The organism is Vreelandella olivaria, from assembly GCF_023507745.1.
In the GTDB taxonomy this organism is placed as follows: Bacteria; Pseudomonadota; Gammaproteobacteria; order Pseudomonadales; family Halomonadaceae; genus Vreelandella; species Vreelandella olivaria_A.
This window is the reverse complement of record NZ_JALPZO010000110.1, coordinates 1-57,056: the sequence shown is the minus strand read 5'-3', so window position 1 is coordinate 57,056 and position 57,056 is coordinate 1. Positions and strand designations below refer to the sequence as shown.

Annotated in this window: 52 protein-coding genes (1 of these 52 running past the window's edge); 30 read left to right on the top strand and 22 right to left on the bottom strand. The window is 52.8% G+C overall.

Translation table 11 applies throughout. The features are described from left to right. Together HP566_RS09295 and HP566_RS09290 are read right to left on the bottom strand one after the other, a co-directional pair. Positions 1–544 carry the 5' portion of a methionine ABC transporter permease gene (locus tag HP566_RS09295; protein ID WP_249976980.1) on the bottom strand. 110 nt of this gene lie to the left of the window's left edge, so 544 of the gene's 654 nt are visible here — the first part of the coding sequence; it begins with the start codon at positions 542–544; its stop codon lies off the left edge, out of view. After that, positions 525–1,568: a methionine ABC transporter ATP-binding protein gene (locus HP566_RS09290; protein ID WP_249976979.1), complete on the bottom strand. Its 1,044-nt coding sequence runs from the start codon at positions 1,566–1,568 to the stop codon at positions 525–527. The genes HP566_RS09295 and HP566_RS09290 overlap by 20 nt, the downstream gene beginning before the upstream one ends. Before the next feature lie 466 nt (positions 1,569–2,034). Between HP566_RS09290 and HP566_RS09285 the strand changes: the two genes are divergently transcribed. From HP566_RS09285 to moaE, 10 genes are all read left to right on the top strand, one after another. Next, on the top strand, positions 2,035–2,661 hold the full coding sequence (locus tag HP566_RS09285) for a riboflavin synthase subunit alpha (protein ID WP_249976978.1): 627 nt from the start codon (positions 2,035–2,037) through the stop codon (positions 2,659–2,661). Positions 2,662–2,858: 197 nt separating this feature from the next. Beyond that, complete coding sequence (locus tag HP566_RS09280; RefSeq protein WP_249976977.1) at positions 2,859–4,157, top strand: NCS2 family permease; 1,299 nt, start codon at positions 2,859–2,861, stop codon at positions 4,155–4,157. 30 nt (positions 4,158–4,187) lie between these two features. Beyond that, on the top strand, positions 4,188–4,733 hold the full coding sequence (locus HP566_RS09275; RefSeq protein ID WP_249976976.1) for an adenine phosphoribosyltransferase: 546 nt from the start codon (positions 4,188–4,190) through the stop codon (positions 4,731–4,733). Positions 4,734–4,741: 8 nt separating this feature from the next. Continuing rightward, a complete protein-coding gene (gene gpt / locus HP566_RS09270) occupies positions 4,742–5,221 on the top strand; it encodes a xanthine phosphoribosyltransferase (RefSeq protein ID WP_249976975.1) in 480 nt (159 codons plus the stop codon). Between the two features lie 2 nt (positions 5,222–5,223). Next, on the top strand, positions 5,224–5,907 hold the full coding sequence (gene ung / locus HP566_RS09265) for a uracil-DNA glycosylase (RefSeq protein ID WP_249976974.1): 684 nt from the start codon (positions 5,224–5,226) through the stop codon (positions 5,905–5,907). Between the two features lie 99 nt (positions 5,908–6,006). Then, on the top strand, positions 6,007–6,636 hold the full coding sequence (gene upp / locus HP566_RS09260) for a uracil phosphoribosyltransferase (protein WP_249976973.1): 630 nt from the start codon (positions 6,007–6,009) through the stop codon (positions 6,634–6,636). Between the two features lie 91 nt (positions 6,637–6,727). After that, on the top strand, positions 6,728–7,957 hold the full coding sequence (locus HP566_RS09255) for a uracil-xanthine permease family protein (RefSeq protein ID WP_249976972.1): 1,230 nt from the start codon (positions 6,728–6,730) through the stop codon (positions 7,955–7,957). Positions 7,958–7,992: 35 nt separating this feature from the next. Continuing rightward, entirely contained in the window at positions 7,993–8,547 is a 555-nt protein-coding gene (gene mobB, locus HP566_RS09250) for a molybdopterin-guanine dinucleotide biosynthesis protein B (RefSeq protein WP_249976971.1), read from the top strand. A 12-nt stretch (positions 8,548–8,559) separates the two neighbouring features. Beyond that, positions 8,560–9,351 carry a cyclic pyranopterin monophosphate synthase MoaC gene (gene moaC, locus HP566_RS09245; protein ID WP_249976970.1) on the top strand — a complete coding sequence of 264 codons (792 nt, stop codon included), beginning with the start codon at positions 8,560–8,562 and terminating at the stop codon, positions 9,349–9,351. Positions 9,352–9,359: 8 nt separating this feature from the next. After that, positions 9,360–9,845 carry a molybdopterin synthase catalytic subunit MoaE gene (gene moaE, locus HP566_RS09240; protein WP_249976969.1) on the top strand — a complete coding sequence of 162 codons (486 nt, stop codon included), beginning with the start codon at positions 9,360–9,362 and terminating at the stop codon, positions 9,843–9,845. Here the strand turns inward: moaE and HP566_RS09235 are convergent. Then, positions 9,842–11,446, bottom strand: a complete 1,605-nt coding sequence (locus tag HP566_RS09235) for a ribonuclease J (protein WP_249976986.1) — start codon at positions 11,444–11,446, stop codon at positions 9,842–9,844. The genes moaE and HP566_RS09235 overlap by 4 nt on opposite strands. A 276-nt stretch (positions 11,447–11,722) precedes the next feature. On the opposite strand from HP566_RS09235, the gene purU reads away from it, so the two are divergent. Both purU and HP566_RS09225 read left to right on the top strand, forming a co-directional pair. Continuing rightward, positions 11,723–12,577, top strand: coding sequence for a formyltetrahydrofolate deformylase (purU, locus tag HP566_RS09230; protein ID WP_249976968.1), 855 nt, complete (start codon positions 11,723–11,725; stop codon positions 12,575–12,577). Positions 12,578–12,605: 28 nt separating this feature from the next. Further along, entirely contained in the window at positions 12,606–13,277 is a 672-nt protein-coding gene (locus HP566_RS09225; RefSeq protein WP_249976967.1) for an energy-coupling factor ABC transporter permease, read from the top strand. A gap of 17 nt (positions 13,278–13,294) precedes the next feature. On the opposite strand, the gene lexA is transcribed toward HP566_RS09225, so the two are convergent. Beyond that, on the bottom strand, positions 13,295–13,978 hold the full coding sequence (lexA, locus tag HP566_RS09220) for a transcriptional repressor LexA (protein WP_249976966.1): 684 nt from the start codon (positions 13,976–13,978) through the stop codon (positions 13,295–13,297). 275 nt (positions 13,979–14,253) lie between these two features. On the opposite strand from lexA, the gene HP566_RS09215 reads away from it, so the two are divergent. The 4 genes from HP566_RS09215 to HP566_RS09200 are packed head-to-tail and all read left to right on the top strand — an operon-like array spanning position 14,254 to position 17,151. After that, positions 14,254–14,931: a TetR/AcrR family transcriptional regulator gene (locus HP566_RS09215; RefSeq protein ID WP_249976965.1), complete on the top strand. Its 678-nt coding sequence runs from the start codon at positions 14,254–14,256 to the stop codon at positions 14,929–14,931. Continuing rightward, complete coding sequence (locus HP566_RS09210; RefSeq protein ID WP_249976964.1) at positions 14,909–15,472, top strand: L,D-transpeptidase; 564 nt, start codon at positions 14,909–14,911, stop codon at positions 15,470–15,472. Before HP566_RS09215 ends, HP566_RS09210 begins: the two co-directional genes overlap by 23 nt. A gap of 39 nt (positions 15,473–15,511) precedes the next feature. Then, positions 15,512–16,522 carry a beta-N-acetylhexosaminidase gene (nagZ, locus tag HP566_RS09205; protein WP_249976963.1) on the top strand — a complete coding sequence of 337 codons (1,011 nt, stop codon included), beginning with the start codon at positions 15,512–15,514 and terminating at the stop codon, positions 16,520–16,522. A 50-nt stretch (positions 16,523–16,572) separates the two neighbouring features. Further along, on the top strand, positions 16,573–17,151 hold the full coding sequence (locus HP566_RS09200; RefSeq protein ID WP_249976962.1) for a hypoxanthine-guanine phosphoribosyltransferase: 579 nt from the start codon (positions 16,573–16,575) through the stop codon (positions 17,149–17,151). A gap of 28 nt (positions 17,152–17,179) precedes the next feature. Here the strand turns inward: HP566_RS09200 and ppsR are convergent, their stop codons facing one another. Next, a complete protein-coding gene (gene ppsR, locus HP566_RS09195) occupies positions 17,180–18,013 on the bottom strand; it encodes a posphoenolpyruvate synthetase regulatory kinase/phosphorylase PpsR (RefSeq protein WP_249976961.1) in 834 nt (277 codons plus the stop codon). 253 nt (positions 18,014–18,266) lie between these two features. Between ppsR and ppsA the strand changes: the two genes are divergently transcribed. After that, the gene (ppsA, locus tag HP566_RS09190; RefSeq protein WP_249976960.1) at positions 18,267–20,651 is read left to right on the top strand and encodes a phosphoenolpyruvate synthase; all 2,385 of its coding nucleotides are present in this window, start codon (positions 18,267–18,269) and stop codon (positions 20,649–20,651) included. A gap of 147 nt (positions 20,652–20,798) precedes the next feature. After that, the gene (gene ggt, locus HP566_RS09185; RefSeq protein ID WP_249976959.1) at positions 20,799–22,589 is read left to right on the top strand and encodes a gamma-glutamyltransferase; all 1,791 of its coding nucleotides are present in this window, start codon (positions 20,799–20,801) and stop codon (positions 22,587–22,589) included. Positions 22,590–22,596: 7 nt separating this feature from the next. Here the strand turns inward: ggt and HP566_RS09180 are convergent, their stop codons facing one another. The 3 genes from HP566_RS09180 to acnB all read right to left on the bottom strand — a co-directional run bounded on the left by HP566_RS09180 (position 22,597) and on the right by acnB (position 27,797). Beyond that, a complete protein-coding gene (locus tag HP566_RS09180; protein ID WP_249976958.1) occupies positions 22,597–24,483 on the bottom strand; it encodes a glycerophosphodiester phosphodiesterase family protein in 1,887 nt (628 codons plus the stop codon). 68 nt (positions 24,484–24,551) lie between these two features. Further along, complete coding sequence (gene rraA / locus HP566_RS09175) at positions 24,552–25,046, bottom strand: ribonuclease E activity regulator RraA (RefSeq protein WP_249976957.1); 495 nt, start codon at positions 25,044–25,046, stop codon at positions 24,552–24,554. Positions 25,047–25,193: 147 nt separating this feature from the next. Then, a complete protein-coding gene (gene acnB / locus HP566_RS09170; protein ID WP_249976956.1) occupies positions 25,194–27,797 on the bottom strand; it encodes a bifunctional aconitate hydratase 2/2-methylisocitrate dehydratase in 2,604 nt (867 codons plus the stop codon). A gap of 519 nt (positions 27,798–28,316) precedes the next feature. Between acnB and HP566_RS09165 the strand changes: the two genes are divergently transcribed. Together HP566_RS09165 and HP566_RS09160 are read left to right on the top strand one after the other, a co-directional pair. Continuing rightward, positions 28,317–28,973, top strand: a complete 657-nt coding sequence (locus tag HP566_RS09165; RefSeq protein ID WP_249976955.1) for a tRNA-(ms[2]io[6]A)-hydroxylase — start codon at positions 28,317–28,319, stop codon at positions 28,971–28,973. A gap of 30 nt (positions 28,974–29,003) precedes the next feature. Then, positions 29,004–32,900, top strand: a complete 3,897-nt coding sequence (locus HP566_RS09160) for an AAA family ATPase (RefSeq protein ID WP_249976954.1) — start codon at positions 29,004–29,006, stop codon at positions 32,898–32,900. Between the two features lie 30 nt (positions 32,901–32,930). On the opposite strand, the gene HP566_RS09155 is transcribed toward HP566_RS09160, so the two are convergent. From HP566_RS09155 to queC, 4 genes are read right to left on the bottom strand one after another with little or no spacing between them, the layout of a single operon-like run. Beyond that, positions 32,931–33,212, bottom strand: coding sequence for a YkgJ family cysteine cluster protein (locus HP566_RS09155; protein ID WP_249976953.1), 282 nt, complete (start codon positions 33,210–33,212; stop codon positions 32,931–32,933). Continuing rightward, positions 33,209–34,042, bottom strand: a complete 834-nt coding sequence (locus HP566_RS09150; RefSeq protein WP_249976952.1) for a 6-carboxytetrahydropterin synthase — start codon at positions 34,040–34,042, stop codon at positions 33,209–33,211. The genes HP566_RS09155 and HP566_RS09150 overlap by 4 nt, the downstream gene beginning before the upstream one ends. Next, complete coding sequence (gene queE, locus HP566_RS09145; protein ID WP_249976951.1) at positions 34,043–34,687, bottom strand: 7-carboxy-7-deazaguanine synthase; 645 nt, start codon at positions 34,685–34,687, stop codon at positions 34,043–34,045. It abuts the gene before it with no gap. Next, positions 34,687–35,397, bottom strand: a complete 711-nt coding sequence (gene queC / locus HP566_RS09140; protein WP_249976950.1) for a 7-cyano-7-deazaguanine synthase QueC — start codon at positions 35,395–35,397, stop codon at positions 34,687–34,689. The genes queE and queC overlap by 1 nt, the downstream gene beginning before the upstream one ends. 206 nt (positions 35,398–35,603) lie before the next feature. On the opposite strand from queC, the gene HP566_RS09135 reads away from it, so the two are divergent. Together HP566_RS09135 and HP566_RS09130 are read left to right on the top strand one after the other, a co-directional pair. Then, positions 35,604–36,020: an SRPBCC family protein gene (locus HP566_RS09135; protein ID WP_249976949.1), complete on the top strand. Its 417-nt coding sequence runs from the start codon at positions 35,604–35,606 to the stop codon at positions 36,018–36,020. Next, positions 36,013–36,678, top strand: a complete 666-nt coding sequence (locus HP566_RS09130; protein WP_249976948.1) for a TVP38/TMEM64 family protein — start codon at positions 36,013–36,015, stop codon at positions 36,676–36,678. The genes HP566_RS09135 and HP566_RS09130 overlap by 8 nt, the downstream gene beginning before the upstream one ends. Positions 36,679–36,689: 11 nt before the next feature. Here the strand turns inward: HP566_RS09130 and HP566_RS09125 are convergent, their stop codons facing one another. The 9 genes from HP566_RS09125 to HP566_RS09085 form a co-directional block, all read right to left on the bottom strand. Further along, a complete protein-coding gene (locus HP566_RS09125; RefSeq protein WP_249976947.1) occupies positions 36,690–36,929 on the bottom strand; it encodes a DUF2789 domain-containing protein in 240 nt (79 codons plus the stop codon). A gap of 89 nt (positions 36,930–37,018) precedes the next feature. Then, positions 37,019–38,089 carry an asparaginase gene (locus tag HP566_RS09120; protein ID WP_249976946.1) on the bottom strand — a complete coding sequence of 357 codons (1,071 nt, stop codon included), beginning with the start codon at positions 38,087–38,089 and terminating at the stop codon, positions 37,019–37,021. A 45-nt stretch (positions 38,090–38,134) separates the two neighbouring features. Further along, positions 38,135–39,334: an MFS transporter gene (locus HP566_RS09115; RefSeq protein WP_249976985.1), complete on the bottom strand. Its 1,200-nt coding sequence runs from the start codon at positions 39,332–39,334 to the stop codon at positions 38,135–38,137. Between the two features lie 14 nt (positions 39,335–39,348). Continuing rightward, entirely contained in the window at positions 39,349–39,852 is a 504-nt protein-coding gene (locus tag HP566_RS09110; protein WP_249976945.1) for a hypothetical protein, read from the bottom strand. 77 nt (positions 39,853–39,929) lie between these two features. Further along, the gene (locus HP566_RS09105) at positions 39,930–41,186 is read right to left on the bottom strand and encodes a DEAD/DEAH box helicase (RefSeq protein ID WP_249976944.1); all 1,257 of its coding nucleotides are present in this window, start codon (positions 41,184–41,186) and stop codon (positions 39,930–39,932) included. Positions 41,187–41,451: 265 nt separating this feature from the next. Then, positions 41,452–41,919, bottom strand: a complete 468-nt coding sequence (locus HP566_RS09100) for a helix-hairpin-helix domain-containing protein (protein ID WP_249976943.1) — start codon at positions 41,917–41,919, stop codon at positions 41,452–41,454. Between the two features lie 87 nt (positions 41,920–42,006). Further along, positions 42,007–42,594: a PqiC family protein gene (locus HP566_RS09095; protein ID WP_249976942.1), complete on the bottom strand. Its 588-nt coding sequence runs from the start codon at positions 42,592–42,594 to the stop codon at positions 42,007–42,009. Positions 42,595–42,607: 13 nt separating this feature from the next. Next, positions 42,608–44,290 (bottom strand): intermembrane transport protein PqiB, encoded by a 1,683-nt coding sequence (gene pqiB, locus HP566_RS09090; protein ID WP_249976941.1) that lies wholly within the window; start codon positions 44,288–44,290, stop codon positions 42,608–42,610. Continuing rightward, positions 44,283–45,629 (bottom strand): paraquat-inducible protein A, encoded by a 1,347-nt coding sequence (locus HP566_RS09085; protein WP_249976984.1) that lies wholly within the window; start codon positions 45,627–45,629, stop codon positions 44,283–44,285. The genes pqiB and HP566_RS09085 overlap by 8 nt, the downstream gene beginning before the upstream one ends. A gap of 185 nt (positions 45,630–45,814) precedes the next feature. On the opposite strand from HP566_RS09085, the gene HP566_RS09080 reads away from it, so the two are divergent. The 6 genes from HP566_RS09080 (at position 45,815) to HP566_RS09055 (ending at position 53,828) form a co-directional block, all read left to right on the top strand. Beyond that, the gene (locus HP566_RS09080) at positions 45,815–46,789 is read left to right on the top strand and encodes a calcium/sodium antiporter (RefSeq protein ID WP_249976940.1); all 975 of its coding nucleotides are present in this window, start codon (positions 45,815–45,817) and stop codon (positions 46,787–46,789) included. A 200-nt stretch (positions 46,790–46,989) separates the two neighbouring features. Beyond that, on the top strand, positions 46,990–48,405 hold the full coding sequence (locus tag HP566_RS09075) for a cytochrome ubiquinol oxidase subunit I (protein WP_249976939.1): 1,416 nt from the start codon (positions 46,990–46,992) through the stop codon (positions 48,403–48,405). A gap of 2 nt (positions 48,406–48,407) precedes the next feature. After that, on the top strand, positions 48,408–49,409 hold the full coding sequence (gene cydB / locus HP566_RS09070; RefSeq protein WP_249976938.1) for a cytochrome d ubiquinol oxidase subunit II: 1,002 nt from the start codon (positions 48,408–48,410) through the stop codon (positions 49,407–49,409). 4 nt (positions 49,410–49,413) lie between these two features. Then, complete coding sequence (gene cydD / locus HP566_RS09065) at positions 49,414–51,090, top strand: thiol reductant ABC exporter subunit CydD (protein WP_425348181.1); 1,677 nt, start codon at positions 49,414–49,416, stop codon at positions 51,088–51,090. Then, the gene (cydC, locus tag HP566_RS09060) at positions 51,087–52,814 is read left to right on the top strand and encodes a thiol reductant ABC exporter subunit CydC (protein ID WP_249976937.1); all 1,728 of its coding nucleotides are present in this window, start codon (positions 51,087–51,089) and stop codon (positions 52,812–52,814) included. The genes cydD and cydC overlap by 4 nt, the downstream gene beginning before the upstream one ends. Before the next feature lie 21 nt (positions 52,815–52,835). Continuing rightward, entirely contained in the window at positions 52,836–53,828 is a 993-nt protein-coding gene (locus HP566_RS09055; protein WP_249976936.1) for an adenosine deaminase, read from the top strand. A gap of 87 nt (positions 53,829–53,915) precedes the next feature. Here the strand turns inward: HP566_RS09055 and HP566_RS09050 are convergent, their stop codons facing one another. Then, the gene (locus HP566_RS09050; RefSeq protein ID WP_249976935.1) at positions 53,916–54,905 is read right to left on the bottom strand and encodes a cytochrome-c peroxidase; all 990 of its coding nucleotides are present in this window, start codon (positions 54,903–54,905) and stop codon (positions 53,916–53,918) included. Between the two features lie 280 nt (positions 54,906–55,185). On the opposite strand from HP566_RS09050, the gene msrP reads away from it, so the two are divergent. Next, positions 55,186–56,154 carry a protein-methionine-sulfoxide reductase catalytic subunit MsrP gene (msrP, locus tag HP566_RS09045; RefSeq protein ID WP_249976934.1) on the top strand — a complete coding sequence of 323 codons (969 nt, stop codon included), beginning with the start codon at positions 55,186–55,188 and terminating at the stop codon, positions 56,152–56,154. Positions 56,155–56,171: 17 nt separating this feature from the next. Further along, the gene (locus tag HP566_RS09040) at positions 56,172–56,771 is read left to right on the top strand and encodes a sulfite oxidase heme-binding subunit YedZ (protein ID WP_249976933.1); all 600 of its coding nucleotides are present in this window, start codon (positions 56,172–56,174) and stop codon (positions 56,769–56,771) included. The last annotated feature ends 285 nt before the right edge of the window (positions 56,772–57,056 follow it).

The following is a 57,056-nucleotide window of genomic DNA, read 5'->3' as shown; positions in this document are numbered from 1 at the left end:
TATAGCCATAGCGAATACCGAGGTCTCCCAATCCTCCACCGCCAACGGCGCCAGCCATGGCGGAGTAGCTGACAAGCGTCACCAGGGTGATCGTTAATCCTGTGATAATACCGCCTCGTGCTTCGGGGATAAGCACTTTGCAGATGATTTGCCATGGTGTGGCCCCCATGGATTGTGCGGACTCAATAAGCCCGGGCGATATTTCGTTTAACGCACCTTCAATTAAGCGTGCAACGAAGGGGATGGCTGCAATAGTCAGCGGTACAGAGGCGGCATTAATGCCGATAGACGTACCCACCAGCATCCGGGTGAAAGGGATGATGGCTACCATCAGAATTATAAAGGGGATGGAGCGTCCAATGTTGGTGATGATGCCCAGTGTTTGGTTGAGCACAGGCATCGCTAAAATCTGGCGAGGCCGTGTGACATAGAGCATGACACCCAAAGGTATACCTAACAGCGTGGAAATGACCCCTGAAATGGCCACCATATAAAGGGTGTCCAGCGTGGCCTGTAAAATAAGGTCAAACATTGCGCTGGACATGGCCTAGTACCTCCACCTGTAATTGATGCGCTTCTAAGTAAGAGATAGCCTGCTGGGTTTGCGCCGGGGTGCCTAGTAGCTCGGCAATCATCAGGCCCAGTGTACGCTCCTGGATAGATTCGACTTTTGCCTGCAGGATACTGACATCAACACTGCACTCGCGGGCCAGTCGAGAAATAAGCGGAGTCGAAACGGTATCTCCTGAGAAGGTTAGTCGCACGACAGGATGCGTGTCTTCGCCGGAGGTTTCGCTTAGGCGTTCTATCAACTCTTTGGGTGGGCTGAGTTGCAAAAAATCATTGAGAAACTCACGGCCCAGTTGCGTGCGTGGCGCGGTGAAGAAATCACCGACTTCTGCATCTTCGACCAGCTTGCCAGCTGAAATTAAGCTGACCCGGTGGCAGATGGACTTTACGACCTCCATTTCATGGGTAATCAGCAAGATGGTAATGTCAAGCTGCTGATTGATGTCCCGTAGCAGTTCAAGGATAGAGCCGGTGGTCTGAGGGTCCAGGGCAGAAGTGGCTTCATCGCACAGTAGGACATTGGGTTTACTGGCCAATGCTCGGGCGATGGCGACACGCTGTTTTTGTCCGCCAGAAAGCTGGGCAGGGTACTGCTTCGCTTTATCGGCCAGACCAACCATTTCCAACAGCGGCAGTACACGGTTTTTAATGGCACGACGCTTCTCTCCCATTAACTCTAAGGGAAGGGCGACATTGTCAAAAACGGTGCGTGTGGTTAGCAAATTGAAGTGTTGAAAAATCATGCCAATGCGATGACGAGCCTGGTTGAGTTCGGCGCGGCTTAGGCGCGTCATTTCCTGGCCATCAACCACCACGCTGCCGCTGGTCGGGCGTTCCAGTAGGTTAACACAGCGAATAAGGGTCGATTTGCCTGCGCCGGAAAGGCCGATAACCCCATGGATGGTGCCTCTGGGGACCGTTAAATTGACTTCTTTTAAGGCATAGACGGCGTTATTGCCGCTGCCATAAGTTTTACTGATGTTGCTAAGCTCAATCATAGCGTCTGCCTTAAATCGTAGGCCGAAGACGGAGTGCGAGGGGGCAAGCGTAGAGCGGGAAATAAAAAAAGGCCACCCTTACGGGTGGCCATCAACGCTGGACACACCCTTTTAGCTGCACTTCACCACGCCAAGGGCTTGGTGGACGCCCGCAATCTGGGTACAAATCGGCGTCATTACACTTGCGGCAAAAGTCTAAAGAGAGGTAGGTCGCTTGTCAATCAGAGCCGTTCAAAATCATGCTTTTCGGCGGTTAAATGGTTTTATTTTCTTTTTTTAAGCTGGTTTTTGGATTATCACTTCGTTGGTGGGAGGGTGGTGAGATATTTGGTAGTAAAAAGCATTGTTTGTGCAGGTTTGGATGGGAAGCCCCATCTGCACAAGGTTAGCGCATTAGTAGTAAGCTTGCGCAAATCCCCCACGTATTAATAACTCGCCTTGGTGTTACGAGGTTAGGAGCAGCGTTATGTTTACCGGTATTGTTCAGGGTACTGCAAAAGTAGTGGAAGTTCATGAGCTTGAGCAGTTTCGTACTCATGTGGTCGCGTTGTCAGCTGAGTTGCGTGAAGGGTTGGCAATAGGTGCATCAGTGGCGCATAACGGTGTCTGCCTGACGGTAACGGCGATCAACGGCGAACGTGTTAGTTTTGACCTGATGCGTGAAACGCTTAGGCTGACCAATCTTGGTGCAATTGTGCCGGGTCAGTGCGTCAATATAGAGCGTGCAGCGCGCTTTGGTGACGAGATTGGTGGTCACTCCATGTCTGGCCATATTATTTGTATGGCTGAAGTGGTGGATGTCGAAGAGGCGCCCAATAATCGCCGACTTTGGTTTGCATTGCCAGAGAAGGTTGGCCGATTTGTTTTTGAGAAAGGGTATATCGGTGTTGATGGCATCAGTTTGACCGTTGGTGATGTTCGCCCCGGTGCCGATGGGCACAGCTTTGAGTTCAGTGTTAATTTAATTCCTGAAACGCTGTTACGCACGATATTAAAAGAGCGTGTAGTGGGGGATCAGGTCAATATTGAGATTGATCCGCAAACCCAGGTCATCGTAGAAACAGTGGAGCGAGTCTTGGCGGGCCGTCAATAAGCCTTTATTTGCTTTTTGTTTGACCGATCGGTTAGTGCATGGCCCGAAGATTGCTAGCCTTAAGTAAGGCGGGAGTATTCCCGCTTCAAGCAGCTGCATAAGGGGTGCTCGCATCGCGAAGTACCTTTAGGTAGTATGTGCGGCTTTTCTCGCATCAAGGGACGCATTCAGCGTTAGCGCGAAGGATAAAAAACGACATGAAATTTCTGGACAACTACTTCAAGCTCGCCGAGCAGAAGACAAATGTTAAGACCGAGGTGATCGCCGGTATCACCACGTTCCTTACCATGGCTTATATCATTTTCGTTAACCCAAGCATTCTGTCTGAAGCGGGAATGGACTACGGAGCGGTATTTGTTGCCACCTGTCTTGCCGCTGCGATTGGCTGCTTTGTCATGGGTCTATGGGCTAACTACCCCATTGCCCAGGCGCCGGGCATGGGCCTTAATGCCTTTTTTACCTATGGGGTAGTCTTGGGGATGGGCTACAGCTGGGAAGCGGCTTTAGGGGCGGTGTTCTTCTCAGGCTTTGCATTCTTCCTGCTAAGTATTTTTAAAATCCGCGAGTGGATTATTAATTCAATACCGCTCTCCTTGCGGTTGGGTATTGCCGCTGGTATTGGCCTGTTTCTGGCAATGATTGCGCTTAAGAATTCAGGCATTGTGGTCGCTAACCCTGCCACCTTCGTCGCACTGGGCGACCTTTCCCAACCGGCGCCACTCTATGCGTTACTTGGCTTCTTTGTAATTACTGCACTGGCGTACCTGCGGGTGGTCGGTGCCGTGATGATTGGCATTCTGGGGGTTACCGTACTGGCGATGGTGTTTGGTCATAATCAATATGGTGGCATCATGTCCATGCCGCCCTCGATTGCTCCAACCTTTATGGCAATGGACTTGATGGGCGCACTTGACGTAGCCATGCTGAGCGTCATCTTCGCATTTCTGTTTGTTGACCTGTTTGATACATCAGGCACCCTGGTAGGTGTTGCCCACCGGGGCAAATTGTTGGATGCGGATGGTAAGTTGCCCCGTATTGGCCGTGCCATGATGGCCGACAGTACGGCGTCAATGGCGGGTGCTGCATTGGGTACATCAACCACGACCAGCTATATTGAATCAACGGCAGGGATTGCTTCTGGTGGTCGTACAGGCCTGACGGCTGTTGTTGTGGGGGCGCTGTTCTTGATCAGCCTGTTTTTTGCTCCACTGGCTGGTTCTATCCCTGCCTACGCCACGGCGGGTGCGCTACTTTACGTGGCGGTGCTTATGGCGGGCAGTCTGGCCCACGCTAATTGGGAAGACCCCACGGATGCAGCACCAGTGCTTATTGCTGCACTGGCTATGCCGTTAACCTTTTCCATTGCAGAAGGTATTGCTCTTGGGTTTATCAGCTATGTGGCGATTAAGACTCTGTCAGGTCGGTTCAGCGATCTGAATCCAGCGGTTGTCATCCTGGCTTTACTGTTTGCAGTGAAATTTCTATTCCTGGGTTAATGCCCATTTTTCTAATCAATGAGAGACGCGATGAGCATCTACGGCGATTATATTAAGTCCGTGATTCGCACGGTTCCAGACTGGCCAGAGCAGGGAGTCAATTTTCGTGATATTACTCCGCTGCTGCAAAACAGCGCTGCCTTTCGTAAGCTGATCGATAGCTTTGTGCATCGCTACCAGGAAATGAACCTAGATTCCATCGCGTCAATAGACGCCCGTGGCTTTATTATCGGGGCGCCGTTAGCCTACGAGCTGGGTTGTAGCTTTGTGCCCGTTCGCAAGAAGGGCAAACTGCCTTTTAAGACCATCAGTGAAACGTACACTCTTGAGTATGGTCATTCTGAGGTGGAGCTTCACGCCGATGCATTTCACGATAGAGACCGTATCCTGTTAATGGATGATTTGATTGCCACCGGTGGCACCATGCTGGCCGCTGCCAATCTGATTCAACGCTGCGGTGGTCATGTGGTGGAGACGGCAACGATTATTGATTTGCCCGAGTTGGGTGGTTCCCAGAAAATTCGCGATGCTGGTTTTGGCGTATTCGCGGTATGTTCATTTACTGAAGACGAGTAACGCCTCCTATGAGCAGTGAACGCTATCATCAACATTTCACGGTTTCCTGGGACCAGTTGCATCGTGACGTGCGTCAGCTTTGCCACCAGCTTATCGAACGGAATTTTAAGGGAATCGTTGCCATCACCCGTGGTGGCCTTATTCCCGCTGCCCTAATAGCCCGTGAACTTAACGTGCGCCTGATAGACACCGTCTGTATCAAGAGTTATGACCATATGGATCAGGGCGGCCTCGATATTATGAAAGGTGTTGATCATGATGGCGATGGTTGGTTGCTGGTTGATGATCTTGTCGATACTGGCAAAACCGCTCGAGCAGTACGTGAAATGTTGCCGAAAGCACATTTTGTAACGATCTATGCCAAGCCAGAGGGGCGGCCTTTGGTAGATCAGTACTTAACCGAAGTGGCTCAGCAGTGCTGGATCCAGTTCCCCTGGGATATGGGTGTTGCCTATGTTGAACCTCTTGCAGATCAAATGAAAAAGTAACTATGGCTAACCCATTACCTAGCGACTGGAGTCAGTGGCTCGGGCAAGAGTTTCAGGCTGACTATATGCAGGCGCTGAAACACTTTTTAGCCCAGGAAAAAGCATCCAGAAAGATCATTTACCCTCATTCGTCGAACTGGTTTCGTGCGTTTGAGTTGACGCCGCTGGAGGATGTGAAAGTCGTTATTTTGGGGCAGGATCCTTACCATGGGCCAAACCAGGCCCATGGCTTGTGTTTCTCTGTACAGCCCGGTGTTCAAGTACCCCCATCGCTGGTTAATATTTATAAGGAACTGGCCAGTGATGTCAGCTTTACGCCCGTTCGCCACGGCTTTCTGGAGCACTGGGCCAAGCAGGGCGTTCTGTTACTGAATACCGTGTTGACCGTGGAACGGGGCAATGCGGCTTCCCATCGCGGTAAAGGGTGGGAGCATTTCACTGACCGTGCGATTGAGACCGTCAGCCAGCATGCTTCTGCCTGTGTGTTCTTATTATGGGGTAGCCATGCGCGCCAAAAGAAATCCCTGATTGATCAACGACGTCATTTAGTGCTTGAGTCGCCTCATCCTTCACCGCTCTCGGCACATCGTGGCTTTTTTGGTAATCACCATTTTTCCCGTGCGAACCAGTTTCTGCTTGAGCAAGGGCGGTCGCCGATTGAGTGGCAATTGCCGGAAATCCCTTAACCTGATGGTTAGTTGCGGGTAGAATGGCGCGCAATTTTGTAAGCCTGCCAAAATGCGACCCAGGTGGTCATCCTGAATCCCCAGCAGTGAGGAAGTCCCATGAGTGTCTATGCCATAAACCATCCGCTTGTTCAACATAAGCTGGGATTGATGCGCGAAGCTGATTTAAGTACCAAGAGCTTTCGTGAGCTGGCAGGTGAGGTGGCTAAGCTGTTGACCTATGAGGCAACTAAAGGTCTTGAGCTTGAGGATCATGAGATTCATGGCTGGAATGGTGAGCCTATTGCCACGCGGCGACTGAAAGGCAAGAAGGTGACAGTGGTACCTATTTTACGCGCCGGGCTGGGTATGCTGGAAGGAGTAACTGATCTTATTCCCAGCGCCCGGGTTAGCGTTGTAGGGCTTTACCGGAATGAAGAAACGCTACAGCCAGTACCGTATTTTGCCAAGTTCGCAAACGATATTGAAGAACGCATGGCGATTGTGATTGACCCGATGCTGGCAACGGGCGGCTCAATGGTGGCCACGCTGGATATGTTGCGTGAACGTGGTTGTGAGCATATGAAAGTGATTGTGTTGGTGGCCGCGCCAGAAGGAATCAAACGGGTGCAGGATGCCTACCCCGACATTGAGATCTATACCGCGTCGGTGGATGAACGACTCGATGAAAATGGCTATATCGTCCCTGGGTTGGGAGATGCTGGCGATAAGATTTTTGGAACGCGTTAAGCGCTCCATTCAGCATTGCCCCTTGCGCTAAGCGCTGGGGGCATTTTTTTGGCCTGTCACTATTTATAGCTAAACAATGGGAAGCCTGTAGATGAGTAACGCTGTTAATCATGAGCCGTGGCCCAAGACCTTATTGACCGGAGCGCAAATGTTATTCGTTGCCTTTGGTGCGCTGGTGTTAGTGCCTCTGTTAACCGGTTTGGATCCCAGTGTGGCTCTATTCACAGCAGGGGTGGGGACACTCGTTTTTCATGGTGTTACCAAGCAAACTGTACCCGTGTTTCTTGCCTCGTCCTTTGCCTTCATTGCGCCTATACAAGGCTCTATCGCCAGTTTTGGTGTGTCGGCGACCATGGGAGGCTTGATGGCAGCCGGGCTCGTTTACGTGGCCATTTCACAGGCAGTCCGCTTACGGGGAACGGCGTGGTTGCATCGCTTGTTGCCCCCCGTGGTGGTCGGGCCGGTCATTATGGTGATTGGCTTGGCGTTGGCACCTGTTGCGGTCAGCATGGCCACTGGTGAAACGAGCGATAATATTGGCTATGGTCAAGCCATTTTCTTATCAATGGTGAGCCTTTTGGTCACTCTTGTGCTCGCAGTATTTGGGCGTGGATTATTGCGCTTGGTGCCTATTATCGGGGGGATTGCAACAGGTTATATAATGGCATTGGCAATGGGCGTGGTGGATTTTACACCGGTACATGAGGCTGCCTGGTTGGCGCTACCGGCCTTTACAGCCCCCAGTTTTCACTGGGCTGCCATACTCTTTATGATTCCTGTCGCTATTGCGCCGGCGGTAGAGCACATAGGGGATATGGTGGCGATTGGTTCGGTAACGCGTAAAAATTATCTGGAAAAACCGGGTTTACACCGCACATTACTGGGTGATGGACTGGCGACGACAATGGCGGCATTATTCGGTGGGCCCCCGAATACCACTTATTCTGAGGTAACTGGCGCGGTCACGCTGACTAAAGCATTTAATCCCAAATATATGGTTGTTGCGGCCATACTTGCCATTGTTCTGGCATTTGTAGGTAAGCTGGGGGCGCTTCTGCAGACCATCCCGGGGCCGGTAATGGGCGGTATCATGACCCTTCTTTTTGGCTCTATTGCCGTAGTAGGTATGAATACGTTGGTGCGTGCAGGCCAGTCGCTGACTGCAGCGCGTAATCTGGTCGTCGTTTCATTAATTTTAGTGTTTGGTATTGGCGGCATGCAGTTCGGTGGAGGGCAATTTACCCTGCAGGGAGTTAGTTTGGCAGCCCTGGTTGGCATTGTATTAAATTGGTTGCTGCCTACTGAAAAAGAGGGCGAGTAGCCCTTGTGAAATGCTCAAAGGATAGTGGGGCCGCAATGAAAAGTGCATTGGATGATAGCCCGTTTCCTGTGTTGGGGATCGCCGCCTGGAGCGGTACAGGTAAAACCACGCTACTCACTCAGGTGATTCCCCAGCTTCGAGAGGCTGGGTTAAACGTTGGTGTCATCAAGCATGCCCACCACAGCTTTGATGTGGACCAGCCCGGTAAGGATAGCTATAGGTTGCGCCATGCCGGGGCGGCGCCGATGCTGGTAGCCTCTCACCAGCGTTTTGCATTAATGCAGGAAACGCCTGGGCAGGAGGAACCGGATTTAGTGCATCTGTTATCTCTCATGGCCCCTTATCGGCCAGACCTGGTTATTATTGAAGGGTTTAAGGAGTGGCCAATCCCTAAGCTGGTACTCTACCGGGAGGGTATTGGTGAGGTTTCGATTTTTAGTGGTGAATGGGTGCGGGCAGTGGCTTGTAGCGGCCCTCAACCTGATCTATTAGACGCCTCAACGGAACGTCTGGAGCTTGATAACATCGAAGCAATCACCCAGTGGATACTTGCTTGGGTGAAGGCCCACACGTGCACCGCGAATTCTTAAAAAGGTAATGATATGCAGCTGACTCACCTCAATACCCACGGCGAAGCCAACATGGTGGATGTCGGAGATAAGCGTGAAACGCGCCGTGAAGCAGTCGCCTCTGGACGCATTATGATGCAGCCAGAAACGCTGCAATTATTGAGTGATGGGGCACTGCCCAAAGGGGATGTATTGGCGACGGCACGCATTGCCGGAATACAGGCTGCCAAGCGTACTCATGAGCTGATTCCGTTGTGTCATGCGCTGGCGCTGTCAAAAGTTGCCATCGACTTTGAAGTGGACCATGTTGAGGGCTGCATTAAAGTGTCCGCGCTATGTAAACTGAACGGGCGCACAGGTGTTGAAATGGAAGCACTGACCGCCGTCTCGGTCGCTTGTTTGACGCTGTACGATATGTGCAAGGCCGTTGATAAGGAGATGCGTATTGAGGCCGTGCAGCTTGAAAGCAAACGTGGTGGGGTGCGGGGTGACTACCAGCGCGAACCTGCACCTATCGTGACAGGGGAAGGCTCAGCAGGAGAGGTCAGTCTTGGGGTGCGATGCGTCTCTCCCTGTGTCCGCGTAAAGTTTTTGGCCGAGCTGCGCGAACGGGTAGGACAGAGTGATGTTGCCATTAATCTTGATCAGCTGCCAAGTAGAGATGTGGCCGGGCTCAAAGCGGCACTGGCTCAGCTCGATACACGCTTTGGGGTGCTTTCAGACCAACGCACGTTGTGTGCCATTAATCAGGTCATGGCAAACGATACCTCACGTGTCACCGATGAAGACGAAGTGGCTTTCTTTCCACCTGTCACAGGGGGGTGATCGGCGATATGACAGCGAATATCTGCGTAAAAGTGCAGTCTGAAGCCTTTGCGATGGATGATGGTTATGAAAATACTCTTCACCAGCGTACGGATGTCGGGGCGGTAGTAAGCTTTACAGGGCTAGTCCGGGACTTTAATGAAACACCTGAAGTAATCGGGTTGACGCTGGAACACTACCCGGGAATGACTGAGCGCACACTGATGCAAATTGGCGAGCAGGCATGGCAACGCTGGTCGCTGCAAGCGGTACGGATTATCCACCGTGTGGGCTATCTAGGGCCGGGAGACCCTATCGTTCGCGTGCTGGTGGCAAGTGCCCATCGCCGGGATGCCTTTAACGCTTGTGACTTTATTATGGATTATTTAAAAACACAGGCTCCCTTTTGGAAAAAAGAGCATTCACACCAGGGGGCCTACTGGGTCAAGGAACGGCATCCTGATCAACAGGATGCTGCTCGCTGGGAATCGCTGGTCGATGGCCCTTCCCACTAGAAACTACGACTGTTCAGTTCCTCCGCAGAAGGCATTTCAGCCGCCATTATCTGCAAATGTACATCGGGCATATGCTGGCAATGTTCTGCCAGCCAATGAATAAGTCGGGGTTGAAGCGCCTGTCGTAAGTCTGCCAGGGTATCCGCCGCAATTTCCGCGAGTTGTTCATCAAGCCACTCACTAAAATTCTCCTCATCCAGAGGGCTGGCTCCGTTAGAGTCAAGCATTAGGCGTCCAATACGCCACCAGCCAGTGTCACTGGCAGTGACGGGTAGCGCCAGAAAAAGGCTGCCACGACGTCCGTTGGACGAAGGTGTATCCAGCCCAGGGTGGGGGACAACACTGTTTTGATCCACAATGCAGGGAGGCTGAGGGTAGCGCATTTCGCAGCGCAATCCATCCTGGTCTAATACCACCATATCGCCATTTACCGGTGCCAGAGGGGCCTGGATGCCCAGCGATGAGGCAATCTCTCGATGCGCCTCCTGATGGCGTGATTCGCCATGGACCGGTAATAAGGATTTCGGTCGTACCCACTGATAGAGTTTTTTAAGCTCCTCTTGGGCAGGGTGGCCAGTGGCGTGTAGCTCAGGATGATTGGTTTCATCGAAGAGGGTAACGCCAAGTTGAGAGAGGCGCTTTTTGAGCTGCTCGATAGGGCGTTCATTGCCGGGGATCGCTTTGGCAGAAAAAATCACGCTGTCGCCTGGTTCCAGGTCTATAAAGGGGTGTCTCCCCTGGGCCAGGCGCTGCAAGGCGGCACGAGGCTCTCCCTGGCTTCCGGTGGCAATCACAACCACTTCTTGAGGCGGCAGATAGCCCAGGTCATGAGGGGGCACCAACGGGGGAAAATCGTCCAGGTAGCCCAGCCCTTTTGCCACGCTTACCATTCTCTCCATTGAGCGGCCCATTAAACTGACCCGGCGGCCACACCGTTGCGCTGCCAAACCAATCGCGAGTACCCGTGCCAGATTGCTGGCAAAGCAGGAAACCACAACACGGCCCGAGCAGGCTTCCAATGTTCTGACCAGTGCTCTTGCCACATCCCCTTCGCTTCCTGAGTGACCCGGCATAGGGGCGTTGGTAGAGTCGCCCACCAGTAAGTCAACCGGTGCTAACGCACGGAACTGTGTAGCATTCACTGGGGTGCCAATCAGTGGCTCTGGGTCCAGTTTCCAGTCGCCGCTATGCAGTACCCGGTAGTCTCCCGCCATCATCATAATGGCACAGCTTTCGGGGATAGAGTGGGTAAGCAATAAGTAGCGCAGTGTGAAAGGGCCATGCTGCATAGCATCGCCCGGCTCGATAGTGTGAATGGCCGAGCCGCTAAGCTGATGCTCAGCAAATTTCAGACGGAGCAAAGCGGCGGCAAGTGGCGTGGCGTAAATGGGGCAGTTCCATTTGGGCCACAGCCAGGCCACAGCGCCAATATGATCCTCATGTCCATGGGTAATGAAGAGCGCTTGAGGTTTGATACCTAGCGTTTCGAGGGTACCCGTATTGGGCACCTGTAACGGTGCATTGGGTAAGTCCTGGCGAATCATCATGCCACAATCGACGGCGACCCATTGATCGTCGTATCCATACAGCGTTAGATTCATTCCAATTTCACCGCATCCACCCAGCGGAAGCAGACGCAGTGGTGGGCGACGACGGGGACGAAGTTGAACGCGTGTTGGATGCATTAGTCATGAAAAGCCTAAAAAGTAAGGCCTTAACTATACGGGAAGGCGGGGGCGGCTAACAATCACCGGGGCAACTCATCCCCGATGATTACCCGTACGCCTTCCGGTACACTAGCGGGTCTGTTGCGTTACCCCCTGCACTGGCAAGGGGGGGAACAAGCGTGCCATTGAAATAGGTTAAGAGTGTCTACCATGTCGCATTACTATCGTTTAGTTGTTTCCTGCCCGGATCAAGTGGGTATCGTGGCGCGTGTGTCCAGTTTTATTGCTCAGCAGGGCGGTTCGATCACCGAAGCCAGCCAGCATTCCGACCTGGAGACGGGCCGGTTTTTTATGCGTTACGAAATTTTAGCGGACTCCCTGGGAATGTCTGCTGAAGCATTGCGGGCGGCTTTTGAACCTGTTGCAGAAGAATTTCAAATGCAATGGTCGCTCATGGATACCCAAAAGAGACGCCGCGTGGTGTTGATGGTGTCACGGGAATCCCATTGTCTGGTGGATTTACTGTATCGCTGGCAGGCAGGTGAACTTGACTGCGATATCGTGGGGGTCATTTCCAATCATGAGGATATGCGTTCACTTGCTGAATGGTATGGTATCCCTTATCACCACGTACCGGTCGATCCAGACAATAAGCAGGTCTCCTTCGAAAAAGTTCAGGCGCAGATTGATAGCGCCCGTGCTGACTGCATTGTACTGGCTCGTTATATGCAGATATTGCCACCTGCCTTATGCGAGCGTTATGCGGGACGTGTTATTAATATACACCACAGCTTTTTGCCTTCCTTCGCTGGCGCCAAACCATACCATCAGGCATACGAGCGTGGGGTGAAGTTAATCGGTGCAACCTGTCATTACGTGACTGAAGAGCTGGATGCCGGGCCTATTATTGAGCAGGATATCCATCGTGTGAGCCATTGCCATACGCCTACTGACCTGGTGCGATTCGGTCGCGATGTTGAAAAAGCAGTGCTGGCAAGGGGCTTGCGCTGGCATCTTGAAGACCGTGTCCTGGTCCACGGCAACAAGACCGTTGTATTCAGTTAACCATTTCTAGAACCCTCAGGGGGCTGCCATGTCATTTGCGCAAAGTGTTCTTGCACCTTGGGCGCTGGTGCTTACCTGGCTGGTATCACTAGGCGTGATTGTGTGGGTGATATGGCTACGCCCCTGGCAAATGCTTGTTAATGATGTGGCGCTTCAGCATCGCTGGTTGGCCGCGACACTGGCTGTTGTGTTGATGTGGCAGTTACGTGCCCAGGCAGTGGATTGGCTGACCTTGCATCTTGTGTTTACCGTATTAATGGCACTGGTATTTAAAGCACCTCTGGCGCTGATGAGCAATGTCATGATCAATGTCGCCATGGTGCTTATTGGACGTAATAATTGGGCTTTGCTAGGTGCCAATATCGTTGTCACAGGTATTGTGCCTGCAGTGGTTATTGGCATCGTATGGCGGGTGGTGGATCGGCGTCTGCCGGATAACCTGATGGTGTTTTTGTTCGTCTGTGGCTTTTTTGGTGCTGCGTTAGCGACATTGGGAGGCGGGTTAACGGCAGTTCTATTAATCGTCACGGCGGGCACTGACCCTGAAGCGATCTATTTGGCCCAGGAATATGCCCGCTTCCTTCCGTTATTGATGCCATCTGAGGCGTTTATTACCGGTATGCTATTAAGTATCCTGCTGGTGTATCACCCTAATTGGGTGGCCACGTTCAATGACCACCGCTATATCGATTCCCAATAGAGGGGGAGCAAGGCATGTTAGCTTAATGCCTGCCCATTGCCACCGCGAATAACCCCAACGCCTACCCCTTCGATGTCCAACTGCTGAGTGCGCAGATCAATCTCGATGGGGGCAAAATCTGCGTTTTCGGCCAGTAGCGTCACTTGATGCCCCTGGCGCTTAAAGCGTTTGACAGTGACTTCATCTTCCAGTCGGGCAACCACGATCTGGCCATCACGCACTCGGTCTGTGCGGTGTACAGCGAGCAGGTCGCCTTCCAAAATGCCCACGTCTTTCATGGAAAGCCCGCGCACTCTGAGCAGGTAGTCTGCTTTGGGGGTGAAGTATTCCGCTGGCAGTGGGCAGTAACGATCAATATGTTCGGCTGCCAGAATAGGGCTTCCCGCTGCTACTTCACCAATCACCGGTAAGCCGTTGGGGAGTGTTTCCACAGCGGTAGCGGTGGAAAGGGGGAGTGAAGATGCCTCGCTGACCTCCTGAATATCCTGGTTAGGCAGACGAATGCCGCGTGAGGTATTGCGGATAATACGAATGGCCCCTTTCCGTTCCAGCGCCCGTAAATGCTCTTCGGCGGCATTGGGTGAGCGGAAACCAAGCGCTTTGGCGATTTCAGCGCGGGTGGGCGGGTAGCCAAATTCACCCATGGTTTTAACGATAAAGTCAAAGACGTGCTGCTGACGTGCTGTGAGTGGACGCGACATACCAAACTCCAAAATAAAGAAAAGACAGTAGCTACACGTGCCAGTTAATCAGTATGTGTTTAAGTATACAGTATGTTTCTCTGTCCAGTACATGGTTAGTCCAAATGTTGATGTTCTGCTATTCATTTTGCAATAAATTCTGTATGAGCGTTTGAATTGCTTAAAAATAGAGACTGTCGGCTCTCTATCAAACACATATTAAAGGATTGAGACTGATGGGGTTATGGCATAGTATTTTGCTCATGTTTTAAACACTTGTTTTCCTGGAGGGCGCTATGGCCCAGTCGGATACGGTAACGCGTATTTTAGATACCGCAGAGGTGCTATTTGCAGAACGTGGGTTTGCTGAAACCTCGCTGCGCAATATCACCAGCAAAGCGCGGGTTAATTTAGCGGCAGTGAATTACCACTTTGGTTCTAAAAAAGCCCTGATCCAGGCAGTGTTTGCCCGCTATCTAGACCCTTTCTCACAGCGCTTTCACACGGCGCTTGATGAGTTGGAGGCACGTTATGCAGGAGGAGTGATCCCGCTTGAAGTGCTATTGGAAACCATGGCGTCCACCGTGCTGGCGGTTCCTGCTGAGCGCAACAGCTTAAAAGTGTTTATGCGTCTGCTGGGGTTGGCGTACAGCCAGGCTCAAGGCCACTTGCGGCGCTATATTCAGCAGCAGTACGGCGATGTGTTTACCCGGTTTACCGAACTGGTTCGTCAGGCAACTCCCCACTTGCCGGATGCCGAGCGCTTTTGGCGGCTACACTTTATGCTAGGTACTGTGATCTTTACCTTGTCAGGTCTTGATGCCTTGCGTGATATTGCAGCCAAGGATTACAACGAGCAGGTGACAGTTAAGGATTTGGTAAGACGTTTGCGACCCGTAGTCGTCGCTGCCATGCACGCACCGCTGCCTCTCCTCCAGGAGGAAGGACATTATGCGAACGCCCACGCTAGCTGAGCTACCGCCGTCAGAGGGTAACTGGCTTGAGATTGATACACAGAAGCAGCAATTGCTCTGCTGGCAGGGGCGTTCACTGATACATGAGTGTCTGGTGTCTACCGGTGAGGCGGGGGTAGGCCAGCAGGAAGGGAGTGGCCAAACGCCACAGGGGTGGCACTACATTCGAGCAGCCATAGGTGATGGGCTGCCTGAAAATGCCGTGTTTCGTGGCAGACGCTGGACTAGTGAAGTGTTTTCAACAGACCTTGCCGCCGACTATCCAACTCGTGACTGGATATTGACACGTATTCTTTGGTTATGTGGCTTGGAAACAGGTAAAAATCGCGGTGGAAACGTTGATTCCCAGCGCCGCTATATATACATACATGGCACCCCGCCTGATCAGCCTATGGGTATGGCCGCTTCTCACGGCTGTATTCGTTTGCGCAATCATGATTTGCTTACGGTTTTTCAGTTTGCGTTACCCGGTACCCCGGTTTGGCTGCATGGAGGTGATGCCTATGTTGCCCCTGCCGGGAATTTTGACACGCCCTGTTGATCGACTAGAATTGTCGCCCCTTTTGTTGGATCCATCATAATGACTCAACCCATAGGCCCGGTCATGCTTGACCTTGAAGGGCCGCTGTTAACGAAAGCAGAAAAGCATCTGCTGATGGAACCCGCTGTTGGCGGTGTCATCCTGTTTGGACGTAACGTAGAGGACGCTTACCAAACGCGCCAGCTGTGTAGTGACATCCGCCGTGTTCGCGGTGATCTGCTGCTGGCTATCGACCAGGAAGGCGGGCGTGTTCAGCGTATCAAAGCAGGTGTAACCCGCGTCCCGCCGATGGCACGTATTGGTGAAGTCTTCGTGAGCGATCAGACGGCAGGCTTATCGCTGGCCAAAGAGGCCGGTTGGTTGTTAGGTATGGAAATGGCTGCCTGTGGGCTCGATATCAGTTTTGCTCCAGTGTTGGATGTAGAAAGCGGCATTTCCAGTGTTATTGGTGACCGTAGTTTCAGCAGTAACCCTGTACACGTTGCTTTGTTGGGGGAAATGTTTATCCAGGGCTTACACGAGGCAGGCATGGCCGCTGTTGGTAAACACTTCCCAGGCCATGGTGGTGTTGCAGCAGACTCCCACGTAGCTCTACCGGTGGATGAGCGTCCGCTTGAGCTTATTAAGCAGCATGACCTGTTGCCCTTTACCAGGCTGGCTACTCAGTTGGACGGCGTGATGCCTGCCCACGTTATTTACAGCGCCTTTGATGCACGGCCCGCCGGTTTTTCACCCAGTTGGCTGGGTATGCTAAGGGAGTCGCTGGGTTTTAAAGGCTGTATTTTTTCTGATGACTTGAGCATGGCAGGTGCCCACGAAGCGGGTGAACCAAAAGCACGTGCACAAGCGGCCTTAACAGCAGGTTGCAACATGCTACTGGTCTGTAACGACAGAGCTGCTGCACTGGAGGTGGTTGAGGCTTGCCAGGGCTTACAGAGCAAACGCCCCGCCAGATTGAGATATGGTCGCGCCAGGCCTGATGTGGATGCACTTTCCGCGCTGGGTAGATGGCGCCGTGCTCATGCCAGGTTAGAAGCACTGGCAAATTGATCCGCCTGTTTTTTAATGCCAGATATTCATGCTGTTTTTGGAGTAGCACAATGTCCAAACTGGATAAAGAGTCGCTGGAGTCACTGGACTCAATGCGCGAGTTGATGGATAACGCCGATTGCCTGATTTCCCAGGAACAGGTGGAGCGTGCCCTGGATCGCATGGCGGAGGAGATCACCAAGGATTTGGGCGATAAGCTACCGGTTTTTTACTGCGTGATGAACGGCGGATTGATCACCACCGGTCACCTGCTGACCCGTCTTGGCTTTCCTCTCGAAGTGGATTATCTGCATGCCACACGCTACCGCAACGAGCTGCGCGGCGGTGAGCTGTTCTGGCGTGTCTCCCCTGAGATCCCCATGGCTGGTCGCCATGTGGTCATCGTGGATGACATCCTTGATGAAGGGGCTACCCTGGCCGCTATTCTGGCTTATTGTGAGGAGGCTCAGGCCGCCAGTATTACTACTGCGGTGCTGGTTGATAAACAGCACGATAGAAAAGCGGTGCCTGGTTTGAAGGCTGATTATTGCAGCCTGGAAGTGGCCGATCGCTATGTGTTTGGTTTTGGCATGGATTACAAAGGCTACTGGAGGAATGCCCCTGGGATTTTTGCCCCCAAGGGCATGTAAATTCTTCTGGTTGGCTTGCTGACGGGGCTTAGCGCGGTGAAAAGCGCCTGGCTAAGCCTGTTTCAGCAATCATTCGCGTTGATATCTCTTCCACTGAAAAGCGTGTTGTATCAATAAACGGAATGTTCATTGAACGGTATAGCGACTCTGCCTGCTCCACTTCCTGTAGGCACTGATCCATCGAGCTGTAGCGACTGTTTGGGCGGCGCTCGTTGCGAATAGCTGCCAGTCGACGGGGGTCAATGGTCAAGCCGAATAGCTTATGGCGATGGGGTGCCAGCGCTTTGGGCAGTTTTAGACTGCCATCTTCATCAAGGTCATCTTCAGTTAGCGGGTAATTGGCTGCCCGAATGCCAAACTGCAAAGCGAGATAGAGTGAGGTGGGGGTTTTGCCACAGCGCGATACCCCCACTAAAATAATATCGGCCTTATCATACTGGTGGGTGCGCGCACCATCATCGTTATCCAGTGCAAAATGTACGGAGTGAATGCGATCCATATAGACATCATCACTGCCGATAGAGTGGGTTCTGCCCACGCTATAGGAGGAGTGCGTCTCAAGTTCCTGCTCCAGAGGCTCTAGAAACGTTGAAAAAATGTCCACTTTAAAGCCCGCCGCTTGACGAATCACATCGCGGATCTGTTGATCGACAATGGTGTCGATAATGATCGGGCGATGGCCATCACGGGCGGCGGTGGAATCAATAATCTCAACCAAGGCGTGTGCTTTTTCCAGTGTGTCGATATAGGGCTTGGTCAACATATTGATATCAACATCGCTGAACTGGGCCAACAGGCTGCGCCCAAGACTTTCAGCCGTGATGCCGGTGCCGTCGGAGATAAAAAAAGCTGTCCGCTTCATAACCAAATCCGCCAATGAGTGGAAAAATCTATTGTGAGTGGAGCTTAAGGTGAGCACAACGGTTGACTAACATTTCATTCTGCCCAGGGTGCGGTAACTACAGGAAACACCATTATTCCGCCTTTGTTGTAAAAATCCTCCACTCCCTTCGCTATTAGACCAATGGCGAATACCCCGCCACGATGCTAGGGTGACACGGTCAATGAGACCCGGCCTGTCGGGTCGCAAAGCTGTCTAAGAGCGAGGGGGTTGCGTGGAAGAGTACATTCTGTGGTTCGATCAGTTGGGCATGGCAGATGTCGAACGCGTGGGTGGTAAAAATGCCTCGCTTGGCGAAATGATCTCCAACTTGTCAGGTGTGGGTGTCACGGTACCCGGTGGTTTTGCCACCACCGCTTATGCATATCGTGAATTTCTCTCCCATGAAGGTCTTAACGACCGTATTAACGCCACCCTGGCACGCCTGGATGTAGATGACGTCAAGGCTCTGGCGGAGGCAGGTAGCATGATTCGGCAGTGGATCATTGATACACCTCTTCCTCCTGCGTTTGAAGATGCATTGCGCTCTGCCTACGAACAGTTGCAAAGCAAACACCCCAATTTGAAAGTGGCGGTACGCAGTTCGGCAACCGCAGAAGACTTACCTGATGCCTCCTTTGCTGGACAGCAGGAAACCTTCCTGAATATCGAAGGTTTTAACAATATCAAGCATGCGGTGCATGAAGTGTTCGCATCGCTCTTTAACGATCGTGCTATCTCGTACCGTGTACACCGTGGCTATGCCCACGAAAACGTCGCGCTGTCAGCAGGTGTACAAAAGATGGTGCGTTCAGAAACCGGTGCCTCTGGCGTCATGTTTACACTGGATACGGAGTCGGGTTATCGCGATGCCGTATTTGTGACTGCCTCCTGGGGGCTGGGCGAAACCGTCGTCCAGGGGGCGGTTAATCCAGATGAGTTTTATGTCCACAAGCCTACCCTGGCGGCAGGCCGTCCGGCCGTGTTGCGCCGCACGCTTGGCTCAAAATTGATCAAGATGATTTATGGCCAGGATGCGAGTGCAGGTAAGTCAGTGGAAACTGTGGATGTTCCGCTGCAAGCGCGTGGCCAGTTCTGTATTAATGATGAGCAGGTTATGGATCTGGCGCGTCAGGCGATGACCATAGAGCAGCATTACCAGCGACCGATGGATATTGAATGGGCGCTTGATGGTGATGATGGCAAGCTCTACATCGTTCAGGCGCGCCCCGAAACCGTAGTGTCCCAACAGGAAGGCGGTAAACTAGAGCGCTTCCACCTCCGTGAGAAGGGGCGGACGCTGATCACCGGACGGGCGATTGGCCAGCGCATTGGGCGGGGGGCAGTGAAAATTGTCATGAGTCCGGATGAAATGGATAAGGTACAAGAAGGTGATGTGCTGGTCACCGATATGACGGACCCGGACTGGGAGCCGATCATGAAGCGAGCCTCGGCTATTGTCACCAACCGTGGTGGTCGTACGTGTCATGCCGCTATTATTGCCCGTGAGTTGGGTATTCCTGCCGTGGTGGGGTGTGGTGATGCCACGACGCAACTTAAGGAAGGCGCTGATGTAACGGTTTCATGTGCCGAAGGGGATACCGGACACGTCTACGAAGGGCTGTTAGCGTTTGACTGCAAGGTATCCAGTGTTGATGCCATGCCGGAAATCCCCTTCAAGATCATGATGAACGTAGGTAACCCAGACCGTGCCTTTGGTTTTGCGGGTTTGCCCCATGCGGGGGTCGGTCTGGCCCGGCTTGAGTTCATCATCAACCGTATGATCGGTGTCCACCCGAAAGCACTGCTCGAATATGCAACATTGCCAGCGGATTTACAGCAGGTTATCGACCTGCGCACGGCTGGTTATGATGACCCTGTCAGTTTTTATGTCGACAAATTAGTGGAAGGCATTTCGACGCTGGCCGCCGCTTTTCATCCCCAGCGGGTTATTGTGCGCCTTTCCGACTTCAAATCGAACGAGTATGAAAACCTCATCGGCGGTAAGCTTTATGAACCCGGTGAAGAGAATCCCATGCTCGGTTTTCGTGGCGCTTCCCGCTATATCTCTGAGGCGTTCCGTCCCTGTTTTGAGCTGGAGTGTCGGGCGCTAAAGCGTGTGCGCGAGGAGATGGGTTTTGATAACGTCGAGATCATGGTGCCATTTGTGCGCACCACGGATGAGGCTCGTGAGGTCGTAGAGTTGCTTGCGGCTAACGGCCTGAAACGGGGGGGCGCTGAAGACCCCGCTGGGCTTAAAGTCATCATGATGTGTGAATTGCCTGCCAATGCACTCCTGGCAGATGAATTCCTGGAGTACTTTGACGGGTTCTCTATTGGCTCAAACGATTTAACGCAGCTGACGCTGGGGCTGGATCGGGATTCAGGCATTGTCGCGCACTTGTTTGATGAGCGGAATGCAGCGGTCAAAAAGCTGCTCGCGATGGCAATCAAAGCATGTAAAGACCAGAGTAAGTACGTCGGTATCTGTGGGCAAGGGCCTTCAGATCATCCGGATTTGGCCAAGTGGTTGATGGAGCAGGGTATTGATTCGGTATCTCTGAATCCCGATGCGGTACTTGAGACATGGTTTATGCTAGCGGGCGAAACAATTGCCTAATAAATATTAGTTTGCTAGTTAATTTGCGCCCGGCCATTGTGCCGGGCGCAGGCGTTTAATAGGCTACTCTGTTTGTAACGTGTCTAGCCGCTAATGCACTTGGTTGTGTAATGATCAGTGGGCTATTTTTTTAGGGGGAGTGCTCTCATGTTGCCATTAAGGGCAAGGTTAACGTTAACAGGCTTGTTATTGGTGCCAATGTATAGCTGGGGGTTCAGCTATGAGGCACCTTCTATTACCCCAGAGGTAGGTTCCGGTTACGAAGAAAAGCCCGGCTGGGCAACATCAACATTTGCGGTGGCGGCCGCAAATCCGCTGGCAACCGATGCGGGGTATCAGGTATTGCAGGCGGGTGGTAATGCCATTGATGCCGCGATTGCAGTGCAAATGGTACTGACGTTGGTAGAGCCCCAGTCAAGTGGTATCGGTGGTGGCGCGTTTTTAATGCACTATGACGGTGCTAATGTGCAGGCTTATGATGGTCGTGAAACAGCACCTGCGGCCGCCAATGGAGAGCTGTTTATTGAAGAGGGAGAGCCCCTTGCCTTTATGGATGCGGTGGCAAGCGGACTTTCGGTAGGAGTCCCTGGTACCGTAAGGATGTTGGAAAAAGCGCATGCTGAGCATGGTCAACTGCCCTGGGAGGTGCTCTTCGAGCCAGCCATCACTCTGGCGGAAGAGGGCTTTGCCGTTAGCCAACGTTTGCACACAAGCCTGGCTAACGATGAGGCTCTCCGGCAAGACCCGCTGGCTGGCTCTTTCTACTACGGCGCCGACGGCGAGCCAATAGAGGTGGGTGAGACCCTGACTAACCCTGCGCTGGCGGCTATTCTACAGCGTATTGCCAGTGAGGGCAGTGCAGCACTGCATGGCGGTGATATCGCTGAGGATTTCGTCAATCGGGTGCGTGAGCACCCTGTTCGCCCCGGTGCAATAACTATTGAGGATATGAGCGGTTATGAAGCGCTTGAGCGGGAACCATTGTGTACGCCTTGGCAGCAATGGGAGGTCTGCGGTTTTCCACCCCCTTCATCCGGGCACATTACCGTTATGCAGATCCTGGGCATGTTAGATCAGCAACCCTTGCTTGAAGCACCGCTTGATAATGGGGTTAGCAGCAGCGGCTGGCTGCATCAGTTCCTGGAGGCATCGCGTTTGGCCTTTGCAGACCGTGGTCGTTACATCGCAGACCCGGCGTTTGTCGAAGCGCCGGGTGATGATTGGTCGCTGATGCTGGCCCCTGACTATTTATCCCGTCGGAGCGCACTAATCAATCAGGACAGCATGGGGGAGAATGCGGAGCCTGGTAACCCAGGTGATTTTGCCGTCAGCTTTGCCAGCCAGCCGGAACAGCCTGAATATGGTACAAGCCATATCAGCATTGTGGATGCCGATGGTAATGCGATTGCCATGACCACCACTATTGAGCAGGCCTTTGGTTCACGCATTCTGGCTGATGGCGGTACTGGGTTGCCAGGCGGCTATTTGCTAAATAATGAGTTAACCGATTTCTCGTTTGTTCCTGAGATTGACGGTGAGCCGGTGGCTAATCGCGTAGAACCCGGCAAACGTCCACGCTCCAGCATGAGTCCCACGCTGGTATTCGACCAGGATAGCGGTAAGTTGGTGGCAACCCTCGGCTCCCCCGGCGGTGCGGCTATTATTCATTATACTGCCCGAACACTGCTAGCGATGCGTGACTGGGGCCTGAGCGCTCAGGAAGCGCTGAATCTGCCCCATGCCATTACCCTGGGGGGCGATGTCTTTGTCGAGGAGGGGCGTTTCCCTGAGACGACTATTGAGTCACTGCGCGAGCGGGGCCATGTCGTCAGTGAACGGGAGTTAACCAGCGGACTCCAGGCGATTATGCGCCTGGAGGATGGCTCACTGTTTGGTGGTGCAGACCCCCGCCGTGAAGGCGTCGTGATGGGGGACTAAGAGTTACTTATTGACGCAGCCAGTTGCGCAGTTTCACCAGCATAAGGCCGCCGTCGCTTAGTGCGCGGCGGTCCTCTATTAGTTCTCTAAGCCGGTCGGGGTAGTCAGTGATAATGGCGTCCACGCCCAGGTCAATGAGCGTTGACATACGCGCTCGGTCATTAACCGTCCAGGCATGTATTTCGTACCCATACAAGGCGGCTAGATGCACTTCCTGACGGCTGATACGATTATGTCTAAGCCCCAGGGCGTCAAAACTACGCCGATCCAGGGTGCCGGGCAGAATAAGTTGTGCCAGTAGCGTTACGCGCAGTTCGGGGGCCTGTTGTTTTAAGTAAGCCACCATATCGGGGGACATGGCGGCCACACGCATCTCCATCAGCGTATTTGGGAAGCCGCAGGTGGTTATGCCAGTAAGCGCGCTATCCTGGGTTGCCCAGCAGCGATAGCGAATATCAGATTCCGCTTCTAAGGTGTTCAGCACGGCGCGTGCGAGCGCCTGCTCCTCACCCGGCAGTGGTTTCATGTCAATCATTAAGCCTGCGCGTCCGCGCACCATGGCCAGAGCATCATCCAGGCCAGCAATGGTTTCGTTTTGAAAAGCATCGCCAAACCAACTGCCAACATCAATTCGACTTAATTCTTCGCGGGTTAAATCTCCAAACTCCCGGCTATCTCCAGTCAGCCGAGCCAGGCTGCGATCATGATAGAGCAGCACTTGATTATCAGCGCTTAGGCGTACGTCCAGTTCGACATAGTCCGCGCGATCACTGAGCGCCCGCTCCACGGCGGCCAGGGTATTTTCAGGGGCCACCATAGAGCTGCCCCGGTGAGCAATGACAGCTACGTTGTCGCGTATTTCAAAACTGTTAAGAATCCACCACGCTTGGAGAGCAGCGAAAAACAGCACGCTTAGCTCCACCGCCCAGGCCAAACGACCAGGATGGGCTGCATGAGCACGCGGTGAAGGGCGCTCTTTTTTATAGGTAAGTTGAAGATAGAGGCAGGCTGAAAGCAGTGCGTTGGTCGCAATCCCCAGAAATGTAATGGTCAGAGTGATTAATACATAGCCGGTTAAATAAGCAAACATGGCGGGAATGAGCACGGCGTTGTGTTCGGGTAACCACCAAAGCAGTGGTGTGACCACCAGGTCGAACAACCATGTAGTGATAAATGGCAGGCTGATAATGATGACTAGTAGCGTTAGAACCGCTACGCCAATAGAGCGATGCCAGCCGCGCGTTAATCCCACGCTGCGCTTGAGTGCCTGATACGGTGTATTACTCTCCAATGCGACAAGTGGCAGTGCCAGGAGCCAGCGTAAGTACAGCCATGCAGCGAGCCCTGCCCAGATAAGCACCAACGGCACTGCACAGGCAAGAAAATACCAAAGAACGGGAGGGCGAACCCGTTGCAAATAGTAAGGGTCCAGCCCGCTTAGCCAAATATGGTAAAGCCACGCCAGGCCCGCCATAAAAGGAGCCAGCAATAACAGGTGTGTTCCCACCTGAAGGATGACCAGGCCGGCAAGTGCGTGGAGACGGCGCGTGCTTAACCACAGTGCCTCAAAGGCGAGCCGGTAATGGTTCTCTTTAGGTCTTGCGGCGACGATCAACATGCCCGCTTGCTGCCAGTAAATCAGTAAAAAGGTAAAACCTAGACCAACCAACATGGCTACCAAGCCTAAGGGGCTAAATAACAGTGCTATAAGTGCATCATTGGTGACCACTGTGCGATTCAACTGGGCAAGCATGGCCCGCGAGGCCCAGGCGATAACTGGCACCAACAGTGCAGAGGCCAGCAGCGTGTAGAGCAGATGGTAGGTGATCAATGGGCGTAGATGATCACGGAGGGTGCGTAATAAAGCATAGCCCAACTGGTTTAAAGGCTGCATGGTCACAAAAGTGTCAGAGTGAATTACCAGGGTGGCACTATCCGCCACACCTGGCAAGACGAGGGCATTTAGGACAAGTCGAGTGCTGCATCCGCGAGGATAATGCCGTTGTTATCGGCATAGAGCCATTGACCTGGGCGTAACGTGGCTCCGGCGAACGTCACCGCAATATCGCGTTGTCCCTCACCATGTTTTTCGCTGCGTCGAGGGTGGCTGCCAAGAGCCTGTATACCTAAGGGCAAGGTGGCAAGAATATCAACATCTCTGACGCAGCCGAACATCACCACGCCGGCCCAGCCGTTTTTAGCCGCTTGTTCCGCTAACATGTCGCCGAGCATGGCACAGCGGTGGGAGCCTCCGGCATCAACGACCAGTACAGCACCGTCGCCAGCTTCAGCGACTGCCTGTTTCACCATTGAGTTGTCTTCGAAGCATTTTATGGTGCGAATGGGGCCATAAAAACTGTCGATACCACCAAAGTTAGCGAACATTGGGTCAAGTACCGTCACGTCAGGATGAGCATCACATAAGTCTGGCGTAACAATGGGGTTGGATGTCGGCATGACACACTCCTTATATTCACCTATAAAAAAACGCCCAGCCTGGCTATGAACAAGGCGGGGCGTTCGTTCATCGACTCAGAAAGAGGGAAATGTCACTCCTCCTGCGATGGTGCGAGCATCGGCGATGGGGCGGTTGCGACAAGTACGTTACGCTTCCTGAGCAACCGGAATGACGTTCGAGGCGATCTTTTGATACTCCTCAATTTCATGGAAGTTCATGTAACGATAGATCTCACCCGCCAGTGCGTCAAACTCGCTCATATAACGCTGGTACTCTTCAACGCTTGGCAGGCGGCCTTCTACAGCGGCAACCGCTGCCAATTCCGCTGAGGCCAGGTACACATTGGCACCGTCGCCCAAGCGGTTCGGGAAGTTACGTGTAGACGTAGACACAACGGTGCTTTTCGCAGCAACACGTGCCTGGTTACCCATACACAGTGAACATCCCGGCATTTCCATGCGGGCACCAGCACGGCCATAAATGCCGTAGTAACCCTCTTCGGTCAACTGGTGCTGATCCATTTTGGTCGGCGGAGCCAGCCATAAACGTGTCTTCAGGCTGCCTGCGGGCTGTTTTTCAAGCAGCTTGCCAGCCGCTCTGAAGTGGCCGATGTTGGTCATGCAGGAGCCGATAAATACTTCATCGATCTTTTCGCCGGCAACGTCAGACAGTAAACGTGCATCGTCCGGGTCATTCGGGGCGCAAAGTACCGGCTCTTTGATCTCACTGAGATCGATTTCAATCACCTCCGCGTACTCTGCATCCTTGTCAGCACGCATCAGGCTTGGGTTGGCAAGCCATGCTTCCATGCCTTCGATACGGCGGCTAATGGTGCGCTCATCACCGTAGCCATTGGCGATCATCCATTTCAATAATGTGATGTTAGACTTCAGGTACTCAGTGACGCTCTCTTCAGACAGCGTAATGGTACAGCCAGCAGCACTACGCTCAGCAGAAGCATCGGATAGTTCAAATGCCTGCTCAACCGTCAGGTCTTCCAGACCTTCGATTTCGAGCACCCGGCCAGAGAAGGCGTTCTTCTTGCCTGATTTCTCTACCGTTAACAGACCCTGCTTGATAGCGTATAGCGGGATGGCATGAACCAGATCACGCAGTGTTACCCCAGGTTGGCGCGTGCCTTTAAAGCGCACCAGTACTGATTCCGGCATATCCAGCGGCATCACACCGGTGGCCGCGGCAAAGGCAACCAGGCCTGAGCCAGCAGGGAATGAAATACCCAGCGGGAAGCGGGTGTGTGAATCACCACCGGTGCCAACGGTATCAGGCAGCAGCATGCGGTTAAGCCAGCTGTGAATGATGCCATCGCCGGGGCGCAGGGAAACACCGCCGCGGTTCATAATAAAGTCAGGTAGCGTATGGTGAGTGTCAACATCTACCGGCTTTGGATAGGCGGCTGTGTGGCAGAAGGACTGCATGACCAGATCGGCCTGGAAGCCAAGGCACGCAAGGTCTTTCAACTCGTCACGCGTCATGGGGCCGGTAGTGTCCTGAGAGCCAACAGTGGTCATTTTTGGCTCGCAGTACATGCCGGGGCGCACGCCATCCATACCGCAGGCCTTACCAACCATTTTCTGGGCAAGTGTGAAGCCTTTGCCGGTATCTTTAGGCTGGTCAGGCAGGCGGAAAACGTCAGAGGGTGCCAGGCCCAGGGAGTCACGCGCTTTACCGGTCAGGCCGCGGCCAATGATTAGCGGAATACGACCACCCGCACGAACTTCGTCCAGGATTAACTGAGTTTTCAACTCGAACGTGGTCAAGACGTCGTCGGTGCCGTGTTTACACACTTTGCCTGCATAGGGGTAGACATCAATAACGTCACCCATTTCCAGCTTGGAAACGTCCATTTCAACCGGCAGTGCGCCAGAATCTTCCATGGTGTTGAAGAAGATCGGAGCAATTTTGCCGCCAAAACAGAAACCGCCCGCCCGCTTGTTAGGCACGTAGGGAATATCGTCGCCAAAGAACCAAAGCACTGAGTTGGTGGCAGACTTACGCGAGGAGCCAGTGCCGACGACGTCCCCTACATAGGCGACGGGGAAGCCTTTCGCTTTTACCTCTTCGATCTGCTTCAGTGGACCAGTGGTACCAGGCGCTTCCGGTTCAATGCCTTCGCGCTCGTTTTTAAGCATAGCGTTAGCATGGAGCGGAATATCCGGGCGTGACCAGGCATCCGGGGCAGGGGAGAGATCATCAGTGTTGGTTTCACCGGGAACTTTAAAAACTGTCAGGGTGATTTTCTCTTCCAGCGCAGGCTTGGAAAGGAACCACTCTGCATCAGCCCAGGACTGAATGACGTCTTTAGCGATGGCATTGCCGTTTTTGGCGCGCTCTTCAACATCATGGAAGGCGTCAAACATCAGCAGGGTGTGCTTAAGCTGTTCACCTGCTTCACGGGCCAGCTCTTCATTGTCCAGCAGTTCGACCATGGAGACGATGTTGTAACCGCCCTGCATGGTGCCGAGTAGCTTAACGGCATGCACTTTATCAATAAGGGGAGAGGTGGCTTCGCCCTTGGCTATTGCGGTCAAAAAGCCGGCTTTGACATAAGCGGCTTCATCAACGCCCGGCGGTACTCGGTTGGTAATCAGGTCAAGGATGACTTCCTCTTCACCCGCCGGCGGATTTTTAAGCAGCTCAATTAAAGCAGCAACTTGCTCGGCGTTCAGGGGCTTGGGCGGGACGCCCTCAGCAGCGCGTTCCTCGACATGTTGGCGGTAAGCTTCAAGCACGTTGGGGCCCTCTCATCTTTTAATGGTGACGAACACATACCCCACGGTTTTGAGTATGTGCCCGGACACGTGACATACGCTTGACAAACAGCGTCTGGCGGATGGCTCGGATTCTACGGCAAACTGTCGACAATGTTAAGACAGCAAGCTGTTGTGCGCATTGTACTTTGGCATTGTACTTTGTGCTGGTGGGCTGATAGTTGGTTTCCTGCTCTGCGCGCTTTATTAGTAATTAATCGACAAAGTGGAAAGTTTTTTATCAAAAAGAAGCGTGATTAATGGTAAGCGTGGGTGTGATTATTGCTACAGCGCGTTACCATACCTTGTGCTCATTGTGTGAGCGTGTCGTGTTTAAGCGAAGTGTGGTGCTCCGCGAAACCATACTTATACATTAGTAATGTGCTATATGAGTTACGAGGCGCAGCATGAATTTATGCGGTTTGCGCTATTTGACGGGGGCAAACGCTATAGGCGTTTATATGTTATACAATGGTGGAATAAGCGTTTGGTAACGGTGTTATGTCAATACAATTAGCAGCATTACAGCCGGTGGGTCATTCGCTCCAGGCGGAGGATCTGTTGCCGGAGAGTCTACATCAGTTTCTTGCTTGCCCAACGCCAGATCAATGGCTGCAGTGGGCGTTAGCCAACCCTGACATCCTTCTGATTGATCATGCCCAGTGTGAAAAAAAAGCTGCCTCTACGGCGATGAGCTTACTCTATCGCTACGTCAGCCAGTCGCTATTACTAAGTAAAATGTCGCAGCTTGCCCGTGAAGAGCTATTGCACTTCGAACAGGTCGTGGGGCTAATGGAAAAAAGGGGTGTTACTTATCGGCACCTGACCGCTTCCCGGTATGCTGAAGGGCTACGCCAGCATATGCGTAGTAATGATCCTGAACGTTTGATAGATGTGTTGATTATTGGTGCACTGATAGAAGCTCGCAGTTGTGAGCGGTTTGCGCGCTTAATTCCATACCTGGATGAAGAGCTTGCCAGATTCTACCGCACATTAGTGAAGTCTGAAGGACGTCATTTTGAAGATTATCTACTGCTTGCACGACAGCAAACAGCCGATTCGATTGATGACCGAATCGCCTTTTTCGTGGCGCGTGAAGCGGAGTTGATTACTTCGCCAGATACGGCTTTTCGTTTTCATAGCGGCGTTCCAGTTTAAACCGCCGCTAGCCCAGGCAGGATGTGTATCATGCGCGATGCTCAACAGACAGACCAATTGACCCTTTTTGGGCACTTCTCCCTATCGCAAGGGGAGGATGTGCTGACGCATTTCAGCTACGACAAAGTTAAAGCCCTGCTGGTTTATTTGTTGTTGCACCGCCAACCAGTGAATCGGGCTGTGCTTGCTGAGCTACTTTGGCCTGATCAGGGGCTCTCTTCAGGCAGAACCAATTTGCGCCACGCATTACACTGTCTGCGCCAATCGATGGGTGGCAACGCCGAGCATGTACTGAATGTATCCCGCCAGACAATCGCTTTTCAGCTGCCTGCCAATTGGCATGTTGATTTACATGAATTGCAACAGTTGCTTGAAGGACCAAGAGATTTAACCACTCTCGAAGCTGTGATGGCCTGCTACCAGGGTGACTTGATTGAGGAGTTACAACTGGCCAACTGCAGTGAATTTCAGCGTTGGTTGGTTCAGGTGCGTAATGAGTGGCGTCAGCGTGTCATTCGCTTTGCAGAACAAGTGCTGGATGATCATGCTGATGTGCCCGACACCTTGGTGGAGGGATTGGTTAGCCGTTTCTCCGGTTATGGCCCTTTTCACGAGCGTTTGGTGCGCCAATTGGCTGAAAAGAAACAGATGGCGGCGGCACACGAACAGTACAATAGCTATTTACAGTTATTGGCGCTTTCAGGCCAGCAGCCCGAACCAAGCTTTCTGCAGTTGGCCAACTATTGGTCTGATGGGCATCACGACTCTCGTGTGATTACTCCTCAGGGAGCTTTTTCCCGGGCACTGGCCGCCGATAGTAAACCCTTGCGAGAGGATGAGATTGAGCTTCGCCAGCTATCTGTAATGGCGATCCGTCTGCGACTCCAGGGCGATTGGCAGGATCGTGTGGCTACACGTAACTGCCTGGCTTTGCAGTTGGAGCTACTACGCTGGCTTGAGCAGCAGTGCCACCACCTGGGTGGTTTTTGGCTGCCTGGTGCAACGGGTGGGCTTGGGTTGGCGTGCTTTGGTACGCATGGACCCGCCCATCAATTGGCAGAGCTTGTCGCCCTTTATGAGCACTGCCGTCAAGCGCTGCCCCATGAGTCAGAGCGGCACTGGGCAGGCGAGGGAGAACCGCCAAAGTTTGAGTTGGCCGCCGGGCTTAATAGTGGCCGGGTAGTGTATCTGCCCGAACGTCAGTTGGCTGATCCTCTTGGTCAAGTCACTCAGGTTTCATTGGAGCTGATGAACGCCGCGGAAGGCAGTGAGCTGGTGATCTCCCAGGAGGCGAGTCAACATATGCCCCCGGCCCTTGATCTTCAGCCCCGGCTTGTCTCGCGTCTGGTCGCTAGTGATGGACGTGTGCGCTTAAGAGCGCTGGTGTTAGGTTTGAACGAAGGGGGGCGCGATGCCTTGCCCCCCAGCCTGGTAGGGCGGGAGACTTCCCTGCGTACGCTGCGAGATGCGCTGGCGCGAGCGGGTATTGGGTTGCGCCAAAGCGTACTGGTGCGCGGCGCCTCCGGTATGGGGAAATCCGCCCTGATAGTCGGGTTTCGTCAGTTGGAACTAAGCCGCGATGCTGCTATCTGTTGGCAGCCTACCACCCGTTTGTCTGTACTTGAGCCCTATGGAGTCGCACGTACCTTGGTGGCGTGGTATATGGGGGCAGCACCCTCTCGCGAAACGATCCGTGAACTTCAAGGTACTTTGGGCGCAGAGTCATTGGATGATGAACGCCAACAGCTCCTTGAGGAGGCATTGGGGGTCCGTGATGTACAGGAGGTCGCACAGCTGACGCAAAATGGTGAAGCCGTTGAGCCTGTTGTACGTCTGCTGCATCGTTTGATTGATCATCAGGCAGCCTCTCGAACCCTTGTACTGATGATTGATGACCTTCAGTGGCTGGATGAGCCTTCTTTCAAGGTATTAGCCGGGCTGCAGGCTCGCTTGCCCATTAATACGGCGTTTATGCTGGTCGCCAGCCACCATGGGCGTGAACCCTTGCCGGTCAAGCTGCATTGGGATCAGCAAATCACTCTCGGTAGGCTTGATGCCCTGCAATCCTCCCGCCTGCTTTCACAGCTTTCACGCCGCTATAGAATTCATTTAAGCCCACGGTTACGTAATCAAATTATTGAGCGTTGTGATGGTGTGCCACTGTATATGCAGGAGATATGCCGTCGTCTGGATATGGACCGACGAGAAGGCCGCAGTGTCCAGTTTGACGAGCTACCGAAAGGTCTACTCGGGTTGCTTGCCAGTCGTATTGATCAGCTTGAGTGCGATCGGGAAATTGCTCATATTGCTGCTGTTTTGGGCAAGCGTTTTAGGCTCGACTTTTTGCAGGAGTGTAGCGGTTGGGAGCCAGCCCGGCTTGCCAAGGCCGTCGAGCATATGCGCCTTTTGGAAATTATTGAGCCTGTTGAGAAAGAGAGTGGTGAGCACGAGTACCAGTTTAGCCACCAGCTGTTGCAGGAAGCGGCTTACCTTTCTTGCCTCAGAGATGTGAGAGTCAGGCTACACCAACAGGTGGTCACGCTGATTGAAGAACGTTTCCCCATGTGGATTAGTCGTCATCCGGGCGATTTCGCAACTCATCTGCGCCGTAGTGGCCACTATGCCCGTGGAGCCCGCTACTTTGAACTAGCCGCCCGTGAAGCGTTAAAAGTCAGTGCCAATCGTACCGCGCTGCGTATGGCAGATTTTGGGCTTGCCAGCCTACGCCATGTTGAACATCAAATTGAACGCGAAGTCAGTTTGCTAACGGTTCGTGGGCAGGCTGCTTTTGCGCTGGAAGGGCACGGGTCACCCACGGCCCACGAAAGCTTTGTACGAGCCAGGGAACTGCTCCGGCAGTCAGGAAGTGACACTCTGGACGACCCTGAAGACCTTGAGCAGATTTTCCTGGTCAAGTGGGGACTTTGGGTCGGTTGCAGCCAGCGTTATGCTCATGCAGACGCCTTTGCACTGGCATCCACCCTGACGGATATTGCTGATCATCTGGAAGATCCTCGCTATCGCAGGCTTGCGGATTATGCCAGGGCGCATTGTGAGTATTGGGCGGGACGAATTAAACAGGCACACGATCATCTTGATGAAATCGATCCGCTCAATGCTCAAATGATGATTGAATGGTTGCCTTTCTCGGATCACCCACAAGTCTCCGCTGCGTGCTTCCAGGGGTGGGCGCTGTGCTTGAGGGGTGATTACCAGCGAGCTGAGCGGCATGTGTCATCCGCTATTCGGCTGGCTGAGAAAATAGGGCATCCAGGTACGCTTGCTATGGCGCTAATGTTTGCCGCAGCGCTTTACCGTCAACTGGGCCATGTCCATCTGGCTGCTCGTCATGCAGAGCGTGCGGCAGCTATGACAGGTACGCCGGATTTGCAGCTTTGGCAAATTTCTGCCCAGGGGGTACTGGGTTGGCAGCGAGCGTTGGCAGGCGACCAGACTGGATTGGTTCAACTGCGTGACAGCCTGGATCAAATGGCAGAGTTGAATGGTAGGGATCGTTTTCAGCGTCCAGTGCTGTGGTACTCGGATGCGTGTATTGAACTTGGTGAACTGGAGGCGGCGGAAGATTATCTGGATCAGTGTTTAGTGATTGCCCGCGAGCGCACAACGTTGTTTTTGCCAGAAATTGCCACTCAGCTTGCCAAGGTGCGTGATTTGCTGGGGCACCCAGCCAATGAAGTAAAAGTGCTTGCAGAGATGGCGATTAACCAGTCCCAGGAGCATGGTAATCGCCATCAAGAGCTAGCGGCTTATGAGCTGTGGCTAACGCGAATTTCACCGACTGACCAACAGGCAAGAGAGACGTTCAGGCGCTTGCTGGGTGAAGTCAGTCATAGCGACGCACCTGTATTAGTGCGTTGGGTAAGCTTGCTGGACCGGCGCTCCCACGCCGTCAGTGTGGAGAGCTAGGCGGCTGCGTTTTTGACCCTAAAGCACACACTAGTTTGTGTTGCTTTCCAACCAGGTGAGTGTGGCAAGGGCCTGATCACGGTGCTTGCCACATACCTGGATATCGAAGCTAAAACGTTCACAAACCTCTGGGCGATGAGGACTGCCAAATAGCTTGCACAGGTTGTCAGCGTTTAGCTGTATACACCTTTCACCAGCCGGTTTGCCATTCGGCATGCCCGGTATCGGCGATGAAATGGAGGGCGCAATGCAGCATGCACCGCACCCTGGACGACATGAGGCCTGCTCCTTTGTAAGCAACGGATCACTCATGGTGCTGCTTCAGCCATGGCACCTTTGTTGATACCTTCAAATGCCTGGACAAAGGTCGGTTTGCCACTCTGCCGGGCAATGCGCTTCGCCAACCAGCGGGCAATATTTTCGACGGTTGTCGGGTTTGGCAGGATGCTGCAACGTTCAAGAGGCAGTGTGATGGCGAAGTCGCCCTGAGCAGCTGTATAGCGGCAGGTTAGTGTCGTGTCATTTTGAGAGGTAATATCCGCTTGCTCAAGCAAGTAGCGATTATCTAACCAGCCAGCCCAGTGTTGTTCAAGCGCGGGCTGACGTTCACTCTCTTGCCAGATGTGTAGGCGTGAGCGGTGGCCATGGGCAATGCGTTGACAATTGCCAAGATGCCGTTTGAGTCCGTGGCTATAGCCATAGGCAGCCCCCTCGATTGCTTCGTCACTTAAGCTCAGCCTGACATGGTCAACGTTGGCAGGTCTTTGCATCGTTAATGTTGTACTTAGTGTGTCAGTGATACGCTCAATGGTAATAGCGTCCCATGGCAGAAGCGTAAATGCCTCAGCTGGACCGCGCACTTCCATGACATAAGGTGAGGTAGTGCGAACGCATATACCCTCGTGACAGTCGCTAACTTCGACACCGGCTGCGTTAACGGGCACTAATAGTGTATGGTCAAGGCCACTGTCGAGTGTGTGCTTGATCCACGGTTTGACTTCACCGAAATCAAACAGCATGCCGTCCTCGCCCAGTTCGCCATCAAGCAAGGCATCCACTTGCCAACTGCAACCCATCAAGCCTTTTTCTGGGCACCATAGGGAAACATCAATGTGGGTTAGGTGGTTAACAAATAACGACATTTAATCAAATCCTGCAATCTTGTGCGTTTGGAGCGACAGGCGCCACTGTGGGTTTGACATACAGTAAGCGGTAGTTGCCTGAACCGTTTCAGCGTTTTTCGATGCAACACCATGATCCATCGGCTGTAAAAAAAAGTGTCTAAAGCCCAGCCGCTCAAAGTTTTTGGGTGGTGCATCCAACTGGGGAAACACCAGCTTTAATTCATCACCCTGAGTGATTGCCAGTGGGTTGGCGCCCTTGGGACTGACACAAAGCCAGTCAATACCCGCCGGTGGCGTTAGCGTGCCATTGGTTTCAACGGCCACTTCAAACCCATGGCGATGAAGTGCCGCAATGAGAGGGGCGTCGAGCTGTAACAGCGGTTCGCCACCGGTGAACACCACATAAGGAGTGGCACGCTGGGCTGGTTGGGGCCAGAGTGCCTGGATATGTTCAGCGAGGGCTGCTGCCGTGGCAAAACGGCCACCATTGATGCCATCCGTACCAATAAAGTCGGTATCGCAAAAAGTACACTTCGCGCTTGCGCGGTCACTTTCACGACCTGACCAGAGGTTGCAGCCACTGAAGCGACAAAAAACGCTGGCGCGTCCGGCCTGAGCACCTTCTCCCTGGAGGGTGTAAAACGCCTCTTTCACGTGATACATCAGCGCGGTACCCGTGTTGTACCGGTCTCGTACTGCAATGGATCATCCGCGTTGTTGGCGGCAAAGGCAGCCAGTCGCTCACGGCAGCTACCACACTGGCCACAGGCAAGTTGGCGGCCTTCATAGCATGTCCAGGTGTGGCGATAATCCAGCCCCATAGCGAGACCCTCGCGCAAAATATCCGCCTTGCTGGATTGCAGGTAGGGCGCATGCAGCGTTACCGGCTCAAAATTAGCAATGCCTGCCACATGGTTCATGGCGTCGACAAACTCAGGGCGGCAGTCAGGATAAAGAATATGGTCACCACCATGAGCGCCATAGTCGACACGTTCGGCCCCGATATTGACCGCTTTGGCAATGGCCAGGGAGAGTAGGATCATATTGCGGTTAGGAACAACGGTGGCGCGCAGATTGTCCGCAGCATAATCACCAGCAGGCATCTTGATATCCGGGCTGGTCAGTGCCGAGTTATCGATCAAGCTGTGAATGGCGCGAATATCCACTACCTGGTGAGGCACGTCGAACTGCTGGCACACGAAACGTGCGGTGGCTAGTTCCCGTGCGTGGCGCTGGCCATAGTCAAACGAAAGTGCATGGACATTTATGCCTTCTCTGATTGCACGGTGGAGCACTGTATAGGAGTCCATGCCACCGGAGTAGATGACAACGGTGGATGACACGCTAATACCATGGGGTGAGGTTAGAGACATGATAAATACTCTTTTGTCGGAGAATTTGTTAAGCGCTTTTAGCATCACGCTAAGCGGTAATCCGGGGTCCGGTCCGGAAGGGCGGCAGTGTACGCAATGTAAGGGACTCTGACCAGTGTTGGGGGGCTTTAGTGACCTTTTTAGTCCGGTGTGTATGCACAGTTTGGCATGTTAAGCTGTGACTTCCAGTTGTTAGAGATGCATTCATGGCCACCATCGAACATAGTGAAATTGTTAAGGCGCCACCCGAGCGAGTATTTGAGCTATTGTGTCGAGTTGCAGACTTTGCAGACTATTCAGACTTGATCAGCTCAATTGAGCCTTTAGGGAGCGACCGTTATCGCTGGAATGTACGGGCGCTGGGGATGGATTGGTCATTTGATGTAATAGTGACGGAAACCAAGCCTCCCCATGTGCTGGCCTGGGAGTCATTGGAAGGTGTAAAGAACCAGGGGCGATATCAGTTGCGGGGTGTGCCAGAAGGCACTGAGGTGACGTTGACCTTAAGCTATGAAATTCGTAACCGCTTTATGGAAAAAGCGGTCAACAAAGCGGCCAAGCCTTTGGTAGGTAAGGTGAGTCGCCAAATTCTTGAGCGCGTTGAAGCCCGGTTACATGAATAAATTTACCAAACATTCATGGCGTTGGGCGGCTGGCTTCGCCATCGTGGCGATGCTTGCTTATATTTGGCTTTGGTATTCACCTGATCTGATGGCTGTTAAGCGCTGGGCTGCGACGATGTCGCATCACCCGGTGGTCATTGTTGGTGTCATGGTCACTATGGCCGTTACGCTGGCTATTGGGCTGCCCGGCAGTATCGGACTATGGCTGATTGCCCCTTTCTACCCACCGCTTATCGCTACCTTTATGTTGACCCTAAGCAGCGTTATCGGGGCATGGGGGGCTTACCAACTGGCGGCAAGTGCCGGTGAGCGTTGGAATCCAAAAGGCTTAACCCTCAAAGTGATGGAAACATTGGAAGCCAGAAGTGATCTTTTGACCCAGTGTGCGTTACGGATTCTGCCCGGTTTTCCCCATTCGGTGATTAACTTTGCAGCAGGGCTTCGGCAGATCTCGCTGGGCCGCTATTTAGTGGCAGCAGCGCTTGGGTTATCGGTAAAGTGGGCAGTGTATAGCAGTGCTATCCATGGTGCGCTTGAAGCCATTGAGGATGAGGATGCATTGCAGTTTGATGTGATCCTGCCACTGTTGGCATTGGCGCTGTTGTTGCTGGTGGGCGGTTGGTACAGGCGCCGCGTCGAAGCGGCGCGCAGGCAATAATATAATGGCTCTTACGATGTTTTATGCATGGATGCATCAAGGTGGTCAACGACTTCCGCCCAGTCCGCATCTTCCTCTACGGCTTCACGCAAGAATTCGGCCTGGCCTTCGTTCCAGCAAGGGGCGTCAGCCAAAGGCATGTCCTTGGGTAAGGGGGAGTTGCGTTCAATAAAGCGCTCAATGGATTCGGCATCTGAACGTAAGCCGAGTTGTTCAAAAAGTTCACTGAAATGGTGTACGGGCTGTTCCATATGACGCTTTCCTTTCCGTTGGTTAACGTACGTTTAAACATAGCGTGAATAGGCAACTATGCCAGTCGGTATTGGCGTGAACGACTGGTTTAGCGTTCGCCCACCAGTGGCGTCAGAAAACGACGCCGCTGATCCTCGATAGATAGTGGCTGCGCCAGTAAGTGAACCAGTTTGGTGAACGCCGCTTCAGGGGTCATATTACCGCCGGAAAGTATGCCCGCTGCTGTGAGCCCATACCCAGCGGCATAGGCGCCTAAATATACGCTTCCCTGGGGGCACTGGCTAATGGCAGCCAACAGCTTGCCTTCACCACTGGCCTTTGCAAGCACCGGTAGTAGTCCAGGGTTGTCAGGCAGGTTGCCTGCTCCCCAGAGTTGTAATAGCGCCCCTTTTACCCGTGAATCATCAAGCAATACCTCTAACTGCCACGAACTCATTCCAGGCCATATGACAATTCTAACCACTTCACCTTGAGCAACTGGCCGATAATCAGGCAGTTCAAAGCGGGGCGCACCGCGTTGCTGATAGGCGAGTCCACGGCTGGGGTAATAGACGAAATCATCACCGACTCGTTCACCAAGTAGCGGGTAGCCGGGGGAGGCGAATGCATCCAGGGCCTCGCTGTGCTGTTTAATAGCCCGGGAGCCTCGCAAAAGTCGATTTGCAAAATAGATCGCAACCTCTTGCAGCTCTGGCTGAGCAGCGAAGCGAAGTGCACCATGCAGGTTATCCAGTCCATCACTGTCAGGGGCTTCCAGAGGATGCATGGCACCTGTCAATATCACCGGGCGATCAAGCCCCTGGAGTTGATAAGCCAGGCTGGCCGCGGTCCAGCTCAGAGTATCAGTGCCGTGAATGATGACGAAGCCACGGTAAAGCGGCAAATTATTGGCGATATCCTGAGCTAACTGCTGCCAGTTGAGTGGGGTGGCTGTACTTGAATCAATAAGTGAAGCGTAGCTAATAACATCATAGGCAGGCAGCGCCTGCTGGTGTGCCAGAGGAAGCCGCCCCAGCGCCTGCTGCATGCGCTGATCAAAATTACCACTGGGAGCAAGGCCGTTTGCCTCCTGCTGCATCCCAATGGTGCCACCGGTATAAATAACTAGCAGACGCTGCCGGGTAGGAGTGGCATCTGCTAAAGGTGATAGTGTGCTCATTGCCGTATCCTGAACGGTATGGTTGCTGACGGTGAGGGAAGATGTCTAGCCGTTATGTACCAGCAGCTCGCCGGTTTGATCATCCAGCTGTTGTTTACGGCCAGCCAAAAGTGCAAACCCACAACAGAGTAGAATCAATATGATGAGTAGCCAGGCGATAGTAGCGGTGCCCGCTCCAGCCTGAAGCATTAACCCTACTCCAAATGGCCCCATGGCGGCGAGGGTATAGCCGCCTCCTTGCACAAGGCCGGACAGTTGCCCAGCCAGGCGCGAGTTGGCGGTTCTTAATACCAACAGGCTGAGTGCCAGGCTAAAGCAGCCGCCCTGGCCAAGGCCAAGTAGTGCGGCGCCGGGCCACTTCCAAGCCAGAGGTGCGATTAATAGCATCCACAGGCCCAAAGCCGTACTCAAAAGCACCAGCAATAGGGTGGGGCGTTGGTCTTTGCCTAACCGGGCCAGCCAGGGGGCTCCCAGGGCGGAGCCCAGCTGGCACATAATCGAAACAGCCATTGTCCAGCCTGCCGTGGCCTCATCATAACCCCGATCTACCAACAACGTGGGCAGCCAGCCAAAGACGATGTAGGCCATTGAGGACTGAATGCCCATAAATAGCATGACATGCCAGGTGAGAGGCTTGCGCAGCAGGTGGAGGAGAGATGAGGGTGAGGAGATAGGCTGTTGAGCGTGCTGGGTACTTGAAGTATTCGTGATCCAGAGGAGTAGTGCGCCGATAGCAAGCAGCGACCAGCTCATCAAACTTAGCTGCCAGCTACCCAGCCACTGCATCAGGGGTACACTGAAACCTGCGCCTAGCGCTCCTCCGAAGCACAGGGCCATGGTGTATAGGCCCGTCAGCAAGTCAGCGCTTTCAGGCAGCTCTCTCTTCACCAGGCCGGGTAGAAGGGTGCCGCCAATACCAATGGCAACCCCCGCCATTGCAGAACCGATAAACAGAACGCCCTGCAGTGGCAGGCCGCGTAAAATCAACCCGCTGGCTAACAGACCCAGGGCGACGCTTAATGCACGCTCACTGCCAATGCGTTGGGCTAGCAAAGGAGCAAGCGGCGCTGATAAGCCGAGAAACAGCACTGGTAACGTGGTGAGAATACCCGCAGCGGCAGGAGAGAGGCCGGCATCCTCCTGAAGGCGGGTCAGTAAAGGCGCAACTGACGACATGGCAGGGCGTAAATTAAGCCCTACCACGAACATCAGAAGAATGAAGGTTAACGCACGCCGTGAGACCATCATCGCGCTGGTGCTTATTTCAGGTGTGGACGTAAATCGCCGCGAACCGCATCAAGCAGGGTAATAAAATGGTAATCCTGTGGCGTATCCAAACAGTCTACGCGTACCTGGGTACGCATGCCTTTATTAATATCGAGTTTATCGTAGATTTCCAGCGTCAATTTACGCGCTGGCTTTTCCCCTGGTGCGATAATGCCCTCTTCGAGGGTGAAGGTTTCAAGTAGCGTTACGCGCAAACGGGTACTGTTACTTTCACTTAGTACACGGCGTACAAACAGCCAGCCTTCACAGGGAAGGGCTTCGTTATTGTCCCGCTCCCTTAGAAAAAGAGTCCGATAGCAGGCGCCTTCGACAGAGGCTTTTTCCGCCATGCTTCGATAGGCCTGGAGTACTTGTCCTGATGATGCGCGGGCATCTTCAAGGCGTTGAGAGATACCTTGATGCTCGCGGCTAAGCTGTTCCTGTCGCTGGAAGGCAAGCCACTGGCGGTAGTCATTAATCAGTTGCGATGACGCCATAATCACTCCATCAATCAATTCAGCGGTAATGCCGGAATATGCGAGGCGCTAACCTTCGCATATTCCTTGGCTGTGGGCTAGCGTCGGGAACGTCGTCGGCGTTCCCCGTCGCTATTAGCTGCCTGGCCTTCCGGCTTACGCTTGGCGCGTGGTTGGCGCTGGCCCCGGCGTCCATTTTCGATAGGCTCTGGTTTGGCATTGGGATCTGGCTCGAAACCTGGCTCAATATGCTTGGGGAGCGTCTGTTTAATCAAGCGCTCAATATTGCTGAGCAAACCATGCTCGTCTACACAGACCAGAGAAACTGCCTCACCATTGCTGCCCGCCCGCCCGGTGCGACCTATGCGGTGTACGTAGTCTTCCGCTACGTTTGGTAAATCGAAGTTGACAACATGGGGAAGTTCATTGATGTCAAGGCCTCGTGCAGCAATATCGGTAGCTACAAGTACCTGTAAATCGCCGCTTTTGAAGGCGCCCAATGCCCGGGTTCTGGCGCCCTGACTTTTATTGCCATGGATGGCCATCGCAGGAATGTCCTGCTTGGACAACTGCTCTGCCAGGCGGTTGGCACCATGTTTTGTGCGGGTGAAGACCAACACCTGGAACCAGCCATGGCGCTGAATTAAATGGGCCAGCAACTCGCGCTTTTTATCCCGATCTACCCGGTAAATGGCTTGCTCTATCTTTTCGGCTGTCGTGTTACGCGGTGCCACTTCGATAAGTGCCGGATTGTTGAGCAGTTGTTGGGCCAGGGCTTGAATCTCATTGGAAAATGTTGCGGAAAACAACAGATTCTGGCGCTGTTTGGGCACTAAACGCAGCAGCCGCTTGATATCATGAATAAAGCCCATATCAAGCATGCGATCAGCTTCATCCAGAACGAGAATTTCGACTGCTGAAAGGTCAACATGGCCTTGCTGATGAAGGTCAAGCAGCCTGCCTGGGGTGGCCACCAGCACGTCCAGGCCTGCTTTCAAAGCATCCACTTGAGGCTGTTGGCCCACGCCGCCAAAAATAATGTGGGAGCGTAAAGCCAGGTGCTGACCGTATGCGGTCACGCTTTCGCCCACCTGGGCTGCCAGTTCCCGTGTTGGAGTTAACACCAGGGCGCGTACCTGACGCTTACCTGGCCGTTTACCATTGGCTAACCGCTGCAGCATAGGCAGCGTAAAACCAGCCGTTTTACCGGTACCGGTTTGTGCACTTGCCAGCATGTCACGTCCTTCAAGAACGACAGGAATGGCCTGTTGTTGAATAGGCGTTGGCTGGATATAGCCTTGCGCAGTAACGGCGCGCAATAAATCGTCGTGCAGACCAAGTTCAGAAAAGCTCATGCGTTCTCCGCAGTCGCATAGCAAGTAACGCCGTTTGACGGTGTCGTTACTATGCGTAATGTTCAAAAGGCGAGGATAATTCACCGTCGCGGCAGCGAAGTTTGCCAGATAATCTGTGCTGCCGCGATGGTCATTTGTTTAGCCGTTAAAGGCCAGCAAATAAGGGAAGACCTTGTTCGGGGGTGACGGGGTGACGCTGAAATGTAACCGCATAATACTCGGATAGTGTACCATAATTATAGCCTCACAGCGTCTTTCACTGAGGTTATTGGCGTGTAGTCTGCTGTGTATGGAGTGCCGTCACCCGGGCAAGGCTTGCAGGCGGAAGCGGTAGCGCTGCTACCTCTTCGGGGGTGAGCCCAAATAGCTGTTCCGGAAGCGCTATCCTGGCTTCGAATAGTTGTTTGGCAGTGGCAGGTCCTATGCCTTCTATCGCCAGCAAATGCCGGGCAAAGCGTTTAATAATGATCTCTTGTTGTTGGGGGGTGCTCTGAGCGGCATAGATGGCCGGGGCGTGTTCGATAATAAAGCATTCTATACGTCCAAGCGCCTCCGTTGCTGTTGAGGCCACGCCCAGAGAGGCAAACTGATTGATAAGGGCGTCGTGGCTATCCAGTGCCGATTCCAGTGACTGGAGGGTAATGTTGCCTTCCAGCAGTGTATGCAGTGACTGCACCAGGCCAGCAAGGTTTTCGCGTAACTTATTTTCATCAAACATGTTGTAGTCGTTCATATGGGCCCCTTAAGCGGTTCCTTGAGTCAAGTCTCTCTTTAGCAATGCTGTTGGTATGCCCTATGGCCTAGCGAGCTCCATGCCCTATCAAAAATAGTCTCCTTGGCGTATTTGATTCGCGATTTGTGATGCGACGCTATGCCAGCTTTTGCCCAGGGCACGCACCAGTGCTGGGTAGCCATCTTCGTCAAGTTCAGTTTCCGCAGTAAAGCCTTCCAGTGCCAGTAGCTCATTGTTGGTGCCTCTAAGTTGCCACTGACCACTGGCAATGGCGACACCATCGTATCTACCCTGGAACTGATCCACCTCCAGCGACAGTGTCAGTGCATTAGGTGTGTTGCCATCATCCCGGATGACTTGAATATAGGTTAGCTCCTGCGCTAAATGCGAGCGTAGAGAACGCTCTAGCTGGCGCCCAAGGCTTTCGGCCCATTGATGCTCGCGTGCTGCGTTCAGTGTGATGTCATTTAACTGCATGACAATACCATCCACGTCCAGGTAGTGCGCCAGGCGGGGCGGGCGCAACTGTAGCGTTCCCTGAGGTTGGGTAGGGGCGCTTATCATTGGGCTGCTGGGCAACATATAGCGTGCCGGTGGTGTCACACTACCTGCACATGCCGATAGCAACAGAAACAGGCTAAGCAGCGGTAAGGATTTAAACGCCATATAACGCATAGTCAGTTCCTTGTTAACGTGGTGCACGAGGTACCGGATCCTGAGTATCCAGATTATCGAACAGCAGTGCTCTTGGGTTTTCATTTAACGTACGGGTTAGGGGTTGTAAATCGCGCATTAAACGGTCAAGACGTTCGATAGCAGTGGTTAGTTCCTGATACGCAGGAGAGGAGGGCGAAACACCCTGTAGCGTGCTACGCAGCTCTTCCAGCGTCGCATTCAGGTTGCCTCCAATTGCCTGAGTGTCGGGATCATTTAACAACTGGTTGATGGCAGCACTAGTTTCCCGTACTTCATTCAGAACGCTCTCCGATGCCTGCAGGTTGCGGTCCAGGCCAGCCAGCAGTGGCTCAACCTCAAGTGCGTTTAACTTCTCCAGTAAGCTGGCTACCTGAGCCTGAATTTGTGCAAAGCCGCCTGCCACAGTGGGGAACACGGTGTGGTCTGAAAATGTCTCTGCGATGTACTCATCTGCCAGTTCCCTATGGAAGTTGAGATCCACAAACAGGGCCCCAGTCAGCAGGCTGCCATTTTTAAGTGATGCTCTTAGGCCCAGTGCGAACATACGCTTGAAGCGTGCATTCCACTCTTCCAAATCAATATCTTCATTTTCGATGCCCAACCTCTGGGGCTCAATGCGAATAAGCACTGGAATGGCAAAGCGTGCGCGGGAATCTGGTTGCGGGGCGGTAAAATTCCATGGTACCGCTGCAACAGTGCCCATGCGTACGCCTCTAAACTCTACCGGTGCGCCTCTTGAAAGACCTCGCACTGTATCGTCAACCAATAAAACGTACTCCAAATAGTGGTTAAAGGTTCCTTCGCGAGCACTATCCTCATCGGCATATAAACTAAATCGCGCATTGGGTTCTACCGGTCTGCCCATTGGTAGGTCTTCTGGCACGCCAAACGTAACACCGCCTCCCAGGAGTGCTTCGAGCGACTCGATATTGACGCGTACGCCATCAGCGTCCCAGCGGAAGTCAACGCCGCTAGATGTCCAAAAGCGTGTGCTATCTGTGACAAGCTGGGCATAGGGTTCTTCTATGAAGACCTGGTGGTGCATGGTGCGGGAGTCGGGTTCAAAGCGTGTATCTTCAACACGGCCAACGGTATACCCTTGATAAGACACGGGATCTCCCACCCTAAGTGAATTGCCCAACTGGCTTACCAGGCTGATTTGCAAACCCGCCTGTCCAGCAGGAGCCACCGGTGGAACGTCACTGACTTGAAATTCGCGCCTGGACTCGCTAGACCTGCCCGGCTCTAACTGAATATAGGCGCCTGACAACACCGTGCCAAGGCCACTGATGCCTTCACGGCCAATGCGCGGCTTAACTACCCAAAAGCGGCTGTCTTCGCGCAGCATGGCTTCCGCTTCGGGCTGTATTCGGGCGGTCATTACGGTGTGTGAAAGGTCGTCAGATAAACGAACACTTTGCACCCGGCCTATTTCCACGTTACGGCTACGGATTAACGTACTGCCTGCTTCAATGCCTTCAGCACTATCCATGGTCAGCGTTACTAAGGTACCTCGGCTGGTATAGTTGTCGTAGACCAGCCAGAGGCCGATGATGACCGCGACCAAAGGAACAATCCAGATAGGTGAAAGCCTTGTCTGAGGGGACGCTTTCGCTCTGTTGAGATCATTCTCTTCCGCAGGGGGGGCATTTTTCGGTGTTGTTTCATTAGCCATCAACAGGTTCCTTGGTGGCCGTTTTACGGCGAGTAGGGCTTGGCGTTGGAGCGTCCCAAATCAAGCGCGGGTCAAATGTTATGGCAGCTAGCATGGTGAGCACTACTACCGAGCCAAATGCCAGCGCGGCTGGCCCTGGGGTTATCGACATCAAGGACCCTGCGCGTATCAGTGCGACCAGTATGGCGACAACGAATACGTCGACCATCGACCAGCGCCCAATGAATTCGGTGAGTCTATAAAGCCTCGTCCGGCTTTGTGCATTCAGTTCGTTGCTGCGCTTTATAACAAGACATAGCCACGCCAGTGCAACAAGCTTGCCCACTGGAACGATAACGCTGGCAACAAATATAACGATGGCGACCGGCCAGGAACCCATTTGCAGGAGTTGAACGACGCCGCCAATGATGGTGGAAGGCGTTGAGTGCCCCAGGCTTGTGGTCGTCATAATAGGGTACACATTAGCAGGTATATACATAATCGTAGCGGCAAAGAGCAGCGCCCATGTGCGTTGCAGGCTTTGCGGCAAGCGCTGATGAAGCTTTTCATGGCAGCGCGTACAGCGGCCGTTACCATGCGGTGATAGCCGGTTTACCAGCCCACAGGTCGGGCACCCCGTGATCCCCTGGCCGGAGGCGGTGGTACCGGTCTGTGTCCCTTCTGGTGCAAGTGGTTCGCCTTCCAGAGAAAACCACATCCAGTCGGCATCCAAGGATTGCGTGGTCATGAGCAATAGCACCGCGAAAACGCAAAACGACCAGAATGAGATGCCCAGTTCAATTTGTGCCATGCCCGCTATTTTTATCAGGCTTACCAGGGAGCCAATGATAAAAACATCAGCCATCATCCAGGGGGTTAAGTGTGCCAATGACCGAGCAATATCCCGGCTAAATGCCATCGGCCTGCCCCTTAGCAGTCCGTACTGAAGCCAGATGACACCCACCAGATAAACAGCTGGCAGCACGATAATGGTCATGATGACCGCAATCGCTACGATTGGCTGATGAAAGGCAATTAACGTAGTGGCGGTTTGAGATAGCTCGATACGGTTACCCACACCGCTAACACTAAAGCTCACAAAGGGAAATGAGACTGCCATGAGCAGCGCAATAAGCGAGGCTATCGCCAGTGCCATACTACGCTGGGCTGGGTAACGGTGGCGCTTGACCAGTACATGCGAGCAGCGAGGGCAGGTTGCTTTCTCACCTGACCCCAGAGGAGGGAGTGCTGAGACCCAGTCGCACTCATGACAAGCACGCAAGCGCCTTCGCTGAACACGCAGCTCAGGAGGGGAGCGATCCACCAGTGGGGTGTTCACCGGTAATGAGGGGCGCTTCATAACATGGTAGTGAGGCAACAGCTGACTCTCGATGCGTTATATAGGTAAAACTAATACGATGGACATGCCTGACTGTCAAACCGTAAACCAAACCACTTGTTAATAAACTGTACTTGACCTATTGCTAAACTTAGACAAGGATGCAGCCGCGATAGTGCCTAACATTACGACATTAAGGAACTGAAATGTTGCTTGCCTTTTTAGCGGTAGTGGGTGGGTTGGTTCTACTGATCTGGAGCGCGGAGAAATTTATTGATGGGGCTGCTGCTACATCACGCTGGTTGGGACTCTCGCCTCTATTGATAGGCATGTTGGTAATAGGCTTTGGTACCTCCGCACCGGAGATGATGGTCTCTGTGCTGGCGGCAATGCAAGGGAATCCCGGTTTGGCAGTGGGAAACGCTTATGGGTCGAACATTGCCAATATTGGCCTGGTATTGGGCTTTGTTGCGCTTATTGCTCCGCTGGCTGTGCATTCCAGCGTTATTCGTAAGGAAATGCCGCTCCTTATAGGTGTCATGCTGCTAACGGGTTATATGCTGTTCGATGGTTGGATATCGCGGGGAGAATCTATCATTTTGCTTTTAGCGCTGGCGCTCTTTGTTGGTTATAGCATCGTGCGTTCACGCGGGCAGCAGGACGATCCTTTGGTAGACGAGGTATCCGAGAACCTGGACAGCAAGCGCATGTCCCGCGGTAAATCCATCTTGTGGACCCTGGTTGGGCTGGTATTGTTGATCGTCAGTTCCCGGTTGTTGGTTTGGGGGGCTGTCGAGATCGCTGTCAACTTTGGCGTTAGTGATTTGATCATCGGTTTGACAGTTGTTGCTGTAGGCACTTCACTGCCCGAGCTGGCATCTTCCATCAGTGCGCTGCGTCGTAAAGAGCATGATATGGTGCTGGGTAATGTCGTTGGTTCCAACTTGTTTAACAGCCTAGCCGTCGTTGGGCTGGCTGGTGTGATAGCGCCAATAGAGGCTGGTCGCGAGGTGCTGGTGCGCGACTGGAGTGTAATGATGTGTATGACACTGCTGATGGTGCTGTTCGCGTTTTCCTGGCGAGGCCGTCCACGCCGTATAAATCGTATAGAGGGCGGTGTGCTGTTTACCCTCTTCCTGGCCTATACCGGGTATATGATCAGTATTGTCGTCCTGGCCTGATGTTAGGCTCGTAGAGCATGCGTCAATGCGACACAGCTTATCGAGCCAGTCCATCCTGTATAAGTGCAGTTTAAATTGTAAAATAGCGACTCAGTGAAGAATAAGCTTAGTGCTTATAACTAAAATGCAGTGCCAACAAGGCTCGACTAAGCTTGTGTTACCCAGTGAAGGGATATGTATTCAGGTCTTAGGAGAGTGTGATGGAACTCGACCCGTTAGTGTTATCGCGAATACAGTTCGCGTTTGTTGTCTCTTTTCATGCCATATTCCCTGTCTTCACTATAGGACTGGCTTCCTATATTGCGCTGCTCCATGGCCTCTTTTTTAAAACCAATAATCCTGCCTGGGATCGCTTGTCTCTCTTCTGGACGAAGGTGTTTGCCGTCGTGTTTGGTATGGGGGTGGTGTCAGGCATTGTCATGTCGTTCCAGTTTGGTACCAACTGGAGTAATTTCTCGCAAGCTGCCTCAAATTTTCTGGGACCCGTTTTAAGCTATGAAGTGGTCACGGCGTTTTTCCTGGAGGCTGCTTTCCTGGGGGTGCTACTGTTTGGGCGTGGTAAAGTGCCCCAGGGGGTACACTTGTTTGCTGCCATCATGGTCGCTGTAGGTACCTTTATATCCTCATTCTGGATACTTTCTGCCAGCAGTTGGATGCATACGCCGGCAGGTGTCGAACTGATTGATAACCGTTTCCACGTTATCTCCTGGATGGACGCCATTTTTAACCCTTCGTTCCCATACCGCTTTGCGCACATGGCCATGGCGTCGTTTCTGACAGGAGGCTTTGTGGTAGCGGGTGTCAGTGCGTGGTTCCTGCTGAAAGGGCGTGACCCGGAGGCTAATCGTCGGGCGCTCTCCATGTGCTTGTGGTTGCTGTTGTTCCTGGCACCCGCCCAGGCTGTTGTGGGTGACTTTCATGGCATCAATACACTTGAGTATCAGCCAACCAAAGTCGCCGCTATGGAGGGCAACTGGGAGACATCCACCAATGTGCCGTTATTGCTGTTTGCAATTCCTGATCAGGAAGCGCAAACCAACCATTTTTCCATTGGTATTCCGAATTTAGCCAGCATCATTTTAACGCACTCTCCTGATGGTGAAGTTCCAGGTATCACTGAAGCGGCTCCCGATGAGCAGCCACCGGTCATTATGGTTTTTTGGGCATTCCGGGTCATGGTGGGCATTGGGTTACTGATGATTGCCGTTGCCTTGACAGGACTGGTCTTACGCCGTAAAGGGCGCATCTATCACAACACGCTATTTTTAAAATCGCTGATAGGGATGATGGCGATGCCATTCATAGCTGTGTTGGCAGGCTGGATGGTAACCGAAACAGGGCGTGCTCCCTGGTTAGTCTACGGGATGATGACGCATGCCGAAGGCGTGACCCCTTCGCTGACAGGCCCAATGGCACTGTTCAGCCTGATTGGGTATGTGCTGGTGTATGGCGTGGTCTTCTATGCCGGTATTTACTACCTAACCCGTGTGGTGCGCAATGGTATGTTGCCTGAAGAGGAGCGTGAGACAACCGGTGAAAACTTCAAGCGCCCCATGCGCCCACTATCCGCGACACATACCCCCTTTGATGATGACGTTGACCCGGCTAGGAGCTAAGCATGGAAATGTTTGATTTAACGCTGATTTGGGCGTTCATCATCGGCTTTGGCATTATGATGTACGTGCTGATGGATGGGTTTGATCTTGGGTTGGGCATACTTTACCCCTTCGCGCCGGATGAAGATGCCCGTGATGTCATGATGAACTCCGTGGCCCCGGTGTGGGATGGCAACGAGACATGGCTGGTACTTGGTGGGGCAGGCTTGCTAGGCGCTTTCCCCCTGGTGTATTCCGTATTTTTGCCCGCGCTTTATATTGGCGTATTCCTGATGCTGGCGGGGCTGATCTTCCGCGGTGTTGCCTTTGAATTTCGTTTCAAGTCGCGTCGTAACCGCCATTGGTGGAACCGCGCTTTTTGCTGGGGGTCAGCCATTGCGGCCTTTGCTCAAGGGGCGGTTGTGGGGGCTTACATACAGGGTTTTGATGTTGAGAACTATGCCTTTGCCGGTGGCCCATTTGACTGGCTAACACCTTTTTCTGTGTTGACTGGATTGGGGCTGATGGCAGGTTATGCCTTGCTTGGAGCTACTTGGCTGATCCTTAAGTCTGAAGGCCATATCCAGGATTGGGCCTATAAAATTACCCCGATGCTGCTAGCTATTGTATTGGCGGTATTCGGTATCATCAGCATATGGACGCCGTTCGTAAACCCAGTGGTGTGGGAGCGCTGGTTTGGCCATTTGCAGCTTATTTGGATCTTCCCGGTTCTGGCGCTGCTTTGTGCCTTCACTGTGTATCGGTCGGTTCAGCGTCGCCGTGAAGGTATCCCCTTTGTAGCGACGATCGGCATCTATGTGTTCACTTACCTGGGGCTGATTGTGAGTAAATGGCCGGTAATTGTTCCGCCCGACTTCACACTGTGGGATGCGGCCTCTGCACCTGAGTCTCAGCTATTTCTTCTGATTGGTGTGTTATTCGTCATTCCCATTATCCTCACTTATACCGCATGGACGTATTGGGTATTCCGCGGCAAGGTAAGGGTAGGTGAGGGGTATCACTGAACCGATGCCACATGGCTTTCAGCGTGACATGGTGACTATAACGCCGCGTCGCTGGCTCAAGCTCCTGGCTCAGCGGGAGCGCAGTCGGCTGGCCGGTGCGGCGTTATGCGGAATTATAGCAGGCATGCTAACGGTTGCAGTCGTAGTAGGGCTGGCGTGGGTGGTTGATCAGTTAATTGTGCAGGGGAGAGCCACGGCCGAGCTGGCGCTACTGTTTTTGGGCTTAGCCTTGGTAATTGGGCTGCGTGCTCTTTTTCAATGGGGGCAGGAGGCCTTAAGTGCCGAAGCGAGCTTACGTATTCGCCAGGAAGCTAGAGCAGAGCTCCTATCTAAAGTTGCCATGTTGGGCCCTGTTTGGCTAACCCAGCGCCAAAGTGGTGCCCTGGCTACTCAAGCCGTTGAGCATATCGAAGCTCTGGACGGCTATTTTGCCCGGTTCCACCCCCAGCTACGCATAGTGGTTGCACTACCACTCTTTATTGCGTGTGTTGTGGTTGGGCTTGACTACCTTGTTGCCATATTCCTACTGTTATCAGCGCCGCTGATTCCCGTGTTTATGGCACTAGTGGGCATAGGCGCTGAACGCCTGAACCGAGATCAATTTACCGCCGTGGCACGCTTATCCGCACACTTTGTGGATCGTGTGCGGGGGATGACAACCCTACAGCTGTTTGGACATACCAAAGCAGCCCAGCAAGACGTGTGGTATGCCACCGATCACTACCGACGGTTGAGTATGCGCACTTTACGGTTGGCTTTTTTATCGTCCGCGGTGCTTGAGTTTTTTGCTTCTGTCGCGATTGCTGTCGTCGCCATGTACGTTGGTTTTGGCTTGCTGGGCTATATCGAGTATGGGCCGTCTCCATCCCTGACGTTATTTACCGGTTTGGCGGTGCTGTTATTGGCACCAGAGTTTTTTCAGCCGCTACGCACTCTTTCGCAGCATTATCATGATAGGGCGGCCGCTTTAGGGGCCGCTGAAAGTATCGTGGCTATTCTCAATGAGCCCTCCATCATTCCCCGTAATATACCTGAACCGCAAACCGCTAATGCGGTGTGTGAATTATCTGATGTGGCCATAGGCTATCCGGGGCGCCAACCGGTACTTCAAGCGGTAAATGTTACGCTACTAAAAGGGGATGTGGTTGCCATTACTGGAGAGTCCGGCAGCGGAAAATCGTCTCTATTAGCGCTGATGGCTGGTTTCATGGCTCCTACGAGTGGTGTTTATCGGCGTCAGCGTGTTAAGGGCGCGTGGTTGGATCAAACCCCTTGTCTTGTTCAGGGAAGTTTGGCGGATAATTTGCGGTTAGCGAATCCGGAAGTGGGTGAAGAGGCTATGAAGGATGCTCTACAGCGCGCTGGATTGGGTGGCCTGTTGGCGGCCTTACCCAACGGGCTTGAGAGTACCATTGGCGAGCGGGGTGTTGGATTGTCAGGTGGTCAGGCTCAGCGCCTTGCCCTGGCGCGTATCTATTTAAGTACCGCACCGCTGCTGTTGCTTGATGAGCCTACGGCCAATCTGGACACATCAACAGAAAAGCTTGTTATACAGGCACTGTTAGAGTGGGTTCAGGAGGGGCGGACATTAGTGGTTGCAACACACCACCCCGCTATTGTGTCTGTTGCTGATCGCCATTTGGTGTGTCGAGGGGAGCGTCTGGAAGAGGTGCTTTTATGATGCGCTTATACCGAGAGTTTAAGCCTTGGCTTGCGCTTTTGGTGCGTCGTCGCCAGCGTTTCCTTATAGGCTCTTTACTGGTTTGGGTCACTCTGATAGCGGGTTTGTCACTGTTAGGTTTGTCTGGCTGGTTTATTACTGCCTGTGCGCTGGCTGGCATTGCGTTAGCCGCAGGATTGCCTTCTTCGTTAGATATTTATGTCCCGGGCGGAGGTATTCGCTTTTTTGCGCTGCTACGCACTGTCGCAAGATATATCGAGCGTCTCTATAACCACAATACGGTTTTGACCCTACTGGCGGATCTGCGCTTTCGTGTTTTTGGTTATTTAACACGCCTGGATGATGCTAGTTTACGCCGTCGTCGGGCCAGTGACTGGTTAAGTCGCCTCACTGCCGATATTGATACGCTGGATAATTTTTATCTTCGTCTGCTCATTCCTCCTCTCGTGGCGTTGCTTTGTGCTATGGCTGTTTCAGCGTTTATTGCCGTGTGGCTGCCATCCATCGCCATACTGGTTGGCGTTGTGCTTGGGCTTTTATGGTTACTGCTAACGTTTGGCTGTGCCTGGGGTGGGTTTGCTAACAGCCACCAGCAGGTCAGTGATCAATCGACACTGCGTCATCTTGTGGTTGATCAGGTACAGGCCTCGGCAGAGTTAATGAGCTATCAAACCAGCGACTGGCATCGGCATAAAATAGTGCTTCAGGAAAAACGGTCTGCCGCCAACCAGCGACGTCTGGCACACAAAGCCGCCTTGGGCAATGCTGCTGTTTCCTGCATAACCGGTGCTCTGGTGTTAGCCGTGCTTTGGTTCGCTAGTGTTGCCTTTGTGGATGGGCAAGTAAGTGGACCCATACTGGTCATGGTGATACTTATTGTCCTGGGTGTGAATGAAGTCTTTAGTGTATTGCCCGCAGGTTTTACCAAGTTGGGAGCCAGTTATGCAGCCGTTCAGAGGCTAAATGCGATACCGCACACGAATGCTGAGGGCGCGCCTGAGCTGCTTTTTTCTGAGGGTCGGCAGGGTGGCAGCAGTATTACTTTGAACCAGGTCTCTTTTTGTTATCCCCAAATGCTTGAGAACGTACTGAATGGTATTTCATTCAGCCTGCCTGCAGGGCAGAAGGTTGTCATTACAGGGGTTTCCGGTGCAGGTAAATCAACGTTGGCTCAGTTAATTATGGGGCGTATTACGCCCACCACCGGTGAGGTAAGTGTGGCGGGGTGTACGCCTTCTCGTGTATTGCCTGAAAGTCGTGCCCAGCACTTTGCTTTGCTTTCTCAGCAGATCGATTTATTCGACGGAACCCTGGCTGAAAATCTACGTATTGCCAACCCTCAGGCGAGTGACGAGCAACTGTGGGTTGCCCTGGCGCAGGTGGCATTAAGTAGTTGGGCTCATCGTCAACCACAACAGCTTAATACCCCGGTCGGAGAAAAAGGGCAGCAGTTGTCAGGAGGGCAGGCGCGCCGGGTTGCCCTGGCGCGTTTATTGTTGCGTAATCCTGCTGTTGTGATCCTGGATGAGCCATTCGCTGGCATTGATGCGCAAACGGCAAAACATATCGCTGGTTCATTACGTCAATGGCTTGCAAATAAAACGGGCATCTATTTGATTCACCAGATAGATGATGAGTCACTTCTGCCTGGTGTCGAGTTTTTTGGGCATCTTGCTGAAGGACAGCTGATTACTGATACTGACATGCGTCATGAAGTTAACTGAGTGTGCGATAAGGAGCCCGCCATGCATGAATTTTTATACCAACTGCCAAAAATAGAGCTCCACTTGCATATTGAGGGCTCGCTGGAGCCTGAACTGATGTTCAAGCTTGCAACGCGAAATAATATAGAGCTGCCCTACGCCACAGTAGAGGAAGTGCAGTCGGCATATCAGTTTGATGACCTGCAGGGATTTTTGCATCTCTATTACCAAGGCATGAATGTACTGCGCACCAAGCAGGATTTTTATGATTTGGCGATGGACTATTTCAAACGGGCGCGTGAAGAGGGCGTTGTGCATATTGACATGCATTTTGATCCCCAAGCTCACCTGCAACGGGGTGTTCCTCTTGAAGTGGTGATGGAGGGACTGCTTCAGGCAAAAGGAGAGGCTGAGGCAGCTCTGGATTTGTCCGTGGGCATGATCATGGCGTTTCTGCGTGACCGACCCGCCGATGAAGCCCTGAATGTATTTGAACAGGCTGCACCCTACTGGAAGTTTCTCGATGCTATCGGGCTCGATAGCGCGGAACAAAACAACCCTCCAGCCAAGTTTAAGGCGCTTTTTGAACGAGCTAAAGAGGTTGGGCTGGTACGTGTTGCTCATGCCGGGGAGGAAGGGCCTGCCGACTATATTGCTGAAGCGCTGGATGTACTTGATGTGCAGCGTATTGACCATGGCGTACGCTGTTTAGAAAGCAAGAGTGTTGTTCAGCGCCTGCGCGATGAGCAAGTTGTGCTAACTGTTTGTCCGCTCTCAAACGTGAGTTTGAAAGTGGTTGATACGTTAGCTGAACACCCGCTTCCAAGGCTGCTGGAAGCAGGCTTAAAGGTGACCATTAGCTCTGATGACCCGGCATACTTTGGCGGTGGGTTACTTACTAACCACACGGCCTGCGCAGAGGCATTTTGCTGGGATAGAGAGATATTTAGACAGCTCAATCGTAACGCACTGGAGGCGGCATTTGTCGATGAAGCCCGACGTAACGAGCTTATGCAGCGCTTGGCGCGCGCATAAATAACGCTTATCTATAAAAAACTGCCGGTACAAGACCGGCAGTTTTAACACAGTTAGCGCTAGTAGCTATCGCAAATAGCTACAGCGTTAGGGTAGCGCTGGGATTTCGAAGTCCGGCATTTCGCCAGTGAGGGTGTGTAGGAAGGCAGTGATATCGTCAATTGTGGCATCATCAAATTCGCGGCCGAGCATCTCCTGCCCCATGATGGCTACCGCTTCTTCCAGCGTTTCGGTAGCACCATTGTTCATGTAGGGGTAGGTGACGGCTACGTTTCTAAGCGTAGGAGTCTTGAAGCGATATTTGTCGCCTTCTTCACCTGTAACTTCATAGCGGCCCAGGTCTGTTGAGCCCGGTACTTGGATGGCGTGGAAACGGCTATCTGTCAGTGCTGGTCCAGTGTGGCATGCAATGCATCCATTATTGACAAAAGCGGCCATGCCATCTTTTGCCTGATCGCTAATAGCACTTAGGTCTCCGCGCAAGTAGCGGTCAAATGGCGAGTTGGGCGTATTAAGTGTGCGCTGGAAAGAAGCAAGAGCCTTGGCTAGGTTATCAGCGTTGATAGGATCTTGGTCATCGGGATAGGCTTCAGAAAATTTCTCCTGATAGAGTTCAAACTCTGTCAGGCGTTCCAGCGCCATGTCAAGATCCATGGCCATTTCGATAGACGCTTCAATAGGGCCAAGTGCTTGCCCTTCCAGGTCTGGCTCACGGCCATCCCAGAATTGTGCTTCAAAAAATCCGCTATTAAGCACCGTGGGGGTATTCCGTTCACCTACTTGCCCATCATGCCCTACTGCACGTGGGATGCGGTCAGACCAACCCAGTGCAGGGTTGTGGCAGGTTGCACAACTGATAACACCGCTTGAAGAAATTCGCGGTTCGAAAAACAGCATATTGCCCAGTTCGACCTTTTCTTCGGTAAGTGAGTTGTGAGCAGGAATAGGTGGCAGGTACGGCAACGGCTCAAAGCGATTGCGGTAATCTTCAAACCCGTCTTCTGCTACTACTGCGCCAGTGGATACTAACGCTACACCAGTAATGATGCCGGGCAGAATTTTTTTCGTCATTTTCATTGATGATCCCCTTGCATGAATAGCACTCATAAATAGCACTTATGCTGGCCAGTCTTGCGGTTTGCTAATCTAGCCCTAATCAAGGTAGGTGCTTTAAGTATTGTATTGCAACCGAGTGTAATGGTCGGGTAATGGGATGGCTTGAGCTGGGTCAAGGTTTGCCGTTATTTTTGTTAAAGTTTAGCGTTGATTTTCTGCAGGTTGGATATGGAGAGGAGGGCAGTTAAGGTACCCTTAACATAAAGCTATGCTGTGAGCGCCCGATTAGCAGGGAGGTGAGATGCCACGTTATCGATATCCCGTTATTTCTGAATCCGAAGTGACGCCAAAAGTCGTATTTGAAAATCGCCGCCACTTCTTACGTCAGGGCTTTGCTATTGGTGCAGCCGCTGCACTGGCCCCCGGTATGCTGTTGCCAAAAGATGCGTATGCCTGGGCAGACGTACTTAAGCCTGTGCTCCAAACTGATTTGCCGAGCCAGGAGTTAGCTGGTGGTGAAGCGTTCACTGACTTTCGGGATGCGACTACTTACAATAATTTCTACGAATTTGGTACGGGAAAACGGGACCCTGAAGTCTTTGCGCACAATTTGCCAGTAGACCCCTGGAGTATCACCTTGGAAGGGGAACTGGACAAAACGGGGGCTATACCGCTTGAAGATATTCTAAAACGTTACTCTTTGGAGGAGCGTATTTACCGGTTGCGATGCGTTGAAGCGTGGTCGATGGTGATCCCATGGGTTGGCTTTCCCTTGGCTGACCTGCTTAATTACCATGGCCTAACTTCTAAATCTAACTATGTTGAGTTTGAGTCTCTTTATGACCCGGATAATTTAAGAGGGCAGCGTCGCTCCATTATCGACTGGCCATATCGGGAGGCGCTGCGTGTCGATGAGGCAATGCACCCTCTAACACTACTGGCTGTGGGCATGTATGGAGAGAAAATGCCTAATCAAAATGGTGCACCTATTCGCTTGGTGGTGCCGTGGAAGTACGGTTTTAAAAGTATTAAATCCATCACCAAAATACGTGTGCTTGAAGAGCAGCCCACAACCTCCTGGCAAGCGCGCAATCCTGAAGAGTATGGTTTTTACGGCAACGTAAATCCGGAAGTTGATCATCCCCGTTGGTCACAGGCAAGAGAGCGTAGGATCGGCGAGTCAGGGCGCCGGGAAACCCTTATGTTCAATGGTTATAGCGAAGAAGTGGCTCACCTCTATGAAGGTATGGACCTACACCAATATTATTGATGACCAGCGGGTGATGTATGGCAGTTAAAGCAATGCCGGTAACTCTTTTTCGTCTATGTGTTTTAGCCGCAGGCCTGCTGCCAGGGTTATGGTTAATATGGCAGTGGCATTTTGGTTACCTTGGGGCGAATCCAGCGGAGTATGTCGTTCACTTCTCGGGGAAGGTAGGGCTGTCGCTATTACTGGCGACAATAGCTTTTAGCCCGGCATTTCGACTTACGCGCTGGCTGGGCATCATGAAGGCTCGTCGCCAAATAGGGCTATGGTCTTTTTTCTGGTTAATTGCACATATGCTTTCATGGATGGGGCTGGAGCAATACTGGGAGTGGCAGTGGATTTGGCATGAAATGGTCGCCCTTGAATATATACGTTATGGTGCTGCCGCACTGCTGCTACTTATACCGTTAGCTTTAACGTCTTTTCACTGGGTACCCGATAAAATGGGTTGGCAGGCTTGGCACTGGCTGCATAGGCTGATCTATATCGCTGCGGGACTCGGCGTGTACCACCTGTGGGTTCTTACTCGGGCAGACTATCTGCTGCCTACAATATTCGCTTTATTATTAGCAGGATTGGTTATTTTTCGGCTTATTGATGCGTGGATTCACCGCCAGTAAAAGCGAGTAGCCAAAAACTCGGTTTACGTGCTTGACCAAAAAAAAAATACCGGTATGATATGCCCACATCGAACGGCAGCAAGCCCTCGGTAGCTCTTTAACAATTTGATCAGGTAATTCATGTGGGCGCTTGCCGATGAGGGTGATAAGTCACCAATTATCAAGGCAAGCGGTCATGAGAACGACAGTTTTTAAACGTAAGTTTTTAAACGACAGTTGAATGAATTCGTTTGACCCTTGAGCCAAGTTTGATGCGCTTTTGTTGTTCGTAAACATTAAGTTTTC

Excerpts from the sequence above, each read along its gene's own strand:
- HP566_RS09290 (WP_249976979.1), bottom strand. The coding sequence starts at position 1,568 with ATGATTGAGCTTAGCAACATCAGTAAAACTTATGGCAGCGGCAATAAC.
- HP566_RS09285 (WP_249976978.1), top strand. The coding sequence starts at position 2,035 with ATGTTTACCGGTATTGTTCAGGGTACTGCAAAAGTAGTGGAAGTTCAT.
- HP566_RS09280 (WP_249976977.1), top strand. The coding sequence starts at position 2,859 with ATGAAATTTCTGGACAACTACTTCAAGCTCGCCGAGCAGAAGACAAAT.
- HP566_RS09275 (WP_249976976.1), top strand. The coding sequence starts at position 4,188 with ATGAGCATCTACGGCGATTATATTAAGTCCGTGATTCGCACGGTTCCA.
- gpt (WP_249976975.1), top strand. The coding sequence starts at position 4,742 with ATGAGCAGTGAACGCTATCATCAACATTTCACGGTTTCCTGGGACCAG.
- ung (WP_249976974.1), top strand. The coding sequence starts at position 5,224 with ATGGCTAACCCATTACCTAGCGACTGGAGTCAGTGGCTCGGGCAAGAG.
- upp (WP_249976973.1), top strand. The coding sequence starts at position 6,007 with ATGAGTGTCTATGCCATAAACCATCCGCTTGTTCAACATAAGCTGGGA.
- HP566_RS09255 (WP_249976972.1), top strand. The coding sequence starts at position 6,728 with ATGAGTAACGCTGTTAATCATGAGCCGTGGCCCAAGACCTTATTGACC.
- mobB (WP_249976971.1), top strand. The coding sequence starts at position 7,993 with ATGAAAAGTGCATTGGATGATAGCCCGTTTCCTGTGTTGGGGATCGCC.
- moaC (WP_249976970.1), top strand. The coding sequence starts at position 8,560 with ATGCAGCTGACTCACCTCAATACCCACGGCGAAGCCAACATGGTGGAT.
- moaE (WP_249976969.1), top strand. The coding sequence starts at position 9,360 with ATGACAGCGAATATCTGCGTAAAAGTGCAGTCTGAAGCCTTTGCGATG.
- HP566_RS09235 (WP_249976986.1), bottom strand. The coding sequence starts at position 11,446 with ATGAATCTAACGCTGTATGGATACGACGATCAATGGGTCGCCGTCGAT.
- purU (WP_249976968.1), top strand. The coding sequence starts at position 11,723 with ATGTCGCATTACTATCGTTTAGTTGTTTCCTGCCCGGATCAAGTGGGT.
- HP566_RS09225 (WP_249976967.1), top strand. The coding sequence starts at position 12,606 with ATGTCATTTGCGCAAAGTGTTCTTGCACCTTGGGCGCTGGTGCTTACC.
- lexA (WP_249976966.1), bottom strand. The coding sequence starts at position 13,978 with ATGTCGCGTCCACTCACAGCACGTCAGCAGCACGTCTTTGACTTTATC.
- HP566_RS09215 (WP_249976965.1), top strand. The coding sequence starts at position 14,254 with ATGGCCCAGTCGGATACGGTAACGCGTATTTTAGATACCGCAGAGGTG.
- HP566_RS09210 (WP_249976964.1), top strand. The coding sequence starts at position 14,909 with ATGCGAACGCCCACGCTAGCTGAGCTACCGCCGTCAGAGGGTAACTGG.
- nagZ (WP_249976963.1), top strand. The coding sequence starts at position 15,512 with ATGACTCAACCCATAGGCCCGGTCATGCTTGACCTTGAAGGGCCGCTG.
- HP566_RS09200 (WP_249976962.1), top strand. The coding sequence starts at position 16,573 with ATGTCCAAACTGGATAAAGAGTCGCTGGAGTCACTGGACTCAATGCGC.
- ppsR (WP_249976961.1), bottom strand. The coding sequence starts at position 18,013 with ATGAAGCGGACAGCTTTTTTTATCTCCGACGGCACCGGCATCACGGCT.
- ggt (WP_249976959.1), top strand. The coding sequence starts at position 20,799 with ATGTTGCCATTAAGGGCAAGGTTAACGTTAACAGGCTTGTTATTGGTG.
- HP566_RS09180 (WP_249976958.1), bottom strand. The coding sequence starts at position 24,483 with ATGCAGCCTTTAAACCAGTTGGGCTATGCTTTATTACGCACCCTCCGT.
- rraA (WP_249976957.1), bottom strand. The coding sequence starts at position 25,046 with ATGCCGACATCCAACCCCATTGTTACGCCAGACTTATGTGATGCTCAT.
- HP566_RS09165 (WP_249976955.1), top strand. The coding sequence starts at position 28,317 with ATGTCAATACAATTAGCAGCATTACAGCCGGTGGGTCATTCGCTCCAG.
- HP566_RS09160 (WP_249976954.1), top strand. The coding sequence starts at position 29,004 with ATGCGCGATGCTCAACAGACAGACCAATTGACCCTTTTTGGGCACTTC.
- HP566_RS09155 (WP_249976953.1), bottom strand. The coding sequence starts at position 33,212 with ATGAGTGATCCGTTGCTTACAAAGGAGCAGGCCTCATGTCGTCCAGGG.
- HP566_RS09150 (WP_249976952.1), bottom strand. The coding sequence starts at position 34,042 with ATGTCGTTATTTGTTAACCACCTAACCCACATTGATGTTTCCCTATGG.
- queE (WP_249976951.1), bottom strand. The coding sequence starts at position 34,687 with ATGTATCACGTGAAAGAGGCGTTTTACACCCTCCAGGGAGAAGGTGCT.
- queC (WP_249976950.1), bottom strand. The coding sequence starts at position 35,397 with ATGTCTCTAACCTCACCCCATGGTATTAGCGTGTCATCCACCGTTGTC.
- HP566_RS09135 (WP_249976949.1), top strand. The coding sequence starts at position 35,604 with ATGGCCACCATCGAACATAGTGAAATTGTTAAGGCGCCACCCGAGCGA.
- HP566_RS09130 (WP_249976948.1), top strand. The coding sequence starts at position 36,013 with ATGAATAAATTTACCAAACATTCATGGCGTTGGGCGGCTGGCTTCGCC.
- HP566_RS09125 (WP_249976947.1), bottom strand. The coding sequence starts at position 36,929 with ATGGAACAGCCCGTACACCATTTCAGTGAACTTTTTGAACAACTCGGC.
- HP566_RS09120 (WP_249976946.1), bottom strand. The coding sequence starts at position 38,089 with ATGAGCACACTATCACCTTTAGCAGATGCCACTCCTACCCGGCAGCGT.
- HP566_RS09115 (WP_249976985.1), bottom strand. The coding sequence starts at position 39,334 with ATGGTCTCACGGCGTGCGTTAACCTTCATTCTTCTGATGTTCGTGGTA.
- HP566_RS09110 (WP_249976945.1), bottom strand. The coding sequence starts at position 39,852 with ATGGCGTCATCGCAACTGATTAATGACTACCGCCAGTGGCTTGCCTTC.
- HP566_RS09105 (WP_249976944.1), bottom strand. The coding sequence starts at position 41,186 with ATGAGCTTTTCTGAACTTGGTCTGCACGACGATTTATTGCGCGCCGTT.
- HP566_RS09100 (WP_249976943.1), bottom strand. The coding sequence starts at position 41,919 with ATGAACGACTACAACATGTTTGATGAAAATAAGTTACGCGAAAACCTT.
- HP566_RS09095 (WP_249976942.1), bottom strand. The coding sequence starts at position 42,594 with ATGCGTTATATGGCGTTTAAATCCTTACCGCTGCTTAGCCTGTTTCTG.
- pqiB (WP_249976941.1), bottom strand. The coding sequence starts at position 44,290 with ATGGCTAATGAAACAACACCGAAAAATGCCCCCCCTGCGGAAGAGAAT.
- HP566_RS09085 (WP_249976984.1), bottom strand. The coding sequence starts at position 45,629 with ATGAAGCGCCCCTCATTACCGGTGAACACCCCACTGGTGGATCGCTCC.
- HP566_RS09080 (WP_249976940.1), top strand. The coding sequence starts at position 45,815 with ATGTTGCTTGCCTTTTTAGCGGTAGTGGGTGGGTTGGTTCTACTGATC.
- HP566_RS09075 (WP_249976939.1), top strand. The coding sequence starts at position 46,990 with ATGGAACTCGACCCGTTAGTGTTATCGCGAATACAGTTCGCGTTTGTT.
- cydB (WP_249976938.1), top strand. The coding sequence starts at position 48,408 with ATGGAAATGTTTGATTTAACGCTGATTTGGGCGTTCATCATCGGCTTT.
- cydD (WP_425348181.1), top strand. The coding sequence starts at position 49,414 with ATGCCACATGGCTTTCAGCGTGACATGGTGACTATAACGCCGCGTCGC.
- cydC (WP_249976937.1), top strand. The coding sequence starts at position 51,087 with ATGATGCGCTTATACCGAGAGTTTAAGCCTTGGCTTGCGCTTTTGGTG.
- HP566_RS09055 (WP_249976936.1), top strand. The coding sequence starts at position 52,836 with ATGCATGAATTTTTATACCAACTGCCAAAAATAGAGCTCCACTTGCAT.
- HP566_RS09050 (WP_249976935.1), bottom strand. The coding sequence starts at position 54,905 with ATGAAAATGACGAAAAAAATTCTGCCCGGCATCATTACTGGTGTAGCG.
- msrP (WP_249976934.1), top strand. The coding sequence starts at position 55,186 with ATGCCACGTTATCGATATCCCGTTATTTCTGAATCCGAAGTGACGCCA.
- HP566_RS09040 (WP_249976933.1), top strand. The coding sequence starts at position 56,172 with ATGGCAGTTAAAGCAATGCCGGTAACTCTTTTTCGTCTATGTGTTTTA.